Here is a 57671-nt window from a genome sequence, read left to right as displayed (position 1 = left end):
GCCTACGGCGGAAATGCTCGAGCTCCAGGCCGAGCGATACGAAGCTGTCTTCAGATTGTTGAAGGAATACAGGGATGCGATTACTTCCGTGACCTTTTGGGGAGCGGCGGACGACTACACCTGGCTGAATGATTTTCCCGTGCGCGGGCGAAAAAATTGGCCATTCCTGTTTGATGAACAGCATGATCCAAAACCGGCTTTTCATCGGATCGCTGCGCTTAAAGGCTAATCTACTTCGCTTTAGGATATTGGGGTCCTATGGAGTGAAGCATAGTGCCAGGGCAGAGTATACGGGGAAGTCGATATCTATTTTCTATAAAAAAGGGAGTCCTCCGGACTCCCTTTTTTGCGCGTTACGGCTAAATGGTATATGGATTCGCTTCGATTTTCTCGGCTTTGGATACCGCGTCTTCAAGCGTCATGCCGACGAAGTCCTGCGCAGGGAAGAACCGCGCGCTTTTCTTATCGTCTACAAATGCGCCTACCGCGATGCCGGGAACAACGCTCTCGACAGCGCATGGAGCCTGCGGCCCGCCTAGATCAGTTCGGCACCAGCCTGGATCGGTAATGTTGATCATCACATTGGTTCCCTCTAAACGGGAAACAAGATCTTTCGTGAATTTGTCCAGGGCCGCTTTGCTTGCCGCATAACCGGCTTGCTCGGGCTCGTTACGAATGCCGCTTGTCGTGTTGATGACCCGTCCGAAGCCGCGTTCAATCATTTTTGGAATCAGTCTGTTGCAGATGGTGGCTATCGAAATGAAATTAATGCGGAAGCTCATTTCGAAGTCCTCGACGGGCGTGCTCCAATAATCGGTTCTATACGCAATTTGCACCGCCGCGTTGTTGAAGACGATATCGACCTCGGTTCCGTTTGCTTCAATCTCATCCAGCATGGCCACGACTTCCTCATGGTTAGCCAGCTCGGCTTGCACACCATAGGCTTCTACGCCCAATGCCTTAACCTCTTCTTCGACTTTCCGGGTATGCTCCAGACTTCTGCTGTGCAAAATCAGGTTGCAGCCCTGCTTGGCCATAAAAATAGCAATTTGATAACCGACGCCCCGGCTTGCGCCCGTAATCAGCGCCCATTTTCCTCTGACGTTTACCATCGTATCGTCTCCTTTAGACCCATGATTATTCAGACGGAAATTCCTGTAACTCTGCAGTTCTAATTATATTACTTTATGAAGGGATATCCTATCACTCGATCATTCTTTCTATCAGCTTGGGATGATGATTTTGATAACTCATCGACAAGTGCTATTATGAAATATGCATGCGGTTTGGATATGTACGCACGATAAAGTGCTATAGATATATATTTTTATGTAGATGCTTTTTTGAACCTGTGGGAAGGCTTAAATGTAAGGAGGAAGTGCATTTTGAAAAAGAAGAAATATAATATTTCCGTAGAAGCCACGCTGGAGGTCATTGGGGGCAAGTGGAAATGCGTGATTCTGTGCCATCTGACGCATGGCAAGAAGCGGACGAGCGAATTGAAGCGGCTCATGCCGGAAATTACCCAAAAGATGCTGACGCAGCAATTGCGCGAACTGGAGGCAGACGGCGTAATTAATAGAATTATATATAATCAAGTGCCACCTAAGGTGGAGTATGAACTAAGCGAATACGGACAAAGCCTGCGAGGGATCTTGGATGCCTTATGCGCATGGGGGGATAAGCATATCACCAAGGTGTACGGCAATAAATTTGCCGTATTGGAGGAGAATGTTTTAAATGGACACTTGGAATGATCAAGTCATTGTCTTGTTGGACCATGCATGATATCTTGAAAGTGGAATCAACCATGGATGGAGGTGTCCGAATGAAAGTATTATTTATCGGCGGAACGGGAACGATCAGCTCTGCGATCACGCAGCAGCTGGCCGAGAAGGAGAATTGCGAGCTGTATTTGTTGAACCGGGGAACAAGAAATAGCGGGCTGCCGGCCGGAGTCAATATCCTGCAAGCCGACATCAATGATGAAGCCGCCGTCGCTCGGCTTATCGAGAATATGAACTTTGATGTCGTGGCCGATTTTATCGCCTTCCACCCCGAGCAGCTGGAGAGGGATTATCGCCTGTTCAACGGGAGAACGAAGCAATTTATTTTCATCAGCTCGGCGTCAGCCTATCAGACCCCATTGTCGGATTATAGAGTTACTGAAGGAACGCCATTATCGAACCCTTATTGGGAGTATTCCAGAAATAAAATCGCCTGCGAAGAGTATCTGGTGAAGCAGTACCGGGAGAATGGCTTCCCGATAACGATTGTAAGGCCAAGCCATACGTATTGCGAGCGCTCGATCCCGTTAGGTGTGCATGGCAGCAAGGGAAGCTGGCAGGTTGCTAAGCGGATGCTTGAGAACAAGCCGGTCATTATTCATGGGGATGGAACCTCACTTTGGACAATGACACATAACAGCGATTTTGCCAAAGGCTTCATCGGCTTGATGGGCAACATCCATGCGATCGGCGAGTCCGTTCATATTACGTCCGATGAGACGGTAACCTGGAACCAAATCTATGAGATGATTGCCGATGCTTTGGGCGTGAAGCTGAATGCAGTTCACGTGTCCTCCGAATTTCTGGCGGCGTGCAGCTCGGATGATTTACGGGGCAGTCTGCTGGGGGATAAAGCCAATTCAGTCGTGTTCGATAATTCTAAACTGAAACGCCTTGTTCCGGAATTCGTGGCAACGACTAGGCTTGATCAAGGCATCAAGCAGACTGTGCAGTACATACTGGCCCATCCGGAACTTCAGCTGGAGGATCCGGAATTCGATGCGTGGTGTGACAAGGTGATCGATGCCATGGACCGTGCTGTAAAGGCTGTAACTGAATAAGAAACTTAAGCAATTCTGAAATGTTCAAGCCCCTAAGGCAGCAGGCGGTAGCCATGCGCTTTAGGGGCTTTCTGAGGTTCAGGTTATTTTCTGAGCAGCAAATAGACAAAGTAGGGGGCGCCGATCAGGGCGACCATGATCCCCGCCGGAATGCCGTCTGGCTGAACGATGTTGCGGCCAATAGTGTCGGCTGCGAGCAGCAGCCATCCGCCAATGAGTACCGCAATAGGGATGAACAGCTGGTTGCGTGGCCCGATAAGCGCCTTGGCTATGTGCGGAGCCATCAGGCCGATGAATGAAATTCCGCCCGTGACGGAGACGGCAGACGCCGCGAGGGCAACGGCAGTAAGCAGCAGCACGATTCGCTCTCTTTCAACGGGCACGCCTACACCGATCGTGACCGGTTCGCTCAGCTCCATCAAATTCAGGCGATGGGCCTTGTACAAGGTAAAGGGAATAAGCGCAATCAGCCAGGGCAGCATTGCCCAGATGAAAGGCCAATCGGAACCCCAGATGTTGCCGGCAATCCACTTGGCGATGAAGTCGACCTTGGCCCGCTCCGCAGAGGAGATGAGGACGATCATGACCCCGGACAGCGCCATGGAGAAGCCGATCCCGGTAAGCACCAGGCGCACAGGCTGCAGGCCAGCCGTCCGATTGTATGAGAATACATAGATGGCACACACCGTCAGAAAGGCCCCAATGAAGGCCACCAAAGGAAGCAAGTACACAAACGGTCCTGCCTTGACCGGAAAAAATAAAAAGAACACTGCAATTGCCACGCCAGCTCCAGAGTTAATGCCTATAATCCCCGGGTCAGCCAAGTCGTTGCGCGTGATCCCTTGCAGGATGGCTCCCGACAAGGCCAGTGCCATGCCGGCCAGCAGCGTAATGACGATTCGCGGCAGCCTGACGGAGAACAATACAAACTCCTCTTTGAATGTACCCTGACCAAGCAGGGTAGGGATTAACCGGTCATAGGATAAAGAAGAGTAGCCGATTCCCATGCCAATAACGACCGTGGCGATGATCAGCGCCAGCAGAATCAGCAGAATAAGGCGCTGTTTGCGTAGTAAAGCCCGTTGTATCATGAGAATGCTTTGCCTCCTTTATGTACGATGAACAGGAAGAAAGGAAGACCCATCATCGCCACAATGGCGGCCACGGGCGTCTCGTAAGGAGCGTTGATAGTTCGGCCCAGCGTGTCGGCAAACAGCATGAACGCGGCTCCCGAAATCGCCGACATCGGGATAATGTACCTATAATCGGTACCTACGATGGCCCGGACGACGTGAGGAATCATGAGGCCGATGAACACCATATTCCCGACAAGCGCCACTGAAGCTCCGGCCAGCAGAATGATCACGATGAAGAGAACCGTTTTGATGACCGCGATATTCTGGCCTAGTCCCTTGGCAACCTCTTCGCTTAAGCTGAGGATGGTTAGCTGGCGGGAGAGGAATAACGATACCAGAATGCCGAGCGCGATAAAGGGCACGATGATCAGGAGCTGCTTCCAGGTCGTGCCGATCATGCCGCCTGCCGTCCACATGGATACGTCCTTGGATATTTTGAAATAAATCCCGATCCCCTCAGCGATCGCATACAAGAATGCCGAGATGGCTGCCCCGGCCAGCACGATTCGAAAATGAGACAGGCCGCCCTTCCTAGCTGCGGCGATGCCGAAGACCAGCGCGGCCCCGACGGCCGCCCCAATAAAGCAGCCGATCATGATGCCGAAGTAGTTGGCCGCAGGAATGAAGGCGATCGTTACGGCCAGAGCCGCATTCGCCCCGGCTGTCAGGCCAAGCAGGCCGGGGTCGGCGAGCGGGTTCTTCGTCATGCCCTGCATGATCGCTCCAGCCACAGCCAGGGCTGCTCCGACGAAGATAGCTGCAACTTCGCGAGGCAGGCGGATTTCGCGAATCATGGAAATTTTATCGCCTGCAGTATTAGAAGTTAGCGCCAGCCATACATCTTGGATCGACGTGTCTGCGGCTCCAAAAACCAGGGAAATGGCAAACATGCCGATAAATGCTATGATTCCGGCCAGGAGTTTGTAAGGAAAGGGGATGGTTTTTCGTTTTTTTATAGTCATCAGTCACTCATCTTTTCTTAAAGTAGAATATAAAGAAGAGGAATTCTTACATCGTCATAAGAATCCCTGCTCTTTGTTTCAACGATAAAGGCAATCTGTAAAACTACTTGTTTAAGAAGTGATCGATAAAAAATTCCAGCTGGTAGTCCAAGGTGACCGGATCGTTGAAATAGAATTCCTTCGCATTGGCTTCGAATACATGTTTATTTCTGACGGCCGGCATTTTATTGTACGTATCAGTCTCCATGAAGGAGTTGTCCGTATCCGGGTTCTTGCTGACAATCAGGTAATCTCCGGCATATTCAGGAAGAACCTCCAGAGATAAGGCGTAGTATCCGTCTTTCAGCGCCATTTCCTTGACCTTCTCCGGCATGGCCAGCTTCATCTCCTGGTACAGGATTTCCGTGCCGCGTCCCCAGTTGTCGCCAAATACATAAATCTGCTTATCGAAGTTCTCAATGACCGAAACGGTGGCGTCCGACCCGATCTTCGCCTTAATGTCTTCTCCGGCTTGCTGCGCTCTTTGTTTGAAATCGTCGATCCACGCTTGCGCTTCTTTCTCCTTGTTCAGCAGTTTGCCGATCTCCAGGTGCTGGGTCAAATAATCAACCTTCCCATAAGTAAACGTTACAGTAGGGGCAATCTCTTGCAGCTTGTTGACATTGTTAATATTGGACAGACCGATGATCAGGTCGGGGTCAAGCTCAATAATTTTCTCCAGACTTTCGTCGGAGACTTCTTCTACATCCTTAAGTTGATCGGCAAAGCGCGGGTTCATCTTCGACCATGAATCGACGCCAACCAGATTTACGTTCAGAGCCATGACATTACCGGCATAAGAGGACAGCACGATAACGCGCTGCGGATTTGCAGGCACTTCGATAGGCCCGTTCTCGGACTGGTAAGTGATCGTTCCAGTTTTGTTATTGCCGTCCGGCGCTCCCTTGTTCTCTGAAGCAGCGTCCGTGTTTTGGCCGGTTCCCCCGCTGTTTCCTTTATGATCTGCCGCCTGGCTGCCGCATGCGCTAACCAGGAGTACAAATAATAGCATGATTGGAATCCATAACTTCTTCACTTCGTTAATCCCCTTTTCTACTTGATAATGATTATCAATTTCAATATAATTACTATAAAATTGCCATGTACTGTTGTCAATCATTTTTTAGGTCAACAAATATTGCTGAGGAGTGAATCGATGTGGAGGAGCAAGGGCAGGACATACTTGATGTAACGATCATTGGCGGGGGGCCTGCAGGGCTGTACTCCGCTTTTTACAGCGGGCTTCGGGAAATGAAGACCAAGCTGATAGAATATCAGCCAAGGCTGGGCGGCAAGGTTCATGTCTATCCCGAGAAAATGATTTGGGACGTTGGGGGATTGACGCCAGTTCCCGGTGCGAAATTGATCGAGCAGCTCGTTGAGCAGGGACTGACCTTTAATCCGGAGGTTGTATTGAATGAGAAGGTGGAGTCCATTTCTCGGGATGGGGCAGGAATCTTTGTTTTACAGGCAGCTTCAGGACGGAAGCACTACTCCCGCACGGTTATCGTCGCCGTGGGCGGCGGCATCCTGAATCCGCAGAAGCTGGAGATTGAAGGCGCGGAGAGGTTCGAGGTGTCTAACCTGAACTATACGGTAAAATCGCTCCAGCGTTTCAAAGGGAAGACTGTCATTATATCCGGCGGCGGCAATTCTGCGATCGATTGGGCGAATGAACTGGAGCCGATTGCCGGCCAGGTCTATTTGACCTACCGCAAAGAGTCGTTGTCCGGGCATGAGGCACAAGTGACCCAACTGCTGAACAGCTCCGCTAAATGTTATTTTAATACGTCGATTACGAAGCTGATTGCTGGTGAGAACCACGAAGCGATAGAACGTGTAGAACTGACGAATCATGAGACGGGCGAGGTGATGTTCCTTGGCGTCGATGAAGTCATTATTAATCACGGCTATGAACGCGATACCGCCCTGCTGGAGAATAGCGAGCTGAACATAGACATGGTGGACAATTATTATATTGCCGGCAGTTCCGGCAGCGAGTCCTCCATCGAGGGATTGTATGCCGCCGGCGATATTTTGAAGCACGACGGGAAGCTGCATCTTATTGCAGGAGCCTTCCAGGATGCCGCCAATGCGGTCAACCGTGCGAAGCAGTATATCCAGCCTGACGCTCACAAGAGCGGGATGGTCTCTTCCCACAACGAAATTTTCAAGGCACGCAATCGCGAACTGATTAAGCAAATGATCAGGTGAGTTCAATCAAGTAAAAGGATATGCGGCCTTAAGGCAGTTCTATATAAGATCAACTGTATCAAAAGGTCAAGTCCGCCTTCGATGCAGTTGATTTTTTATTTTGGAAATAAACCTATTTATGCAACCTTAGAAAGAAAATGGAGTTTATATAAATAGGAAGAGGATGGAGGGAAAAATAATGATGAAGAAACTAACGACCGTTGTGCTGTCCATCACGTCAGCTTTGGCTCTAAGTATAGGTGCATTAGCCTCACCTGCAGCCGCTGCGCCGGATGCGGCCAGTGACCCGGCGGGAGACATTGCGAAAATGTACCGGATTAAGCATGAATTGAAATTTAATTTGCAAGGCACTTCCGCGACATTAGACGGCAAGAGCATACGCGCGGATAAACCGATTCTAAAGGAAGGCCGGGTCTTCGTGCCGCTGCGTACGCTGCAGGATAGCGGGGCCGCCGCCGCGGTGACATGGGATGCCAAGAAAAGGGAGGCACGGGTCGTCATGAAGCCGCAAGTTATCCCTAGCTGGCAGGAGCTATCCTTCCGCATTGGTTCGGATCAAATTTACCTGCCTGACGGGGGTGCGATTTCAGGCGAGAAGATCCCGAAGCCATTCTTGGCCAACGGGCGCACCTATATTCCCGTGAAGCCGCTGGCATGGCTCGGCGTTACTGCATCATTGAACCAGGGAACGGTTACCTGGAATTGGAGCGAGAAAATCATTGAAGTGCTGACCCCAAGCTGGGAGATCGACGGGGATACGGTCAAATTCTCAATGCTGTATCAGGAGGATATGTATGCCCCGCAATTTCTGTTCGCTTTTGGCAGCGGAGGCTGGGGAGGAGGGACGGGCCGGGTGACGGCCAAGGGCATATCGCAGGATGGCCGCCTGTACAACCGCATGGAGTTTGAGGCCGAGCTGCGGCCAGGCATTAATCCTCTTAAGTTATATGCCATTTCTGCAGGCACGGCTGACTTCACGGTATTGCGCAAGGTTAGCGACCCTGCTGCGGTTCCTGTGAAACTGACGGAGGAAGGCCAGCAATACGTTACCCTTCATTCACCGGCGTCCGGATATGTAAAGGTGAAGAGCGGAGCCGAAATCGCAATTGAGGGGACGATTGTGAAGCCTCATCACTTATTCGACCAAGTTACTGTAGAAGTACAGAAATATAATCCGAAGCCTGAAGATTCTTATGTTGTATACGAGACAGTCAGCACCAAGAGGCTCCCGATTCAGGCCGGCAAGTTTTCAGGAACCGTTCGAGTCGAGGCCCCGGGTAACTACTTAGTCAGAATCGACAGCCCGAACTACATCGCTGCCCCTGAACGAGGACCGGTAGCGACGAAGTGGGCTGAGTTCATTGTCGAGGCGGAGTGATCGATTTAGTGCTTTTCTGAACCCTCTGTGATGTCTTGTTTAAGCGAACTAAGGACTTGCAGACGACGGAGATGCTGAAGACGAGCCAAGTTATGGACAGCAGCGTCAATCCGTTCACCGAATCGGGAGCCGTCGTAAGCCGGTAGAGGGACGGAGCTCCGCTTACGAAAGGAACGTATATGTAAATGTAATACTGGACTGCCAAATTTATAGTGATATTCAACACGAAGCAGATGAGTATGGTTGCGGTTGTGGGTTTTAACAGGAAACAGACCCCTTGCTTGGTAAAACAACGAATGAGTGTGGGCAGCCACATTAATAATACGATGAAGATCAGTAGTCCGCTTATATATAGAAGACTCTTATTTATAGGCGAAATGGCGGGATAATCGGCTTTGGCCAAATGAATAGGCGTATCCCCCTCCAGGATCCGATAAATATTAAAGTTTGTCTCATCGGTTATATTTTGCTTGGAGTTGGCAAACAGGGCAAAGCCGTAGGATTTACCTGGAACTATAATGAGGTTCGCAGTGAACCCGGGGAGACCTCCTTTTTTTTCAATCGTATTTCTGGTCATTTCCCAGCCGTATCCATACCCGATGGACGAATCATAAATGGCTGCCGTGCGCATTTCACGCAAGCTGCTCGATTGAAGAACAGAATTGTTTGATGCTGCAGAGTCGCTTAAGAGAAAGGAAATGTAAATGCCCAGATCTGTAGCGTTCGTCGATAAACCGGCAGAGCCCAATGTAGCATAGGCAAGATGCTCATGAAAAGGCCGGAGATTCCCCCAGAGGTATCGGTGCCCGGTGGCCGAATTAGGTTCAAGTTCGTTATCCTGGTTGAAGAATGTTCGCTTCATGCCGAGCGGTTGAAAAATCTGTTGACTCATGTAGTCAGGAAAAGAAAGAGCGCTGACTTCCTCTATAATAAGCTGGAGCAGATCATAGTTTATATTGGAATACTCATAGGTTGTACCTGGCTCGGCTACAAGAGAAACGTTTTGCAGCTTCCGGCTAAGTTGCGGCTCAATCGTCTCCAGACTTGCTCCGGTTAAATCGTGGGCATTAAGCCGTCCTGGCAGCCCGCTGGTATGATTCAGCAGATCACGGATGGTCACGCGGCTGGAGAGATTAGGATCTTTCGTCGCGAACCATGGCAAATACGTAGTGACAGGGTCATTGAGTTGGATTTGTCCTGCATCCCGGAGCTGCATAATCGCAAGTGAGGTAAAGACCTTAGAGATAGAACCAATATGAAAATTGGTCGATGTGTTAACCTTAAGGGCACTGTCTTGCTTCAGCACGCCATAACCTTTGGAATAGACAGTACCGTTCTCATCAGCCAGCACAAAAGCCATGCCAGGAATGTTGAACCGCTGCATGTTCTGCGTAATTTCTTCATCTATAAATTGAAAGCGATCTTGGTGTATCGTCATGGCGAGGACGCTCGAGGTCTTAATTGGGAGTATTCCGAGGCAGCAGATCATAGTAAGAAGCAGCATACGAATGAAGAATCGGATAAAATAACCTCCAATCATAAATTCAATTTAAAAAAAGGACTACCTCGCAGCAGTACCCACTCTGCTTGCCAGGTAGTCCTCTTGTTGTTTGTGATGGGTGCTGCTTCATCGAATGTAATAGCGGTGAGCTTATTTCACTACGGTCTCCAGAGCAACCTCGATCATGTCGTTGAACGTGGTTTGTCTCTCTTGAGCCGTAGTTTGCTCGCCGGTCAGAATGTGATCGCTCACCGTAAGGAGGCTTAAGCCTTTTACGCCGAATTTGCTGGCGAGGAAGTACAGCCCTGCTGTCTCCATCTCTACGGCCAATACGCCGTGCTTGCCAAGCTTGCTGAATTCATCACTGTTGTCCGTATAGAACAGGTCGGAGGAAAGGACGTTGCCGACGCGCAGATTCAGCCCTTTGCTGACACCGATTTCATAAGCGGTTTTAATAGAATCAAAGTTTCCGATTTGCGGGAAATCGTATCCAGGGAACTGGTTGCGAATAATCGCGGAATTGGTGGCCGCGGCTTGCGCGATAATGACATCGCGGATGTTCACGTCCGGTTGAATCGCCCCGCATGTGCCGATTCGCACGAGATGCTTGGCGCCGTAGTCGTTAATCAATTCATGGATGTAGATGGAAGCGGAAGGCATCCCCATACCGGTTCCTTGAATCGATACGCGCTTGCCTTTATAGGTGCCCGTAAAACCCAGCATGCCGCGAACCTGATTGTAGCAGACGGCATCTTCCAGGAAAGTCTCGGCAATATATTTCGCGCGCAGCGGGTCGCCTGGCAGTAAGACGGATTCTGCAACTTCGCCAACTTTGGCTTCGATGTGAAAGCTCATGTAAAATCCCTCCAGCTTAGTTATATTGTGCCTGTTGCCACATTACATGAAAAGCATAGCACAGTGCAAGCTGCGGGAACTGTTAAGGGGTTAACCCCATCTCTGTGAATTGGTTAACAAAATTATCGTTACGCCGTTAACGGAAGTGAAGCGCTGTCATTTGTTATATTGAGAGCACTAGGCCGCCTAATTGTTATACCACTTGCGGAGCGTAGGGAACTCTTCCGTCTCATGACAAATGGATTCTAACAGTTTCATATCGAGGAGGTATAGATGCTTATCGCGAATATCGATGAGTCCTTCGGCTTGGAAATCACCTAAGGTTTTGGATATCGATTCTCTGGTGATGCCGATCATGTTGGCTAATAGGGACTGATTAATTTTCAGGTTTATCTTGTAAACGCTCTCTTCGATCGTCCCAAAATTATAATAAAGATCCATGATGATGTTAGCGACTTTGCCGCGGACATCATAGAAGGTCAAGTAGCGGATCATGCGATTGAGCATCCGGGTTCGCTCTACAAGAATTTTGTAAGCGTTTCGAAAGACGATGGGATATTTATCGACGATGTGCATGAAGTCCTGGCCTGAAATTTGCCAGACCGAGACATTCTCCAATGCTTCGATCGATGAAATCCGATGATAACTATTCGACAAGGATTCAACCTCGCCGATAATATCGCCGGGCATCGTAATGCTAAGGACCACTTCCTTTCCCTCGTACATGCGATAAATTTTAACCATGCCTGAGCGAAGGAGGTAGATTTCATCGCTTTCATCATTCTCAAACATTAGAATATGGTTTTTCTTAAATTGCCTCTCCTTGAGAAACGGAAATATATATTGTAAATCCTCTTCGGGCATGCCGGCAAAAATGTGAATGTCTGAGAGGTTATCAATCATGATTTCTACTTCCTTTCAGTTTCGTTGTATGAACAGCCTGGTTATGAGATTGTAAAGCAGCCCTACCGATTATTGTATCATGATTTGCAGAAAACATTGCATAGCGGCATTTTCCATTTACAGAAACGAGGTTTAAGTATGAAATTCGAACGAATATGCGTCATAGTCATGGATAGCGTAGGAATTGGCGCATTGCCTGATGCTCCAGCCTTCGGGGACGAAGGCAGCCATACGCTCGGCCACATTTGCGAGCGGGTTCCGGGGATTCAATTGCCCAATCTTGCTGCGCTTGGCCTCGGGAATATCGCTCCGCTTTCCGCAGTTCCGCCGGCAGAGAAGCCGCTAGGGAGCTATGGGAAAATGGCGGAAGTCTCCGTCGGCAAAGATACGATGACCGGGCACTGGGAGCTAATGGGGCTGAAGGTGGAGGTGCCGTTTCAGGTTTATCCGAACGGCTTCCCGGCAGAGCTGGTTAGCAAATTCGAGGAGATGACCGGCCGTAAGGTCATCGGCAACAAGCCGGCCTCGGGCACGGAAATTCTCGATGAATATGGAGAAGAGCAGATGCGGACAGGCTCCTGGATCGTTTATACCTCTGCCGACAGCGTCTTTCAAATCGCGGCACATGAGGAAGTGATCCCCCTTGAGGAGCTGTATCGTGCTTGCGAGATCGCCCGTGAATTGACGCTGCATGATCCATATGTGGTTGGCCGCATTATAGCAAGGCCCTATGTCGGACAACCAGGCGCCTTTGTGCGGACACCAAACCGGCACGATTATGCCCTGGCCCCGTTTGGAAGCACCGTATTGGACCATTTGCAGGCAGAAAATTATGATGTTATCTCTGTTGGTAAAATTTATGATATATTTACAGGACAAGGAATAAAGGAGTCTTTCCCAACAAAGAATAATCTGCACGGTATTGAAACAACAATCCGGCTTTTGGAGCGTTCGTTTAAGGGTTTGTTGTTTACGAATTTGGTGGATTTTGATTCCTTATACGGGCATCGCCGCGACCCCGCGGGTTATGCCGCCTGTCTGGAAGAGCTCGACGGGTATATTCCAGAGTTAATGAAGCGGACGGGGGAAAGAGATTTGCTCATCATTACAGCCGATCACGGGAATGACCCAACAAGTCCGGGTACTGACCATACCCGGGAATATGTCCCGATTCTGATTTACAACCCTGCACTTGCGGATCAAGCCTCATCGATCGGAACGAGAAGTACCTTTGCGGATCTGGCGGCTACAATTGCCGACAACTTTGGGGTGGGCAAGCCGGAGCTCGGGGAAAGCTTCTTGAGAGAGCTGACTTGCAGCTAGGACTAGCAATTATTTAGACAGAAATACAAAGGCAAATTACATTAGGGAGGAATCAACAATGAAAAAGACAATGAAGACAGTACTGCCACTGCTGCTCGTATTTATGCTGGTGCTCACGGCATGCGGGCAAAAAGCGGCGAATCCGAACACTGGAGCGGGGAACGCCCCATCCGGCAATCAGCAAAATATAAAGAAGCTTAAAGTAGGTATGGTTACTGACCTTGGCAGCGTCAATGATAAGTCTTTTAACCAAAGCGCCTGGGAAGCTCTTCAGCAACTAAAAAAGGACTACGGCTTCGAAGTTAAATATCTCGAGCCTAAAACCGATGCCGACGTCGTACCGAACTTAAATCAATTCGTGAAAGCTAACTATGACCTGACATGGGCTACTGCCTATACACTAGCGGATGCGGTGACTCAACTGGCCAACGAGAATCCGAATTCCAATTTCGGAATCGTAGACTCCGATCTGGTTCTGCCTAACGTCGCTTCGGTATCCTTCAAGGAGCAGGAAGGTTCTTTCCTAGTCGGGGTTATCGCTGGCCTTACCACGAAGACGAACAAAATCGGCTTTGTCGGCGGTATGGAGATCCCGGTGATCAAACGCTTTGAAGTCGGTTTCCGCGAAGGGATCAAAGCTGTTAATCCGGATGCTAAATTGATCGTGAACTACACAGGGTTATTTAACCGGGTGGATATGGGTAAGTCGGCCGCTTCGACGATTTATAACGATGGTGCCGATATTATTTTCCACGCGGCGGGCTTAACGGGTAACGGCGTATTTAACGAAGCGAAAGAACGCAACAGCAAGGGCGGCAAAGTATGGGTGATCGGAGTCGATAAAGACCAATCCCTCATTTTCGGCGATGATGTAACTCTTACTTCCATGGTGAAAAAAGTGGATGAAGCCGTTTATCAAATTTCCAAGAGCTTGGCGGAAGGCAGCTTCCCTGCAGGCCAGGTTACGCTGATGGGTCTGAAGGAGAACGGCGTGGATATCGCAGCGACCTCCAGCAAGAACGTAGCTCCAGAGGTATTGGCTAAGGTCGAAGAGTATCGTCAGAAGATCATTAACGGTGAAATTGTTGTACCTGAACAATAATTAATTTCGTCCCCTGTCACCTGGGTGTGATAGGGGACGGAAACTTTGATGGAGGGGTCTACTTTGACTAAGGCAGACATTGCGCTTGAGCTGAGAGGAATTACGAAGCGATTCCCCGGAGTAGTGGCCAACGATTCAATCAGTTTTCAGTTGAAGCGCGGCGAAATCCACGCTTTGCTCGGCGAGAATGGTGCGGGGAAGTCGACGCTCATGAGCATCGTATTCGGATTATACCAGCCGGATGAAGGTGAAATCCTCGTCAACGGGCAGAAGGAAGTGATCGATAGCCCGAACAAAGCGATTGATCTGGGCATCGGGATGGTGCATCAGCATTTTAAATTGGTCGAGCCTTTTACGGTAACTGAGAACATCATTCTCGGTATGGAGCCGAAAAAAGGGATGAAGATCGACATAAAAGGGGCCAGCGCACAGGTTAAAAAGCTATCCGAGCAATATAAGCTGGATGTCGATCCTATGGCTACGATCGAATCGATCAGCGTGGGCATGCAGCAGCGGGTAGAGATCATTAAGACACTTTACCGGGGAGCCGACATTCTTATCTTTGACGAGCCGACCGCCGTCCTCACGCCTCAAGAGATCAGCGAGCTGCTGGAAATTATGAGGCGTCTGGTTGCCGAAGGCAAATCGATTGTATTGATTACGCACAAGTTGAAGGAAATCATGGAAATTGCCGACACTTGCACGATTATTCGCCGGGGCAAGGTCATTGAGAGCGTGGAGGTCGCCAAGACGAATCCGCAGGAACTGGCGGAGAAAATGGTAGGGAAGGCGGTTAATTTCAAGACGGAAAAACAGGCTGCCAAGCCTGGGGATGTATTGCTCGAGGTTAAGGATTTAGTCGTAGAAGGCGGACAAGGAAAAAATGCGGTCGACGGACTGTCCTTCTCCGTGCGCGCAGGCGAGATCGTCGGTATCGCCGGGGTTGACGGCAACGGCCAGACCGAACTGATCGAAGCGATTACTGGCATGCGGAGCATTAAATCGGGGGATGTTCTGCTTCAAGGCTCAAGTGTTACGAACCAATCCCCGCGTTTCATCTCGGAAAGCGGACTGTCCCACATTCCGCAGGACCGGCATAAACATGGACTCGTTCTGGACTTTACAGTCAGTGAAAATATAATTTTGCAAACGTATGACCATCCAGAGCTTAACCGGCGCGGCTTCATTAACGAGCAGGCGAGGGATAAGATGGCTGAACGCCTCGTCAAGGAGTTTGACGTAAGAACGCCAAGCATTGATACCAAGGTTCGCTCCATGTCTGGAGGGAACCAGCAGAAGGTAATCATTGCCCGCGAAATCGACAAGAAACCGCAAGTTCTTATTGCAGCTCAGCCTACTCGGGGACTTGACGTCGGGGCGATCGAGTTTGTGCATAAGCAGCTTATTGCCCAGCGTGACCAAGGAAAAGCGGTGCTGCTCATTTCCTTTGAGCTGGAGGAAATTCTGAATGTATCCGACCGCATTCTCGTTCTGTTCGGAGGACAGATCGTAGGCGAGACGACACCGGAATCGACGAATGATCAGCAGCTTGGGTTGATGATGGCAGGCAAGCATGAAGGAGATGGCACACATGGATAAATTAATGAGTATTTTCAGGCGTGAATCTGCTGTTATTCCTGTTGTCTCTATTATTATCGGTCTATTATTGGGAGCGCTGATCATGCTGATCGGCGGATATGATCCCCTGCTCGCTTACGAATCCTTGGTGACTAAAATATTTGGCAGCAGCTATGATTTCGGGGAAGCGCTGCGTTCGATCGTTCCTCTCGTCTTGTGTGGTCTGGCGGTAGGCATCGCCTTTCGCGCCGGCCTGTTTAATATCGGGGTTGACGGACAGATCATCATGGGCTCCGTCGGTGCGCTCCTCGTAGGCACGAAGCTGAGCCTGCCGGCACCGTTTCATGCCATCGTCGCCGTTATTTTTGGCGCTATCCTTGGAGGGTTGTGGGGTGCGCTTGTAGGGTATATTAAGGCGAAGCGAGGCATTAATGAGGTTATTACCAGCATTATGTTCAACTTTATAGCACTGTACTTGAGTCATTATCTTATTCGGTACTTCATGCCGCAGGCAGGAACGCAGCGTTCCGCAATGATTCAGGAATCTGCGAGCATTCAAATCGGCTGGCTGTCCGAGCTTATGGGCGGCGCCCGTATTCACTGGGGATTCCTGCTTACGATTATTGCCGTCATTTTCTACTCCATTTATCTGAACAGGACGAAATGGGGTTACGAGCTTCGTGCGGTCGGGCTTAGTCCTGATGCAGCCGAATATGCGGGGATGAAGGTGTCGAAAGTCATGGTGCGCACAATGTTTATTTCCGGCGTATTCGGAGGCCTGGTCGGTACGTTTGAGGTATTGGGTGTATTTAAATACATCGCCATTAACTCGGTGACCTCGGGACTTGGTTTTGACGGTATCGCGGTAGCTCTGCTTGGCGGAAATTCGGCGCTAGGCGTGCTCCTTTCCGGGATGCTGATTGGGGCGCTGACCTACGGTTCGCAAGGCATGAGCTTTGGCGCGGAAGTGCCGGGCGAGATCATTCGAATGGTCATCGGCTTCATTATCTTTTTCGTTGCCGCCCCCGGCATTGTTAGGCTCTTCTTCCGTCCGCTATTCCATAAAATGAAGAAGAAGGTGTAAGTGATGGACATTATCAGCAATCTCATAAATGGGACGCTCGTATTCTCCACGGCCTTTATCTTTGCCGCCCTCGGCGGGCTCATCTCCGAGCGGTCGGGCGTCATTAATATTGGCCTTGAGGGCTTCATGGTGTCCGGAGCCTTCTTCTCGGCGGTCATTGCATATTACGCAGAGACGGCGGGACTGGGCAAGCTGTCCCCATGGCTTGGCATTATCGGAGCCTTTGTCTTCACAGCGATTTTCTCCAGTATCCATGCCATCGCCACGATCAGGTTCAAGGCGAACCAGGTGGTCAGCGGGGTCGTTATTAATATTCTCGCGGCAAGCTCGACGTTCTTCCTGGTGAAGCTGATTTTTGAAGGCTCGGCGGAAAGTCCGCTGCTGACGACGGTATTTCATAAATATAAAGTGCCGTTGCTAGGCGATATTCCGTTCCTTGGAAATGCATTTTTCAACAACTATCCGACGACGTATATTGCGATTTCGCTTGTCATCGTCATTTACTTTGTTATCTATAGAACCGCTATCGGACTGAGGCTGCGTGCCGTCGGAGAGCATCCGGGCGCCGCGGACACGGTAGGGGTTAAAGTCAACCGGATGCGGTACATGGCTGTTATTCTCAGCGGATCGATTGCAGCGCTGGGCGGAGCTACAATTGTCCTGACCTCGAACGGCAACTTTGCGTTCAACACGATTTCAGGACAAGGTTATATTGCGCTCGCCGCGGTTATTTTCGGCAAATGGAATCCGATCGGGGCTATGCTGGCTTCCTTGTTCTTTGGCTTGGCTCAAGCCATCAAGGACCAGCTGCAGATCTTCGAATTTGCCGCCCGTATTCCGAATGAATTTTTCTATATGCTGCCGTATGTCCTGACTATGCTCGTCTTGATTGGCGCGGTAGGCAAGGCACGGGCACCGAAGGCGCTAGGAGAGCCTTACGAGGTAGGGAAACGATAGCCGCCGCGGCATATAGCCGGGCATCATAGAGTAATGAGGGCTGGAGCCGGTGTGGATGTCCAGCCCTTTTTAAATGGATGGCAGTGCTGAATAAAGAGGTGTTCATATTGAATCGCAGATTGGAAAGATGGTTTCATCTGCAAGAGGAAAAAACGACGATACGTACTGAATTGGTGGCAGGATTAACTACCTTTATGACCGTCGCTTATATTATTGCCGTGAACGGCGCTATTTTGAGCATGGTGGGGATGCCTTATGAAGCTGCCACGATCGTAACGGTGATCTGCTCCTTCCTTGGCTGTATGCTGATGGCGCTATGGGCCAACTCGCCCCTGATACTTGTTCCCGGCATGGGGGATAATGCGTTTTTTGTATTTACTCTTGTCTTTTCTTTAGGGTTAACCTGGCAGCAGGCGCTCGCAGCGGTGTTCATCGCCGGGCTTGTATTCATGATTACGACGGTGACGAAGTGGGCGGATTATTTATCGCGATCGATTCCAAAGTCGATGGTTCATGCGATGACGGCAGGGATCGGATTTTTTATTGCCTTCTTGGGCCTGAAGAACGGCGGATTGATCGTTGCCAGTGAAAGCACCTTTGTCACCCTGGCGAATTTGAGTGAACCTCACGCGCTTACGACGGTATTAACGCTGATCATCGCGCTGCCTTTATTTTTACGGAACGTCAAGGGGAACTTCCTGATCACAATCCTGGCGGGAACCGGCATGGGGGCCGCATTGGGCATTGTAGATTTCTCGGTCCTGCGGGACTTCAGTATTTCTTTTGGCGGATACGGCGAGCTGTTTCTAGCCCTGGATTTCAGCGGAATGGGCAGCTTCCAGTTTTGGACGGCGGTGTTCTCGTTGTCGATGGTTATTATTTTTCAGAATATGGGGGCGCAGCTTGGCATGCTTCCGAATAAATCAAAATTCAGAAAATCGTTTCAAGCCAATTCGTTCTCCGTCATCAGCGCAGGTCTGCTCGGCTGCAGTCCGATGACGACAGCGGCGGAAGGCGCGACCGGCATCGCCTCCGGCGGAAGAACCGGACTTACCTCTCTAACCGCAGGGCTGTTGTTCATCCCCGCGCTATTCCTGGTGCCTTTGTTCAAAGTTATCCCGAATAGTGCGATTGCGCCGGTGCTGATTATCGTGGGCTGCCTGATGATTATGTCGATTAAGGAAGTTCCTTTTGACGATTTCACCGAAGCCTTCCCGGCTTACATGATGCTGGCCATCATGCCCTTGTCCTTCAGCATTGCAAACGGGATTGCGTTTGGCTTCATCGCCTACCCGATCGTGAAATGGGTGACGGGCCGCCGGTCGGAAGTGTCGATGGCAATGTACCTCATCGCCTTCTTCTTCCTGCTCTATTTTATTTTGGGCTCGTTATAGAAGCTAGCCTGCTATTTTTGCAGAGCTGCTAAGAATAGCAGGCGGACTTAAGATAAACATAAGGGGCTGTCCCATAGGTTATCGCGGATCACAGGGGACGGCCCCTCATGTTTAATGTCCTCCCCTCATACATATGCCATGAACCGCTCGTGCAGCTCATCCATGCTTAGCAAGCCAATGTGATCCGGAAAACGGTCATCCTGCGTGCAGACGGACAATTTATAACCGGGGCCGATCGGGTACTGCCTGAAGGAGCAGCCTCTGAATTCATTCAGGGTGATCAGCTCGATGCGGCCGTCATTCCCGGCGCGCACGGTGAAGGAATCGAGCGGCATGGAGAGGCCCGTGCCTGCGGCTTTGATGTAGCTCTCTTTGAGCGTCCACAGGTCAAAGAAATAGTTTAATTTCGCTTCTCCCCGCCGCAAATCAAGGTCAAGACATTCCTGCTCCGAGAAAAAACGCCCGGCGATGCTGAAGTCGATCTCCTCTACCTTTTCTACATCGATGCCGACCGGGGAACCGGCGATGGCAGAAACTACCCATTCCCCGGAGTGGGAGTTATTGAAATACAGCCCGGAATTCTCTTCGAGCAGCGGTTTGCCATAAGCATTTTGAGTTAGCCGGATATCTTTGTTCCGAATGTTCAGCCAGTTGCAGATGAGGAGCCTCGACAGGAGGTCCGCAGCTAACGTTCTTAGCGCATCTTCCTTACGCCTGAATCTATGAATCCGCTCCTGCCTCTCGGGCGGAAGCGCCTGAACCAGCCTCCAAATAGGGAGCGAGTCGATATTTGTTTCCAGCCGGACACCGTAGATTTCTATCATATGCTTGTCCCACCTATGTTCATTTCAATTCTCATACTCTTCCATTATAGCAACACCCAGTATTTTACTCCAAAGTCATTCCTCCCCTTAACGCTCCGTGATAAGATATAAATGATTCTAACAAGAGCTTATAGCTGGGAAGAGTGGGGAAACAGGTTGAAGAAGAGAATTTTGATCCGGGTTAGTGCCTTGGTGGTCATCATTTGTGCAATAAGCATGCTGGGCGCCTGTTCGACAGGTATTTACAAAAAATCTATCCATTGGGAGGAAATGATAGCGAACAACACCAAGGGCTACCTCCTAGTCGATAAGGGAAGGTACGAGGAGGCTATCGAGTATTTGGAGGAGGCGGTAGAGCACGCTTATGAAATAGAGCCGGCTCTCGTTGATCTGGATCGAGAAATAAAGCTGGATGAGCCCATGGGAGCTCCATTCAATAATTTGAGCTGGGCCTACAATGAGCTGGAGGATTACGAGAAGAGCCTGGAATATATCGAGAAGTCGCTCCTTATCGTACCGAATAGAGACATGGAATACGTGAATAAGGGCAATGCTCTGTACGGCTTGTATCGGTATGAAGAGGCGCTTGAGAGCTACAATCAGGCGCTGGAACTAGGGGATGAGAAATACGCTCACTACGGCAAAGGCAGAGTATTATTCGATCTGGAGCGGTATGAAGAAGCGTTGGAGCAATTCGACATTTATATCGGCTTGGATGATACGGATATGGACGGGTACGAAATGAAGGCATACGCCCTTCTCTGGCTAGACCGGTATGAGGAGGCGAACAAGCTTGCTGATAGTTTGATCCGGGAGGAGCCAGATAATTATGATGCGTACCGTATCAAAGCGGCCGTGCTCGAGGATTTGGATGATTTGGACATTCTTGCTGAGCATTATAACGGCATGATCGACAAGTTTCCCGATCATATGGACGTCTACGTACAAATGATAGAGTCCTATACCATGCTGGGCGATTTGGACCGGGCGAAGAACAGCTATGATGCTGCCGTCCATAAGGATAAGAGCTTTGCAGATATACATATAGCTATGGGGGATGTTTATATGGAGCAATCCATGTATGTCCAGGCTGCCAAATATTATGATCAGGCTGTTCAGCTCAATCCTCAGGATGAAGAGAGCATGATCAATAAATTGAGGGCGCTATACAACGGGCGCAGAAATTACCAGTGTATCGCCTTTGGCGATGAGGTTATGAAGCGCAAGGTCAATTCTTCGCTGATCCCCTGGTTTACGGGAGAATGCCACTTCGATTTGGATCAATACGACGAAGCCATTCAGGCTATGGAACAAGTGATCGAGCTGGATCCTGAGGATGACGAGGCTTACGCCATGATCGCCTACTCCTATTTTATGATGGAGGACTATGATCTTGCGGAAGAGTTCTGCGAGAAAACCCTAGAGATATACTCCGGCAATTCGACGGCCCTGCGTATCCAAGATGCAATACGAGACAGCCGCAAGCCGCTTGGGGAGCGAGTCAAAAGTTTTTTCAAGGATAATTACTTATACATAAGCAGTGTTCCGGACATGGATGAAATTTTATCCGCGCTGGATAAAGAACATATGACGCCGGCGGAAATCGCTAAGATTATTGGCCGAGCCCAGTATAAGAGGGATGCATTTACCTCCGTTATTTATGGGGAGGAATATGATTGGTTAACAGCACCTTACGGTCAGGATGTGATCTATGAAGATCAAGGGTCCATCGCCTATTTCCGTATTCATGAATTCAATCATAATACCGACGACCGTTTTATTGAAGAACTCGACCGCATTGCCGACCCCGAAACGAAGCAGCTGGTTATTGATTTGCGCGGGAATACGGGGGGAAATATGGATAGCGCGAATCATATTTTGGATGCGCTGCTGCCGGAATGCGTGACTAGCATGCTGATCGAGCGGGATGGCTATGCGGATAGCTACTATTCAGATGCCGATTATGTCTCATTCAAGCAAATATATATCCTGGTCGATGGTTATACGGCAAGCGCCTCGGAGCTGTTGACTATGGGGCTCGGCACTTATTTGCCCAATGTGACGATTATAGGCCAGGATACATATGGTAAAGGAGTCGGGCAGCGCGTATTCGAGGACAAGCAGAACAAATTGATGATCCTCGCGGTAAATCATTATTGGAATGTCCGGCAGAACAATATCATGAACTCCTACATTTCGCCTGATATTTATGTTAAAGGCTCTACGCTGGAGGAGTACATGAAGCCGGTCAAAGCAGGCCGTTAGAACGGGGGCCGGGCATTCGGGGAAACCGTGTCGCTGATATTGTGGTAAAGTTAAATGGAAGAACTGACGAGGAGGGCTACTACATGCAAAATCATGCAGATCATGAGGCATTGCCGCCGAAAACCTGTTCGATTGAACGGCTAGTGACTTTGCCGGAGGATGTGGAGAAAGTACTGGCAGGCCGGAAGACGGCAACCCGCCGCAACGGCCGGTACGCCGATGTGGGGGAAGTGATGACGCTGAAGGGGCGGGATTTTGTAGTAGAGCAGGTCTATTCCCAGACCCTTGGCGATCTGACCGAAGAGCAAGCCCAGCAGGAAGGATACAACAACTTGGAGGAATACAAGCAGTCGATTTTGTCCATTCACCCCGGCATGCGCTGGGTACCGGCGATGCGAGTATGGGTTCACGAGTTCAACCCTGTGCAGAAGTAAGTGAATGTAGATAGGCTGTATGCAGTACGCTAGAATGAAATCGCTCTTCATCGATGTGACAAGCAGATGGAGGGCGATTTTTTTCTTGGTGGATAGAGGGGTTACCGGGAAGAGGGGGACATAGCGGGAAATAAGCTGTATTTTCTCGTGGCAGAACACCGGATTGAGCTACCGGGATTTTCTGAGAATATTGGACGAAGGGAAATTTATGTATAAGGTCATTCCTGGTGCAGGTCATGGCATTAACCATGAACAGCCTGAACGGGTAAATGCAGAAGTCGTAAGCTTCTTGTTAGAGGAGAGCAGGAGAATGAAAGAGGCTGATCCCTCGGCTATACAGCCGGGAACTCAGCCCTGAAAAGCTTCCGTTGTTCATTTTATGGAATTTCTACGATTAACACTTCATCACCGATCATATTCCTAGCGTAATCCCCGATCCCGTACAATGTAATCTCGAATTGATCGCCAGGCTGCAGAGGATAATATCTAAAAGCCTCGTCCTTTAAAATAATAACTACATTCCCATTATGAATACTTGGAGTGAAGTGTTCAAAAGGCAGAAGATCATAGCTGCTGCCGCTGCTGTTCACCGGCATATGTGAAATGTTTATTTCGAAGCTGTCATACCAAATCAGCGGCTCGTTCGCGGTAATTGTAATTACTCCATCGCTGTAGACGCTGTCCGTGACCGTCGGCGGTGCTGCATCCAGGATGACAGGCAGGATAGTGCTGCTGACTTCGGTTTCATTTTCAAAGAGGGTGAGCTTTAAGGAAGCTGTAGTGTCCTCATCTGCGCCCGCTTTAAGAAGAATCTGCACTCCGCGCTCAGTCTCTTGAGCTTCAATAAGCTCAGACTCTGAGGAAATCTGAATATAGCCGACCGTCGCCCCTTCTTCCACTATATGGAATCTACCCTCCTGAGGATTGTATTGCAGCGAGAGCGATTCTTCTTCTCGGTGAACTTGGAAGAAGCTGTTGATATTGCGATCCGTATAAGGATCATTATCCTCTATCATAGAATCATCCACAATAGTTACGATGCTTTCATCGTAAACATAAGCGGGGTTAAGTACAAAGGAGGCTCCCGGTGCCAGGGTTAAAGATAGAGGCCGCTTTAGTTCTATGTCCGAGCTAGCTCTGGATAGATTTCCGGCCCGATCCACGGCAAATACGTTGTAGATTCCAGCCTCTAACTGAGCCGTTTCGAGCGGTGTTGGGGTGTTGGCGGTAGTAACTTGCACCTTTTTCGCGAGGCCTTCAGCTACGAGTACTTCCAGTTCTGCTCGATCTGACGATGGATATCCTCTCGGAATAAGGTATAAATAGCCGGTTTCATTGCTGGCCGCGATTAGACTGCTGCCAATAAACACGGGTGAATCCGATAGAATACTCACAACAGGTGCAGTCGTGTCTCTTACACTTCCGCTGCCTCCGCTTCCGGAGCCTGATCCTGAGCTGCCGGTATTTCCTGATGGTTCTGGTTTCTTGGTCTCGGGTGTTGTAGGTGCCGAAGGTTCATTTGCTGAAGGAGGGGTATCCCCATTTGGCGGTGTGGTAGAAGGTTGTTGGGAATGGCGCTGCTCTTCGATATTCCGTATGAACTTATTGGCTACGAGAGCCACGGATTGGCGGTCAGCACTCTGGAGCGGGCTAAAGCTGCCATCGGTGTTGCCCTTGATGAGTCCGAGTTCGACAGCTGCGGCTACCGCATCTTTGGCATAGCTAGAGATATCGTCCTTATCGGTGAAGGTAAGCTTGTTCCCCTTACCGCTAACATCTACCCCGAGAGCCCGGGTGAAGATGACGGCCATATCCTGCCGTGATAAACTGTCGCCATTGCCGAATTGGTGGTTGCCGTATCCGTGAATAAGTCCAACTTGTACTGCGGCCTCGACGGCTGCAAAAGAATAATGGCCTGGAGGGACATCGCTAAATGTTGCTGCTGCTGGCGCACTGTTCATATCCAGCCCTAGAGACTTGGCGAGAATGATCGCGAAATCCTGCCTTTGGATATGTCCAGTCGGATCGAATCTTCCGTCACCATGGCCATTAATAATTCCTTTATCAACCAGCTCTTGAATGGCATCCTTCGCATAAGAGCCGTTGATATCCGTAATGAACGTTGTTGCGGACGCTGGTGACGCTAATGTGCCGAGCAATGCTGCCGCAGTGATGACTTTGGCAAAAAGCTTCTTGTTCAAATTCAAACCTCCTTATGAAATTTATGTATATTTTGTGTCTCTCTCAACCATCTTAGATTAACGATTTATATCTGGCAATCAAAATATGGAAGGTTTGAAGATTCATTCCCCCTTCCGGTTCGTCTCCATCCACTGTACGGCCCAGTCTACGAGCTGTCTTTGTCTTAGAAAACGTACTTCTGCCTCCCCAACCTTGTGAATCGTCACATCGTGAGCTCTATCATATTGCTGACCCAATTCGGTGAAATCCTCATCATCTACAGCTTGAGTGAGGTAGGTCACCCATGTTCTCTTCCCATCGCTCATGATCGCACTGCTTTCTTCCGTAAACCGCTTTGTCGGAAAGCTCGCCCTAGTCTCTGCTAAGTGCAGCGAAGTGTTCTTGTCGTACCCGACTCCAATGAGCAGTATATGGCCATCAAGTTCATATAACTTATCAATCGGCGATCCTTTGCCGAAAATCTGGCTTAAATCATGCTCCTTCGTAAGATAATCCGCATGCTTGCCTACGGCAGCAAATGACCTGGCAGGATGGTCGGATCTAGCGGCTCCGGGCCATTTTCGGAATACCTCTGCCACAACGCCCATGCCGATGGCTGGCGTGATTTCTTTGTCGTAGGCTGGCCAATGCTCGCGTATGATGGGCCAGTGTATAGGGGGTACCTCCCAATGAACACCCGTGGCAGGGTCAAGGTTCTTCCAGGTTTGGGAAGGCATCACCAATGTCCCTTCTTCGCCGACAATTTCGAGCAAAGCGCGGATTAAAGTCTCGGCTCCGCCGACCACGAATCCGATTCTGCTTAAAGAGGTATGTACGATAATCGTTTGTCCATTCGATACGCCGCAGCGCCGGAATTGCTCCTTAAGATCGCCTTTGGTCAATATCGGTCTTTCGGTGTAACGGGAATTTTCCACCATGCTCACTCCTTCATTGTTATCAGACTATACTGAGATCAAAAAAAAGAGACAATCCCTCATTAAACGAGGGGTTGTCTCTGGTGATGCCAGAAGAGCATTGCCCTTAAATTCCTGCATTTCTTTTACATTATATTGAAAAAGGAAAGCAGCTTCAATGGGTTTTTGGAAGAATAATATGACTGAGGTTATTTTTACTATTTGATGCCCCCGAAAATTCAAGACTGTTACGTATAAATTATTAAGGGGGCGATCTCGCATGGATTATGCCAATCAAACTATTGAGAAGACAATATCGATGGGCTACGTGTCCGAGTCATTCTGGGATCGTTGGTTGGGAAGCGGTCTGCCGAAACCGACGGTATATGAGCTGCGCCAACGGGTTAACGGCATCGAGGATTGGATGGAAGTGCTGCACAGCTATGCTGATATGTTTGAGCAGCTAGCACTTAAAATGCAGAGACAGCATTTGATCAGTGAAGCGGAGTATTTTTACCGGAATGCAGCGATGAACTATTATCTGATCCAATGGATGTTTCCCTGTACTGGAACAGACAAGCAAATGTGGTATGAGTATTGCAAGGACATGTACTTGGAAGCGGACAATTTAGCGGCAGACCTGATCTCCGAAGCGGAGATTCAAGTTGAAGGAAATCAATGCCGGGGCCGGGTAAGAATTCCAAAGCATCCGCGTGGCTGTGTTATCCTTTTGAATCCGATCGATTCAGCGAAAGAGGAGTCTATTAAATTTGAGACCGGCTTCGCAAGAGAGGGCTTTGTCACAGTCAGCTTTGATGGTCCAGGACAAGGCGAAACGTATGTGTTTAACCACTGCCTGGCCACACGGAGAGGCTGGGAGCTGTTTGTGGAAGAAGTGATCGAGTTTGCGGCACAGCAATTTCCAGAGCTGCCGCTGCATTTATTTGGTACAAGCTTCGGGGGTTCTTGGGCAATTGAGGGCGGAAGCCATCCGAGGATTGCCAGGGTTGCTGCAGTCAGTCCTGTACTGGAGAGCGGGATAGAGATGCCTGACTATTTCAAGGAGCGGTTGTCCTATGTGATCGTGGAAGGGGAGAACCCTTTCATATTAAAGGAGAATATCAGGCACGACCGGCCAACGCTTCTCATTCATGGCAGGATGGATGAGTGGGTCAGGGATGAAGAGATCCGCTCGCTCTATCGGACAGTAACCGCTGATAGGCTGCTGATTGAATATCCGGATGAACGGCATGGCTGCAGCTTCAGGATGGATGACATCATTCGGGCAGCTTCGGATTGGTACGCATCTTAGCGCGAGATGGATAAGTCCAGGGCACCCCTTCTGTTCGGCTGATCCAGGATAAGTTCTGCATATTGTGCGATTTTTCCTGACTTGATTGCCCATTCCGGGCTTGTTGTTCCAAGTAGGACAGGTATAATGGTGATGAATCATTCATTACCAACAGTTGGAGGTTTATCATGCACACGAAGCAAAGTTTGATGGATCAGCTTGAAAGCGCTGGCATTGACCGGCATGGCACCGTGCTGATGCATTCATCCATGAAAAGTATCGGTGAAGTAGATGGAGGAGCGGACACGGTGCTGGATGCTCTTTCGGAATATATGAAAGACGGGCTGTTAGTTTTGCCTACCCACACCTGGTCTTATATTAATAAGGATAATCCCAAATTTTATGTCGAGACCTCAGAGGTCTGCGTCGGCATACTCCCTGAATTGTTCCGCAAGCGCCCAGGCGTGGTTCGATCCTGGCATCCGACACATTCCGTGGCGGCGCTAGGCAAGGACGCGGCCGAGTTTACCGCCGGCGATGAACGCTGGGATACGCCATGTCACCGGGAGTCCGCCTGGGGCCGCCTGCTGGATCGCAAAGCGACGATTCTGCTCGTCGGGGTCGATCTGCGCAGGAATACATTCATTCACGGCATTGAGGAATGGGTGGATATCCCGGGCAGAATGACGGATGACCATGAACAGCTTTACACGGTACTCCCTGACGGCAGAGAGATTCTGGTGCCTTCCCGCCGCCACTGCGGCCTGCCTTGGTCGGAGCATTTCTGGAAGGTCGAAGGCGTGCTCGAGGAACAGGGAGCGCTCTATCGGGCCCGTCTAGGCGATGCCGAGGTTCTAGTGTGCGATACGGTGAAAACCACGGATATTCTTTCGGATATGCTGCGGGAGAACCCGGATTTATTCTCGGATAACGAGCCTTTGGCAAAGTAAGAAGATGGGGATCTATCAAAAAATAAGCCGGCTGCGTTTTGCAGTCGGCTTATTCCTATTATTTTCTGATAATGGGAACCCAAATTTCGCAAAGATAGTCTTCGGCTGCTTGCACCCTTCGACAAGAAACCACATATTTTGCAAAAGCGATGTAGTAAAATGGTATGCGTTAAGCAAGCGATCATTTTATTGATGGGGAGAGGTGGCTATGGAACGGGTAAATGAGGCAGCGATCATAACAAAGGAAGCCTTCAGCGCGATTGGGCTGCGTTGGGAGGGAACCTTTGCCGAGGCGGGAGAGGGCGGTATACGCGCGATTCATCAGGAACTGCAGCGGCGGCGCGGTGAAATCCGCGGTATCCTAGACCTGGACAATTTCTACGGCTTGTCTTACCATGCCTATCCGGGCGGAAACGGATTTGTGCATTGCGCGGTATTTGAGGTGGCTGATACCGGTGAACAGGCGCCGGAAGGCATGATCAAGCTTCAGGTTCCAGCGATGAAATATGCGAAGTACGAACATCGGGCCGAGCAGAATATCGAGGAATCGTACAGCAGCATATATGCCTGGATTGAGCAGCAGGGACTTAAGACGCTTCCCCAGGAAGGCAAGGAGCTGACGCATTTCGAAATATACCCGAGCGAGCAGGATCCTTACAGCACGAATCCCCAATTTACGATCATGATCCCTGTTCTGGAGGAATAGCTCATTGTTCTCTTTTTTTAAAATGACCTGTCGCATCGAAAACGCCGAAAGGCGTTTTTTTAATATAGAAGAGGTGGTCTAGGTTTTGGAGTTTCCGGGGGCTGCTAACGGACCTTGGTTCCGCTATTTCATCGGAAATCGGGTGAAGCAGGGTGCTTACGGACCCTGGTTCCGCTACTGCGCTCAAACAAGGGTCAACAGCAGCGAATTTTCCTAAATAAAGGATCCTGTGTCCGATAGTTTCTAATTCCTGGACGGAAACCGGAAATAACGGATCCCCTGTCCGTTGCATATGACTGCCAAAACTGCCGCCTGCCATTCTGCAAATAGCCTGTCAACTCACTACTACCCTACTCAACTACCATCTACCCACACATCCAGCGCATCGCATTATTGTAGTAATAACCCGTACTTGTCAGCGCATCGCATTACTGCAGTAACATCCCTCCCTAATCAGCGCATCACATTACTGTATTCGCAACCTGCACATCCACGCAGCACATCACTGCAGTCGTAACCCACAATGTCCAAGGTGCTCTCACTTCACGCTTGAGTCCGGCCAGCAACCGTCACCGATTATCCAGCAAACTGCCGATAACACGCTCGCTTTACACACAGCTAATCATTTGCTGTAGAGCTTTCGAAGGTTGTAATTTATAATAAGAGCTTGGGACGGGACACCAAGACTTAATTAGTGAGGTAGGTAAATATGAACGCGATAGAAGTGCAGGATTTGCGCAAAGCATTTAAAATACAAAAAAATCGCGAAGGCCTCAAAGGGGCTTTTGCGGACTTGTTCAAGCGGCAGTACCAAGAGGTCGTTGCCGTGAAAGACATTACGTTCGCCATTCCTCAAGGCGAAATATGCGGCTATATCGGAGAGAACGGCGCGGGCAAATCGACAACCATCAAGATGCTCACAGGCATTCTGGTGCCGACCTCCGGCAGCCTTACCGTTGGCGGCTATATTCCCTACGAAGAACGGGAGCGGTTCGTGCAAAATATCGGCGTCGTATTCGGGCAGCGCAGCCAGCTGTGGTGGGATATCGGCGTCATCGAATCGTTCCAGCTGCTGCGCAAGGTGTACCGCGTATCCGAGCAGGATTTCAAGAAGCGGCTGGACGAGCTCGTGGAGCGCCTGAAGCTCCAGGATCTGCTGAACCGTCCGGTGCGCAAGCTTAGCCTGGGGCAGCGCATGCGCTGCGAGCTGGTCGCCGCCCTGCTGCATAATCCGTCGATCCTGTTCCTCGACGAGCCGACGATTGGGCTCGATATTGTCGTGAAATCGGAAATTCGCGACTTCCTGAAGGATATGAACCGCGAGCACGGTACGACGATCCTGCTGACAACGCATGATTTGCAGGATATCGAGGCGCTTTGCTCCCGCGTTATCATGCTGGATGACGGGCGAATCATTTACGACGGCGGCCTGGAGGAGCTGAAGCAGCGCTGGGGAACGGGACGCGAGGTGCTGTTCCAATTTGGAAGAGCGACGAAGCTGGAGACGCTGCGGCAGTGGACCGCAGGGCTGGCGGTGGAATGGTCGGCCGAGAACGATCTCAATGCCAAGGTCTGGATTCCGCTGGAGCTTAATGTATCCGATGTGCTCGGACGGGTAGTGGGTCAGGCAGACATTACAGATATCAAAATCATTGAGACGAATACCGATGAAATCGTGCGCAGCATATATCAATCCGGTTCGGCGCAGAAGACCGAAGAAGCGTTTGATTCCCTGGCGGATGGTCCCAAAGAGGTCAGCCATGTCTAAACGTCCTTCGTCCGAGCTGACTTCACCCAGACCGGCCCGCCCGGAGGGACGGAAGCCGCGTCATAGCGGAAAGCGTCTGCTGCTTGACGCGTATTTGGATTTTATCCGCATCCGTTTCCTGACCATGCTTGCATACCGAATTAATTACTACACCGGTATTCTAATCTATACTCTCAATATCGGGGTCAACTATTTCACCTGGAAAGCCATCTACGGCGATGGTGATTCCTTGGGCGGCTTTACCGCCGTACAGATGACGACGTATGTTGCGGTATCCTGGATGGCCAGGGCATTTTATTTCAACAATTTGGACCGGGAAATCTCGTCCGATATCCGCGACGGCAGCATTGCCATCCAATTCATACGTCCCTATAACTATGTATTTGCCAAAATGATGCAGGGGCTCGGGGAAGGCATGTTCCGCTTCCTGCTGTTCATGATTCCCGGCATGGCTATCGCCATGCTCCTGTTCCCGGTACAGCTGCCAACCGCCCCGTCGGCATGGGCTGGCTTTCTTGTCATGCTGATCTTCAGCTTCCTGATCAATTCGCAGATTAATGTCATAACAGGCCTCTCGGCCTTCTTTATCGAGAATAATGAAGGCGTTATGCGGATGAAGCGGGTCCTCGTCGATCTTTTCTCAGGACTTATCGTGCCGATCAGCCTGTTCCCTGGCTGGCTGTCCAAAGTGCTTGAGGTGCTGCCTTTTCAGGCGATTACCTATTTGCCAGGCTCTGTCTTTACAGGCAGAGTGCAGGGCGTAGGCATCTGGAACGTGCTGGGCATTCAGGTGTTCTGGTTCGCGGCTTTAATCATCCCGATGATTCTGTTATACCGGGCAGCGCGGCAGCGCCTGTTCGTGCAAGGAGGTTGATGAGAGGCATGGCGAGAATGTTGTATTACTTGGGATTGATTATGGAATATTTCAAAAATTACATGAAAACCCGACTCACATATCGCGCCGATTTTTGGGTCGAGGTGATCTCGGATTTGCTCTTCCAGGCGACGAACTTTATTTTCATCCTGGTGGTCTTTATGCATACCGACAGCCTGGGCGGCTGGAGCCAGAATGAGGTCATTTTTGTTTACGGCTTCTTTATGGTGCCATATGCTGTGTTCAGCTGTTTCGTCAATATGTGGAATTTCAGCGAACGTTATATCGTCAAGGGGGAGATGGACCGCGTACTGACGCGTCCGGCGCATCATTTATTTCAAATTTTCCTGGAAAATATCGATCCGCCAGCTCTGATCGGCGGTCTCGTCGGCATCATTATTATGGCGATCAGCGGCGGGCAGCTCGGGCTGCCGTTGGAATGGTGGACTATTCCGGCGCTGATTATTCTGACACTTAGCGCGGTCGCGATTTATACAGGGATTTATACCGCGCTCACCTCTTTGTCGTTCTATTCAGACGCGCCGACCGGGATTCTTCCACTCATGTTCAACATCCAGAACTATGGACGCTATCCCGTGACGATCTATAACCGGACAATCCAAATTTTGCTGACATGGGTTATCCCGTTCGCCTTTGTCGGTATTTATCCAGCAGCGTTATTCCTTCAACGCGAAGAGATGACGGGCATGGCACTGCTCACCCCGGTGATGGGGGCAGTATTTCTAGCGATTGGCCTGCTGGCATGGAATATGGGGGTCAAACGCTATAAAGGTGCAGGCTCCTAAGGTGAGAGCGGCATGTGGTCTGGCCGCCCTCGAGGCGCCAGGAACTGGCGCGCTGCGGAAAGAAGCCGTCAGCCTGTACGCCGTTCCCAGCCGCCGGAGTATATCCACTATGCATAAACACCCCGCTAAAGCAATTAGCGGGGTGTTTGCTATGTCATCTTATCCAGCTTCATTTATTGTACAGTAAAGGCGGTGCGATCCGGTCAATCCGGTTCGTCCATATTCCGCCGGTATAACCTTTGGGAAGCAGCGTTAAGTCCTCAATAGTGTCAAAGCCCTCAGACCACTCTCCGCTGCCTGCGACAACGATTACCCGTGTGCCCGCATCATCCATCCGGTTAAGAAATTTATTCGGCCAACCCCACAGCCACGAAGCGAACTTCAAGGGGATATGGAGCTGTGTGTTCCTGCAGGCCGAAGGCATGTAACCGCTCCAGCCGACCCCTTCGTACGCAAGCAGACAGCTTTTGAGCGTAGCCTTTGACATCACTCTCAGCCCGGGCAATTCCTCCTGCAGGGCAGCTATAGGTTCATCACCTCCATAAACTGTCAGCTCATGCAAACGATCCTCTGGCAGATCCGCAAGATATTGCGCGAGCTGGCGGCCCTCCTCCGGGTCATTGCTTTTAATATGAAGCAGGAAAGTTCCTTCCGGAAAATGCTCCAGCACCTCATCCAGCGACGGCATCAACCCAATACCTTTCCCGCGAAAAGGGTATGTCGCCCCGTTATCCGCCGTGTAGCCGTAGCCGATATCGATATCCTTCAGCTCATCCATCGTATAATCACCGACCATGCCCTGCACGTTCGTCCGGCATTCCAGTGTCCAGTCATGGAACACGGCGAATTGGCCATCCTTGGTCGGTTTAATATCCAGTTCCACCATGTCCGCTCCGGCGTCGAAGGCAGCCTGCATGGAAGGGATGGTGTTCTCCAGGTAAGGGTGCTCCGGCTCGAAAATCCGGGTGGCCGTACAAGTATCTCCCTCCATGCCCTCCATGCTGAACGTTTGACCAAGACCGCGATGCGCCAGCAGGAAAGGTGATCCACTGCGTTCCTTGGTCAGCAGGGAGGTATTGTTCAGATAGATGAACGCCGACAAAATAAGCACAACTACTAATATGCGTTGCCATCTTTTTGTGAGCTTCATCTTCCTATCTCCAATCTTCGGCTAAATGAAGAATACTGCGCAACGTCTGATCCAGCCGGGGAAATTTGAACTCATAGCCTTCTTGCTCTAATCGCTCTGGAATCACCCAGCGGCTCTTTAGAATTAATTCGGTTTCCGTCTGAATCATGACGGCCCCAAGCTCCAGCAGCCATTTCGGCGAAGGCAGGCCGAACTTGCGGTTCATCGCGCGCCGTAATTCGCTCATGAGCTCCCGGTTGGTGACAGGGTTCGGAGAGGCGCAATTGAACACGCCGCATAGATCTTCCCTGGCCTGCAGAAACGAAATAATGCCGTAAATGTCCTCGATATGAATCCAGCTGAACCGCTGGGTTCCCGGGCCTTGGATGCCGCCAAGCCCGAAGCGGACGAGGTTTTTGTACGGCGTCATGACGCCCCCGTCTTCTCCAAGAACGATGGAGATCCGCAGCGCCGCTTGTCTCGTTGCCGGCAATTTGAAGGCAAAAAAGGTCTGCTCCCATGCTTGGGCCACCTCGACGGAGAAGCCAGTCCCGATCTCGCCCTCAGCTTCCGTCATGGGCCGATCCTCCGCATGTCTGTAGATCGTGGCCGTGCTGGAATTGATCCAGAGGGCAGGCGGCTGCTTGCAGGCAAGCACGGCAGCGCCGAGAAGCTGGGTCGTCTCCGTACGTGAGTCCATGATGGCTTTTTTGTTCCTGTCGGTATAACGGCAGTCGACGGATTTTCCCGCCAGATTGATCAGCATGTCCGCCTGCTCCAACGCTTGTACAATTCCCTTGTGGTCCCGCCATGATATGTGGCCTGGCTGTCTAGAAATATGTATGATTTCATACCCCTGCTGCTGATACTTCTTACTGAGATAAGTTCCGATGAAGCCGGTTCCTCCAGCCAAGACGATTTTTCCGGTCATAAGCGCAAACAACTCCGTTTCTACCCTGAAGGGTTCCCTAGAAATTGACTAAATCGCCGTCCATTTAATTATGTAGACGTGAACAAGGACACAAAGTTACACTTTCGGATATATTTCTCATGAAATAGAGCCTTGTTTTCATAAAAAAGATTTGGGACAATAATAAACAGAATTTGAAGTTCTGAAAAGAGGAAAATATGATGAATATATCATCCATTTATGGATTTACGTTAGATCAGCTGATCGCCTGGCTGGAGGAGCGGGGACACAAGAAATCACGCGCGCTCCAGGTATGGGATGGGCTTTACCGCAAACGGGTACACAGCTTCGCGGATATGAATGATGTCAAGCCTGCGGTTGTTGCGCTGCTGGAAGAGAATTTCGTGATGGAGACGCTGACAGAGCAGGTGAAGCAGCAGTCTGCGGACGGAACGGTCAAATTTCTCTTTAAACTGGCGGATGGCAATCTGATAGAGACGGTGTTAATGCGGCATAAGTTCGGTCTCTCCGTCTGCGTCACCACTCAGGTCGGCTGCAATATCGGCTGCAGCTTCTGCGCGAGCGGATTGCTGAAGAAGAGCCGTGATTTAACGAGTGCTGAAATCGTGGAACAAATCATGAAAGTTCAGTTCCATTTGGATGAAGCCGGACAGGAGGAACGGGTAAGCCATATCGTCGTTATGGGCATCGGCGAGCCGTTTGATAACTTTACGAACGTATCCAATTTTATTCGCACGGTGAAGGACCACAAGGGTCTGGCCATCGGGCCGCGCCGCATTACCGTATCCACAAGCGGCCTCGCGGACAAAATCATTGAGTTTGCCGATTCCGATCTGAAGGTCAACCTGGCGATTTCACTGCATGCCCCCAACAATGAGCTGCGGACGCGCATCATGAAGATCAACAAGGCCATTCCGATCGAAAGGCTGATGGAGGCTATAGATTACTATTTGGCAAAATCGAACCGGAAGGTGACCTTGGAGTACATTTTGCTAAGAGACATTAACGACGGAACAGAGCATGCGCAGGAGCTTGCCGAGCTGATCGGCGCCCGGCGAAACGGGGTTACAGTCAACCTCATTCCATATAACCCGGTCGACGAACACGGCCAATACCAGAGAAGCCGCAAGGAGTCGATCCTGGCCTTTTACGATGTGATGAAGAAGCAGGGCATCAACTGCAGCGTCCGCCTGGAGCACGGAACGGATATCGATGCCGCCTGCGGCCAGCTGCGAAGCAAGCAAATTAAGAAGGACAGAAGAATATCTTAAGTAGACCTATGCCGTTACCGTCCCTCATTCTCCTCATAGACTAATATGTGACCTAAAAAGGAGGATGAGGGTTGTGGTTGAAGCCTATTATACTTGTTTGCACTGCAAAGATAAGAGGGTTCGCATTCTAACCATAGATGGACGGCAGTATACAGGGACGATTACGAATGTAGACTACCAAAATGTTTATTTGCGTCCCGATGGCAGGGGCGTCGTTAGAACCTCGGCCTTTCGCCCGGGGTTTTATGGCAATCAGATTCTAACGTTAAGCCTGTTTACGTTGCTCGCAATTGCACTAATTTAAATTTAACCCGCAAGACTCTCCTTTTCTAAAGGAGAGTCTTTTTGCCTTTTTTACATATATGGAACCCTTCCGGGGTTATAAATGAAATACTTGCAGCGCGTTAAGAAAATATAGGATAAAATGAAAATGAAAACCCAAAATTTGGGGCCTTGATAATTATGATAATGGAACAAGAGGGGTTTATGCCCAAATAGGAGAAGGTGAGAGTAATGACCGTACGGCACTATAGCTGGACAAAGCTGCTGATGGTATTCATGGTAGTTATTTTAGGATTATCCGCCGCTGTAGGCGTGTATTCCAAGGGGGAGGCCGTGAAGAGTGCAGGCTCATCCACAGAGGAATTTATTACGAAGCATATGACAAATGCAAATGGAACTTTAGCCACTTATTTGCAGCCGGGTGCCTCAACTGATCCGGATATCGTGGCTGGGCGCGAGGCGCTTTCCGAGTCATTGGGATTTTGGATGCAATATGCCGTAAAAAAACGGGACCAAGCGTTGTTTGAACGCAGCTATGAGGTGCTGAACAGCCGATTTTTGACGTCGGAGAAGTATATTGTCTGGAAGATAGAGTCCGATGGCCGGGTGAAGGTAAATACGAATGCGCTTGGTGACGATTTTCGCATTATCGGCAGTCTGATAGAGGCATCACAGCTTTGGAAAAAAGACGAATATTTAGCCGCGGCAAGAGAAATATCGGACACGCTGCAGATGCATGTGCAGAACAACGGCTATTTCGTCGATTTCCATGACTTTGCGAGGGATGAATCCCCGGCAACGCTGAGCCTGGTTTATGTGGATATAGCGGTGCTTAAGCTGATGAAGGATCACCAGCTTATCGATTCGGGCACTTACGAGCAATACGTTCGCTTACTCTCCGAAATGCCGGATGACGGCGTATTCTTTCCGGTTACCTTCGATGTTCAGGAACAGAAATATGCATACGGCGACGATGTTAATCTCATCGATCAATTAATGATAGGCATTCACCGTGCAGAGCTGGGCAAGAAGCCGACTCCCCTTATCTCATTCCTGAAGAAGGAGCTCCGCCAGCAGAAAAGCATTAAAGGACGCTATAACCGGGTAACCCGCACGGCGGAGGTCTCTTACGAATCGCCATCGGTGTACGGACTTGCCATACTGCTAGCCTTGGAATGCGGGGATAAGGAATGGGCCAAGCAGTTAAACAAACAAATGATATCCCTTAAAAATAAGGACGCATCCTACTCTGGCGGATATGTATTTAGCAAGAACACCCATTTTTTTGATAATATTCTTCCCTTACTTGCCGAGACAGCTATGCAAAATCCTTAATTTAGGGTAATTGTTCAGAAAGTGTATAGTTTGGATCTGTAGAATATAGTATTAAAAGATCGAAATATCCGGCACTTCCCGTATGAGGCTTTATATGGGGATGCCTATTTTTTTACACCATGGATTGTAAGCCAGAACTCTCCTTGGGCTGATGACGACATAGAAGGAAGGTTGATTATGAGGCGCAACATACCGGCGTATCGCATGGCATCGGGCTATATCCTGCTTATTTTGCTGGCAATCGTACAGCAGTTCTTCGTCTTTCTCAACGTTTATCTTGAGCAGAGCTATACCGGGGCTGAATTTGCGTTCAGCATCGCGGCCTTGGCGGCGCTGCTGATCGGGCTGTTACTTCCATTAGGGGTGTCCGTCGTCGGAGTATTCGTGTTCCTGGTCGGTTATTTTGTATGGTTGTCGACTTTTGGGCGTCTGGATGTTTTGGCTTTTTTGTGGATTTTGCTTGTACCGGCCAATGTCGGTATTGCCGCTGTAATCAAATCGGCGTTAATTCGCAGCAAGATCATCATCCAGCGGCTGGCAGAACTGGAGCAGCGTACACCGCAGGTTGATCTCGATACGGCCCTCGGCAACAAAGAGGCGCTGGCCGAAATTGTGGTCAAGCAGTCCAATTTGGCCAACAGGTATTCCGAACACTACAGCTTCTGTATGGCGATGTTCAAAATCGATTTTCTACCGCTTGTGCAGGAATCGCTAGGTTCGCAGCGTTATGCCCTGCTTCTGCAGGAGCTATCGGGCATTATTCAGACTCAGATCCGTTATGAAGATTATAAATTTTCCCTGGAACAGGGCAGGTTTATCATTCTGTGCCCGATGACCGACCACGACTTCCTGCAGGCGTTGGCGGATCGGATCAAGCTGGCCCTGATGGATATTCATTTCCTGGATAGGAATGGGCGCCCCCTTAAGCTCGTCATTCGTGCAGGCACGATCGTATACCAGAAGGAGCAGTTCAGCAAGTATAAGGATATCGACGCAATTATCGCTGCACTGGAGAGATATTCCGAAACGGATTTAATAGGGGAGTACATTTGATTGCTAGAGGGATTGCCCCGGATTCGGGAGGGAGGTGCCCGATTTGCTTATGGCGTCGTACGTCGACTGGTTCATTCCATTATGTATTGGAGTCAGCTTCATATTTGCGGTGACTGTTGTCATTCTAACGGTTGCTACCCTTGTATTTCGGAACAGAGTAAATAAAAAATATGATCGGGGGAAATTCAGTGGCTGATGTATTGTTGATACTGTGCATGGTTAGCATCTGGATTGCCGTATTTCAATCGATCATCATCATGACCGGAGCCATTCGCTTTGTATGGCGGCAGAGCATAACGCCGTTGACAATGCCTGCAGATATGGAAGGCTTCCCCACGGTGACCGTGATCGTTCCGGCCCACAACGAAGAGCTTGTCATCACGGCTACGGCGAGGCATGTTCTCCATCTGAACTATCCCGAGCACAAAATCCAGTTTATCGTCGTGGCGGATAACTGCACGGATAATACAGCAGGGCGGCTAAAGGCGCTTAAGGCTCAGCCCAAGTACCAGCATCGGGACTTCTTCATCATGGAGCGTAAAGGAACGGGCGGCAAATCAGGCGCCTTGAACGATGCATTGGAGCATGCCACCGGGGAGTGGATTTGCATTTTTGACGCGGACGCTGCGCCGGAGAAAAATTCGCTGCTCTTTCTCGTGCAGAAGGCGATGGAGGAGCCGGAATTGTACGGGGCGGTGTTTGGACGCAACAAGGCCCGGAACCGGGGGCAGAACTTCTTATCCAGGTGCATCAATTTGGAGCTGGTGACGATGCAGCGGGTGCTCCATACCGGCATGTGGGAGCTGTTCAAGCTGGGGACAATACCGGGCACGAACTTTATTATCAAAACGTCGCTGATCAAAGAAATCGGCGGTTGGGACGAGCAGGCGCTGACCGAGGATACGGCCATTTCGTTTGAAATTCTCTCCAGGGGCCAGCTTATTGCGCTGGCCCCGCAGGCCGAGGCTTACCAGCAGGAGCCGGAGCAGCTATCCGTATATATGAAGCAGCGCGAGCGATGGGCCAAAGGGAACTACCAGGTCGTACTGGACAATTTTCACCACTTGTTCAAGCCTTCGAGCTGGCGCATCAAGCTGCATGTCCTTTATTATATGGCCAGCTATTTCTGGTTTCTGGTCACGATCGTGATTTCCGATCTAATCATTGTCGTCAACATCGCTTACTGGCTCATCGCTTTATTTAAACCGGAGGTCATGTCTCCCTTTCAATTTGAAGGCGATGTGTACATTTATCTGATCTTCGCCTGGGCGCTGATGTATTATTTGTACGTGCTGCAGATCAACCTTGCCCTGGCTTCCGATATCGGGCAGAGCAACGTCCGGAACTTCGTTCTGTCCTGTATTACGTATTTTACTTACGCACAGCTATTCCTTGTCATTTCACTCCGTGCCTCTTATAACATGATTATGGACAAAATCATGCATCGGGAAAGCAAGTGGTACAAGACGCAGCGGTTTGATTAAGCCGGGGAAGGCTAACGGGTTATATGAAGAAAGCGGCTGGGTCAGAACAAATTTAGCGATAATTGGCCCAATTACCGTTTTCGTGATAATAATGCAGAAAAACCTTTGTCTAAACCCGTGAAATCTGATACAATAACCCGGAATCAATCAATTTTATATTCTACTTATACGGTGCTGCCCATAATGTATTATGACGCAGCTTAATAGGGAAGTTCGATGAAAATTCGACGCGGTCCCGCCACTGTAACGCAGAGCTGACTATCATAAAACCACTGTTGAACATATCAACGGGAAGGGGATAGTTGAAGCGATGATGCGAAGCCAGGAGACCTGCCGTGTAAGGGCTCTGTAATTTCTCACGAGGATGAGATGGAGATGTTTATTCGTGCTGCTGTCGTAATTAGCATTGGAGCAGCCGAGTGTGTATAGTGTTACACGGACAAATCTTCGGAAACATCTTTCTCTATGGGAAAGGTGTTTTTTTGTTGTCCACAAAAAAGAATAGTAAAGGAGAGCGGACGTTGAACAGTTGGAAGAATTGGATGAAGAGAAGCTTGCCTCTATGGATGAGCTTCATGCTGCTGTTGTCTCTAGTGAATCCTCAGCTCGCCAAGGCGGCAGGAGGAACCAGCAACACGCAGCTGAACAGTATGATTGCGAGCACTGTGGATTACTATGCCAAGCAGTATAGTGATGCCGGCTCGACGAAACGAATCGAGTCCTGGTGGGAGCTGGTAGCTTTATGGGGCGCAGGAGAAGATCTGCAGGATGGGAGCTGGAGATTGCCTTCCTGGGAGACGACGGCGCCTAATTTAGCGGCCAATAACGGGGGAACCGAGCATATCAGATACATATTCGGGCTGCTGGCTATGGGGAAAGATCCGGCGCATGCTTGGGAGACCGATCGAAATTTATGGGCTGAGCTCGCAGCACAGCAGAATCCTGCTACAGGGGCGATCGGCGGCGTTAACAAGCATATTTGGGCCATGCTTGCTATGGATGCCGGGGTCAAACTCGGCGCGGACGTAGGCACATGGGATGCGGCGGCGGCGAAGAAAGCTTTAGACTATTTGCTGTCTTGCCAATATGCGGATGGCGGATTCGGTTTAACACCGACTGGGTCGTCCGGCGATACGGACATGACGGGTATGGCGCTGCTGGCGCTTGGCAAATACCAGGGGCAGAGCGCGGTGGACAGCGCTATTCAGCGCGCAAAGGAGCTGTTGAAGCAGCGGCAGCTCGATCATGGCGGGTTTAACTCACCCGGGACATGGGGATCCGGAGACAACTCGAATAGTCTGTCGACTACAGTGTCCGGACTGGTGGCTGTAGGCGACGATGCGTTATCCTCCGAGTGGATCAAGAACGGCCATTCGGTATTGGATGCTTATGCGCTGTTCCAGCTGGCTGATGGTTCCTTCAAATGGAAAGCGGCCGACGCGAGAATGAACAGTATGTCTACGGAGCAGGCGCTTATTGCACTGCTCGACATCCAGTATGGGCAGTCGACCTGGTATCGTATTGCTGAAGCGACGCCGGTTCAGACGGGTGTATCGGCACAGCTGCAAGTGACCGGAATGGACGGGGAGCTGTATGCGCCTCAGACTGTTACGGTGGCCTCGAACGGCGGAGAAGTTACAGCGCTTGATGTGATGAAGCAGGGTCTGGATACTGCTGTGCCGCCGATCAGCTACAGCATTACGGGCAGCGGCAGCAATGCTTACGTCACGGCGATTGGCGGACAGGCCGCCGGAACTTTAGGCGGCTGGGACGGCTGGATGTACAATGTCAATGGTGTTGCTCCTTTTGTCGGAGCGGGCGATTATGTCATTCAGCCCGGCGATCAGGTACATTTCTATTACAGCCGCTGGGCGAGCATAGCGCCAGCAGCATCTGAAATCAGTCATGGAGCCTTGAACCCGGCGATTGAAATCAAGCTGGTAGGAGATACGTTTACGTCGGCTGCAGAGCAGGCCAATCACTGGCTAATTGACACTGGTGCGACAGGGCTGCAGGTTGCGGGCGTAACCCTGCTCAATAACCAGCTGGCCAACATTGTCCTTACAGGCCAAGCTGCCGAAGGCACAATATCCGTGCAGGCATTGGCAGGGGCCTTGACCGGGCAAAGCGACAGCGAGGCAGTGAACGTAGTTGTTCCGGCTTCCCCCGGGCCGATTCACGAACGGATTATTTATGTTCCGGACAGCGAGACTCATTTTGAGAACGGGTCATATGGAGATCCGTTGACAGAAGAGAAAGTCATCCTAGAGTTTACCAAAGCGCAATTGCCGCAGGTCACTTCAGTTACGGACAGTACGTATTTCGATATTGCACCAAATACTGAGGTCATTTCATCAGGCTGGAACCGCCAGATTCAACTGCCGAGCAAGCTGAGCTCCACGGATAATTCGTTGATCAATAAGGTAAACGCCGTATTGTCTTTAACGAACGAGGAACTTACTCAGATTGCGATTCGCGTGAAGATCGGCGGCAGTGATCGGATTGATTTCAGCCGTCATGTCACGTTGAAGCTGATTGGGCAGGGCAGCAGGCAGGCCGGCTGGATCGGCAGCGATGGAAGCTTCCATCCAATTCCGAAATACAACGACTCCTCGGCAAGGGCGGATGCGGTATATGCCTACGCAGATGACCGCGGGGATTTAGTCATCAAGACAACGCATTTCACGGAGTTTATCGCCTATGACCTGAAGACTAAGGATACTCCTGGACAAGGAGGCAGCCCGGGCAACGGCGGTACCCCTCCTGGCAACGGCGGAGCTCCCGGCAATGGGGAGGGTACGCCTGGCAATGGCGGTAATCCGGGCACAGGAGGCGGCGTAGTAACTCCGCCGGCAGTGCGTACAATTAAATTGTCTGTGGAGAAACACACGATTGGCGAAGGTGACATTATTGCGCCTGTCACGGTTACGCTCCAGGATGGAGATACCGCATTTACAGTCCTAAAGAGAGCGCTGCAAGGGCGCGGTATTTCTATGAATTACATCGGTTCAGATGCTACCCTTTATGTTCAAGCAATAAACGGTTTAGGCGAGTTTGACAAAGGGCCTGTGAGCGGCTGGATGTATCAGGTAAACGGGGTATTTCCAAATTACAGCGCAGGACTATATACGCTGCAGAACGGCGATGTTCTCCGCTGGCGTTATACTACAAATCTCGGCAAAGATCTTGAAGACGAAGACGCCGGACAAGGAGCACCGGGCGGCGGAGCGCCTGGAGCTGGCGGCCCTGCCGGCATTGGCGCTGCTGAAGGAGCCTTAGGACAAGCCGCTGCGGCAACGCCGGAGCAGCAAACGGCTTCTCTGGAGCGTATCAAGTCAGCAATTGCTAAGGCTTCGGCCTGGATTTTGAACAATCGCAGCTTCGCTAAGCATGATAACTTTAACGATTGGGACGCTTTAGCCTTGGCTCGCTCCGGCAAGCAAGTGCCTGCGGAGTATTACTCGGTGCTCGAGAGCCATGTTCGCGGGAGCAACGGCGATTTTCGATTAGTGACGGACTACGAGCGCATGGTGCTGGCTGTTGCCGCAATCGGCAAGGACCCGCGCAGCGTAGCGGGGACAGATTTGCTGGAGAAAATCTACAACAATGAGCGCATGATGAATCAGGGTACCAACGGACTCGTATTCGCTTTGCTGTCCCTAGATGCAGCCAAGGCGGATATTCCAAACGATGCGCTGTGGACACGGGACAAGCTGGTCGCTTCGCTGCTGCAGCAGCAGAACACCGATGGCGGATTCCCGATCAGTAAATCGTCCAACGGCCAAAGCGATATCGATATGACAGCCATGGCGCTGCAAGCTCTGGCGAACTACCAGAACCGCAAAGAGGTCAAAGCGGCTGCGGATAACGCGCTGGCCTGGCTGTCACAGCAGCAGCTTGCCAGCGGAGGCTTTAAAGCGTGGGGCGTCGAGACGAGCGAGAGCATTTCGCAAGTGATTATTGCCCTGTCCAGCCTTAATATTCCACTGGACGATCAGCGGTTCGTGAAGAGCGGCGGCGACCTGCTCACAGCGCTGCAAGCATTTGTGAACAAGGATGGCGGCTTCGCCCATACGGCAGGAGAAGCCAGCGATTATATGGCAACCCACCAGGGGCTAATGGCGCTTAGTGCGTATGAGCGGATGCTGAAGAAGCAAAGCCCGTTGTTTGATATGTCCGATATACAGCCTGCCGTCTCCAAACCGGCTCCAGTTGTATATGGGGATCAAGCTTCCATATCTGCATGGGCCAAGGAAGCGGTTGAGAAAGCGACCGGGCTGGGATTGATGGCAGGAACGGGAACGGCGGCGCCGCAGTTTGAACCAAAACGCGGTTTGACCCGTGCGGAATTCGCGGTGCTGGTCGTCAAGCTGGCAGGCGAACAGCCATCTGCAAATACAGCGGGCTTCAAGGATGTCAGCCAAGGCTCCTGGTACGCCGGATATGTAGCTGCGGCTAAGGAGAAAGGTTTGATTTCCGGCTTGAACGATCATCATTTTGGGCCGAATCAACAAATAACCAGACAGGAAATGGCTACGATTCTTGTGCGCATGCAAGGGCAAATACTGCCGAATGCAGGGGAGGGCACAACCCCGAACCGTACTCTCAAAGATCGTGAACAAGTATCCGATTGGGCTGCCGCTTATGTGGATTCGGCTGTTCAATCCGGGCTCATGTCGGGAGACGGCGACTATTTCCGGCCGCACGAGCAAGTCACTAGAGAAATGGCTGCTGTCGTGATCGTGAAAATGCACGCCATGATCAATCCATAGCAATAACCGGGAGAAGGAGACTTAAGCCTCCTTCTTTCCCTATTTATACGATTATCATAGCTTGGGGTGGGCATATGCCGAAATGGAGCAGGACAGTATGGCAGAGTAGAAACAAGCTTTTCGGGCTGTTGGCCGTGATCGCTATCGTATTAGCTGCGGTGTGGTTCTACGGAAGTGGCAACCCGGAGCGGACTGGTTCGGCCGGTGATGCATCTGGTAATGCATCTGTCGGGGCGTCTCGTAATGAGGCTCAGTCTGCCGAAGCAGACTCCAGGAACTACTTTTCGGAGAACGGGGAGGCCAACCCGATACAAGAGGCGCTACCGGACAAGGAAAAGCCGTCTTCAGCTTTGCAGCCTGAGGACAGAGGAGAGACGTCACCCGCTGAATCCAGTGACAAGGGCGCTGCACAAGGCACGGCCGGTGGGTTAGCAGCAACGGCGGAAGAGCCAGCCGGGAAGGAAGCGGGGGCAGGCAGTCAAACCGGTGAAGGGAAGCGGGCCGATGAGGATAAAATGGCTGACGCAGCTGAGGGTGCTGCGCCTCAATCCGTTCCTAGCGGTTCGGAAACAGCCGCATCTTCTACGCCGCCAAGTACCGGGGCGAACAGCAAAGACAGTGCCAAGGAGACAGCAGCCGGCTCCAGCGATTCCGTTACGTTAACAATCGTTGGATCACCGGATATTGGAACAATTATGGGGACGATTGAGGTAGATATCGGCGATTCCAAGACCGTACTGGACGTACTGAAGAAGGCTACCCGCAGCCAGAAGCTGCAAATGGAGTATACCGGAAGCGGAGCGACAGCTTACGTGCAGGGCATTGACAATTTGTATGAATTTGATAAAGGCTCGGGCAGCGGATGGATGTACAGTGTCAACGGCAAATTCCCGAACCGGAGCGCGGGAATATGGCCGCTGAGCCCCGGCGATGACATTCGGTGGCTGTACACGGAAGACTTAGGCAAAGATCTGGGCGCAGGCGCAGAAGACGGATTATGGGATGGGAAGAGCTGATATGGTCTATGGGTTTACAGGACTGCATCCGCAATTAAGCATGCTGTACTTCCTCGTATTGCTGGGAGCCTGCATGATGTTCCAGCACCCTGTATATTCGCTGGTATCCTTCGTGTGCGTTGTAGCGCTTCTCTTCTCTCTCGATGGGGGGAGGGCCTTGAAAAAAGTAATTAAAGGCTACTTGCTCATCGCCTTTGTCATATTTATTTCGAATCCGTTTTTCTCCAGCCGGGGAGCCACGATCCTGTTCTATGCCTGGGACCGTCCAGTTACGATGGAAGCCATCGTGTATGGCGCGATATTTGCCTTATCGCTGCTTAACCTGCTGCTCGCCTTCGTTGCTTTTAATTTGGTCGTGACGCCGGACAAGCTGCTGTATCTGCTTACGCCGTACGCACCGCGAACGGCTTTTGTAATTACTGTAACACTTCGCTTCGTCCCCCTGCTGACCCGCAGATTGCAGCAAATCATGACGATTCAGAGGGCAATGGGTTATTTGCACCCCGGAGGAAGCAAGAAGCATCTGATGCGGGAGGGGATGGAGACGATGCATACGCTCGTCGGCTGGTCCTTGGAGGAAGCGCTGCAGACGGCCGGCTCCATGAGGGCAAGAGGTTATGGGATCGGGCCAAGAAGCAGCGGCACAGTCTACCGGATGGATCGCCGGGACAAGCTCGTGCTGTGGATGATGATCATAACGGGGCTGAATATCGTGATCGGCGCTTTGTTTGGCGTAAATCATTATGAAGTATATCCCCGGCTTCAGACATGGCAGTGGTCGTCCCAGCTGGGAATTCATTTGCTTAGTTATGCTGTATTCCTGGCCATCCCCCTTGTGATGAATGGGAAGGAGTGGCTGCATTGGCGCTATATCAGATCGAACATGTAAGCTTCCAATACCCGGAAGCATCAGAAGCGATGCTGACGGATATAAATATCACCGTTGAAGAGGGAGACTTTGTATTATTATGCGGACCATCGGGATCGGGAAAGACGACGCTGCTTCGCCAGCTGAAGCGGGAGATTAGGCCGGAAGGACATCGGCAGGGAGAAATACGGTACCGGGGAAACTTGCAGGACGATTTGGATACAAGGCATTCCATCGAAGAAATCGGAATGGTCTTTCAGGATCCGGACAGTCAGATCGTCATGAATACGGTATGGCAGGAGCTTACCTTCGCGATGGAGAACCTGGGTTACGCTGCCGAGCAGATTCAGCGGAGAATCGGCGAGCTCGTTCAGTTCTTCGGCATGCAGGGCTGGCTGCAGCTGGGGGTGCATGAGCTGTCCGGAGGCCAGAAGCAGCTTTTGAACCTGGCTTCCGTGATGTCTTTACGGCCCAAAGTACTGCTGCTGGATGAGCCGACGGCACAGCTTGACCCGATTGCCGCCAAGGAGTTCATTCAATTACTTGCCCGGATCAACGAAGAGCTGTCTATTACGATCATTATTAGCGAGCATAGAGTTGAAGAGCTATTCCCTCTTGCTACCCAAGTTGTCATGCTGAAGGCGGGGGAGGTGGCTTACGCTGGTGCTCCGCAGGAAGTCATCCGTAAAATTTGGAGCGGTCGGGATGAATTTTTTATCCCCTATCTGCCCGCGGTCTGCCGATTATTTCTAGGAGCCGGCGGAGAGGCTGCCCGGAGGGGGACGGAAGCGCCTATTCCACTTACCGTCAAGGCGGGGCGGCAATGGGTCAGCCAGTATGCTAAGGTGCTTGCAAACCAGGTTCAATCGTCGTCTGAGATATCATCAGCTTCTGCTGATACGTCAAACGAATCGCTAGCCGCAGCATTAACCGTTCCGTTAAACGCAGAGAAGGCAGTGAAGCAGCAAGCGGAACAGCAGGCCGGAAGACAAGGAACGACCTTGTTGGAATGCAGGGAGCTGTTTTTTACCTATGAAAAAAATGCGCCTCTCGTGCTGAAGGGCTGTTCGCTGCATATTCATCAAGGGGAATTCTTTACATTATTCGGCGGGAATGGCTCAGGCAAATCTACGCTTCTTCACCAAATCGCAGGTGCCAGGAAACCGCAGCGCGGGAACATTTTTTTAGAGGGAAAGTCTTTGCTGCGCAGCAGCATCGCCGAGAGGAGCCAATTCATTGGCTACGTGGCCCAGAATCCGCTGCTTTACTTCACACGGGATACGGTAGGGGCGCAGTTCAAGGATCGAATCGAACGGCTGGAGCAAGGCTCCGGCAAGGGATACCAGCAGGGCCAAACTTTTGCTATGAGCAGGCAGGAGCGGTTAGACGAGCTGCTGGAGCTGTTTGAGCTCAAGGGATCGCTGGACAAGCATCCGTTAGACCTCAGCGGAGGACAGCAGCAAAAGGCAGCGCTGATTCTCGTCCTGCTGGCAGAGCCGCGATTGCTGCTGCTCGACGAGCCGACAAAGGGGCTTGATCCCACCTCCAAAATGAAGCTGGCGGCACAGCTTGATGCCATCCGCGGGAAGGGCACAACGATTCTGATGGTCAGTCATGATATCGAATTTGCGGCCAATAACGCGACACGCTGCGGGCTGCTGTTTGACGGCAAGCTGGTTGCGATAGATGAGACGAGGAACTTTTTGCGGGACAATTACTTTTACACGACAATTATTCATCGTACGGCGGGCGATTTCTTCCCCGCAGCGATTACCATGAAGGATATAGGGATGCCATGGGAAAAATAAAACGTTTTGTCTATGCCGGCTGCATCATTGCAGTGATTGTTCTGCTGGCTGCCGTGTTATGGTTCGAGGAGTATTATCTCCCGCTTAGCTTCCTGGTTATCGGGCTGGCGATCATTCCCTTTTTTATCCGCTTCGAGAGAAAAAGGCTGCGGACGGAGGAGATCCTGCTTGTCGCAATGCTGGGGGCGATCGCGGCCGTGAGCCGCGTGCCATTTGCGCCGCTCCCCAGTGTGCAGCCGACGTCCTTTGTCATTATTATGGCGGCGCTCGCCTTTGGAGCCGAGACGGGGTTTCTGGTGGGCAGCATCGCCGCCGTCGTATCGAACATATTCCTGGGTCAAGGGCCGTGGACACCGTGGCAGATGTTCTGCTGGGGAATGATCGGGTTCACGGCAGGACTGCTTAAGGACTCGTTATGGATGAAACGGATGTGGGGCAGAAATCTCTTCGGCTTCCTCTGGGGATTTCTGTTCGGCTGGATCATGAATTTATGGTTCCTGATCGGCTTCTATGATCAATTGTCCTGGCCGGTATTCGTGTCGGCTTATGTCGCCAGCTTCTACTTCGATTTGGCCCACGCGTTGTCGAATGTTTTCTTTCTTACGCTATTCTCCGGAGTATGGATGCGAATCCTTACCCGGGTTAAGTCGAAGTATGGCTTGCTGAACCCGGAGGACACGCCGGTTAAATTACCGCGATCGCCGTAATTACCCAGCCGATCAGGAAGGCCACGCCGCCCAGCGGCGTAATCGCTCCTAGCTTTCGGATGCCTGTCAGGCTCAGCGCGTACAAGCTGCCTGAGAACAGGATGATGCCCGCGAACAGGAACCAGCCAGCCAGCACAATCAGTGACGCCGATTCGGTCTGCGCAGAAATCAGGCCTAACAGCAGCAAGCCGAGCGCATGAGCGATGTGGTACTGGATCCCGGTTTGAAAAATTTTCATCATATCCTCGGACAGCTTCTTCTTTAATGCATGGGCTCCGAACGCCCCTAAAGCAACGGCTAGGAACATCATGACTGCTCCGAACAGCAATAATGTCGTCATGCTTATAACACCTCCCACTCCAAATAGTAGCTATTACAGGCAAAGGCGTCAATTCAGGAAGGGGAAGGTGTCACAAAATCGGGGGCTCCATTGTCTACTCTGTATCACATGATGAGGAGAGATGGATTAATGAGTCTAAGGTTGAATTTTCAGAAGGCTAACCCGGCAGCGTATCAAGCGATGTCCACACTGGAGAAATACACCAGGGAGAGCAGTGTAGATCCCGTTACGAATGAGCTGATCAAGCTTCGCGCGTCTCAAATCAATGGATGCGCCTACTGCCTGGATATGCATGCTAAGGATTTGATGGCGATGGGGAGTCATGCCGACCGGATTTTGCTGCTCAGCGTATGGCGGGAAGTTCCGCATCTGTTCACGGATCAGGAGCGGGCCGCTCTGGAGCTGACGGAATGCGTGACGAATATTTCGGTTGAAGGAGTGCCGCAGCCGGTCTATGAGAAGGTGAGGCAGTATTTTACCGAGAGTGAGTACGTAGATTTATTGATTGCCATAAATACGATTAACAGCTGGAATCGCCTAGCCATCTCATCAGGGCTTTTCCCTGGCTGCTTCAAGTCATAAAATGGTAAAATAACATAGGAAATGCCGAAAGGAAGCCTTCCCGGGCTTCTTTTTGGCGTTAGGAGGAGGTGCAGGCTTGGTGCAGCCATTGCAGAATGAGGATGCTCGTTCCGTGCGAACCGGGATGGACATCGATGCATTGTACCGGAATTATCGGACATATGCTTTTTCCATCGCCTATCGGATGCTGGGCGTTGTATCTGACGCCGAGGATGTGGTTCAGGACTGGTTTGCGGAGATGCAATCCAAGGATATGACTGAAATTCGAGATGTCAAAGCCTATTTGGCAAAAGGAATTACGAATCGCAGCCTGAACGTATTGAGGTCAGCACGGAAGCAAAGGGAAGTATATGTCGGAGAATGGCTTCCGGAGCCGCTCGTCTCTGACTACGATTCTCCCGAGCGGACACTGGAGCGGCAGGACGTCATTTCCTATGCCTATCTGGTCATGCTCGAGCGCCTTACCCCGATGGAGCGGGCGGTCTACCTGCTTCGGGAAGTATTTCAGTACGACTATCCTGCGATTTCAGAGATGCTGGGCAAATCGGAGAGCAATTGCCGCAAAATATGCAGCCGGGCGAAGAAGAGCCTCAATTCAGAGGAAATAAGGATTGACGATCATCCTACCCTGGATCAGGGGAACAAAAGAAAGCTGATCGAGCGGTTTATTGCCGCTTTCGAGCGATACCAGATGGAGGAGCTGCTGGAGCTGCTCTCTGAAGACGCGGCAATGATCACCGACGGGGGCGGCTACACTCGTTCCGCTATTTTTCCGATTACAAGCCGGAGGCGTGTGCTGGCTTTGTTGACTTCGCCGAAAGCATTTAAGGAATTGCGCAGGTGGGAAGCTGTGTTGACAGAGGTGAACGGAGAGATAAACCTTGTCTTTACGTTAGAAGGCCAATTGAAGGGCATATTATGCTTCCAATGGGCAAGCGGATCGAACCGCATCCAAAATTTATTTTTGCTGCTTAATCCCTATAAATTGAATCATGTCCAGCCTGCCTTGCATGAGTAAGATCCCTGGATCTTGCCCATGCTTTTTTTATGAGGCTATAAATTCAATAATATTATGCACTTTACAATAGTGTGCGCCATACAGTATATTGGGAGCAGGAGTTGATAAGATGACTGACATTCAAGAGGTCGTGAATGGATTACTGCAGGAGCTGCGGAGGGGAACGATCATTATTGGCGTGCTCAGCCAGCTGTCAGAGCCCCAGTACGGATATTCGCTGGTGATGATCTTGGAAGAGAAGGGTATGTCTATTGACCCCGGCACGCTGTATCCCTTGCTAAGAAGACTGGAGAAGCAGGGGCTGCTGGACAGCGAGTGGGATACGACGGAGAGTCGGCCGCGGAAATATTACCGGCGGAGCGAATTCGGAACCGAGGTGTACCGGCAGCTATGCACGGAATGGAAGGAATTGAACCGAAGTGTGGAAGGTTTGCTGGACTTGAATTGATTTTTGAGGAGGAGTGACTCTTGGATGTTGTTCAGAGGTATATTTATGCCGTAACGCAGAAGCTGCCCGAAGGACAGAGGGAGGACATCAGGCTGGAGCTGGAGGGCTTGATTGAGGACATGCTGGACGAGCGCACGCAGGGCGGGCCGGTGACGGATGAGGACATTGAGGCAGTGCTCCGGGAGCTGGGAAGTCCGCATAAGCTGGCGGATCAATACCGCGCCAGGCCAAGATATTTGATTGGCCCCGGATTTTTCGACGCTTATATCTCGGTACTGCGAATTGTCCTGATCTCTATTGGCATCGGGCTTTCGGTGAGCTTCGCTGTTGAAGCTCTCATTACGCCAGCGGAGACGCTGCAGCAATTTATTTCATATATCGTATCGATCATAACCATTGGTATGCAAGGCTTCGCTTGGGTGACCGTTACCTTTGCCATTATTGAATATGCTGGCGTGAAGCCGGAGGATCTGAACAAAAGCAAGCGGGAATGGTCTCTTGCCGACTTGCCGGAGATCCCTGACCGCAGGCTGCTCATTAAGCGCAGCGAGCCTATCGTGGGGATTATTTTCTCCGTATTGTTCGCCGTATTGTTCACGTTCTCCGTAGAGCTGATCGGAGTGATTGTGTTTCGGGAGAATTTCAGGGAGGTCGTGCCCATTTTCAATGTAGAGAACTTTGCCCGGTATTTACCGCTCATCTGGGGGCTTACAGCGCTTAGCATCCTGAAGGAATCGGTCAAGATGATTTTCGGCAAATGGACGCGCGGTGTGATGCTGTCTCATGTGGCATTAAATGCGCTCACATTTATTTTGCTGGTAATTATGTTCAAAGATTCTGAGGTTTGGAACCCTTATTTTGTAGATCAACTGGTGCAGTTAAGTATTTTGACTCCGGGCAGCGAGGCGTTTCAATGGGTTCAGACGGCCTGGGGCGGGGGTCAACACTGGCTGATATCTATCGTGGCCATTGTGACTGCGATTGATATAGTGTCGGTATGTTTGAAGGTGTATCCCATTCATAAGGGTGCCGTGGGGAACGTTAAGAATCACTAACGGATCAGCGCTTGTATCTGGAACAGCCCGGCATGCAAGGATATTTGTTTGCCGGGACTCCCATTGGGGTAAAGGTTAGCGTACGTACTCTGTACGCTGACTAACGATCTCGATCGGGGAGGAATCAGTGTTATGGATGAGCAGCACAAATCAGGCGGCAATCGCAAGCAGGAGCAGTTGGAGCAGTTTCGCGTGAATGATGAAGGCCAGAAGATGACGACGAACCAGGGCCTGCGCGTCTCGGAGGACGAATTCTCCCTTAAGGCAGGGGAGAGGGGCCCGACACTGATGGAGGATTTTCATTTCCGGGAGAAAATGACGCATTTCGACCATGAACGCATCCCGGAGCGCGTCGTTCACGCACGGGGATTCGCGGCTCATGGGGAGTTTGAGCTATATACATCCATGAAGCCGTACACAAAAGCCAAATTTCTGCAGGAGCCCGGGACTGTAACTCCCGTGTTCGTCCGCTTCTCTACGGTTGCAGGTTCCCGCGGCTCGGCGGAGACGGTGCGTGACGCACGGGGGTTTGCGACGAAGTTCTATACCGAGGAAGGCAACTATGATCTGGTCGGCAACAATATTCCCGTATTCTTCATCCAGGATGCTATCAAATTTCCGGATTTGATACACGCGCTGAAGCCCGAGCCGCATCATGAGATGCCTCAGGCGGCCACGGCTCATGATACATTCTGGGATTTCGTGGCGAACAACCAGGAATCCGCGCATATGATCATGTGGGCGATGTCGGACCGCGCCATCCCGCGCAGCTTCCGGATGATGGAGGGCTTCGGGGTGAATACCTTCCGGTTCGTTAACGAACAGGGGAAGGCCCACTTTGTGAAGTTCCATTGGAAGCCTGTGCTGGGGACGCATTCGCTCGTCTGGGACGAGGCGCAGAAGATTGCGGGGAAAGACCCGGACTTTCATCGCCGGGACCTATGGGAGTCGATTGAACAGGGTAATTATCCGGAGTATGAGCTGGGCGTTCAGCTTCTCCCGGAGGAAGACGAGTTCAAATTCGATTTCGATATTCTCGATGCAACCAAGCTGTGGCCAGAAGAGGACATCCCTGTACAACTGATCGGAAAAATGACGCTGAATCGAAACGTGGACAACGTATTTGCGGAGACGGAGCAGGTGGCTTTCCACCCGGGGCATGTCGTGCCAGGGATCGATTTCACCAATGACCCGCTGCTGCAGGGCCGCTTGTTCTCCTATACGGATACGCAACTGATCCGGCTTGGGGGACCGAACTTTCATGAGCTGCCGATTAACCGGCCGGTGTGCCCGTTCCACAACAATCAGCGGGACGGCTATGGGCGCCAGACGATTAATGTAGGCCAGGTCAGTTATCATAATAACTCGTTGGCCGGGAATACGCCGTCGCCTGCGGCGGAGGCGGAAGGCGGCTACGTTCATTATCAGGAAAAGGTCGAGGGCCGCAAAATCCGTGCTCGGAGCGAGAGTTTCAAGGATCACTTCTCCCAGGCGACGCTCTTCTGGAACAGTATGAGCCTGGCGGAGAAGCAGCACATCATCGACGCCTTTTCGTTCGAGCTCGGCAAGGTCAAGAGCAAGTCGGTACGCCAGCAGGTGGTCGACATGTTCGGCAATGTCAGCCTGAAGCTGGCTGTTCCGGTCGCCGAGGCGATTGGGGTTATACCTCCCTCGGGAGCGGGTTCGCAGTCCAGCAAATCATCCCCGGCGCTGAGCCAGGAGAACACGGTGAAGTCGCCGAGGACCCGCAAGGCTGGTGTGATCGTAGGTACGGGTTTTGACGGAGCCGAGGCGAAATCGGTGCTGAATGCGCTGATCGCCGAAGGGGTTCAGGCTGAATTCATTAGCGACAAGCTTGGCGTGCTCCACGGATCGGAGAATACGGAATGCGAGGTCGTTCATACGTTCCTGACCGCTGACTCCGTCTTGTTTGATGCGGTTTACGCACTTGGCGGAGAGCTCGCTTCTGCTGACTCGGACCGGAAGGCGGCTTTCTTTATTCAGGAGGCTTACTCGCATTATAAGCCGATTGGGGCAGCCGCGGGCGGCATGAAGTGGCTGGAGCCGCAAATGGTGAACAGCCCGGGTGTCGTTACGGGGGTGAGCGGCAGCAATTTTGCAGCGAGCTTCATTGAGGCCATCGCGGCTCATCGCCACTGGGATCGCGCCTGAGCAGAGGGAGCCTGCGGGCCAACCGCGTCCAAGGCCGCAGATGCATGCGGAGAATGGATAGAAATACGGCAAGACGCCCCGCAGTGGATAGTGATTCCAACTGCGGGGCGTCTCTTATTCATTATGGCTGCTGCGGCAGCTCGGTTTCTACTACAATTTTAACTGCTTGGCTGATCGCGGGCAGGCTTTTCGTCATGACGGGCTGATAAAACCCGATGACCTTAGTTCCTTGCTCGATGGAACCCGGCTCTACAGGCTTGCCCTCTTTATCCACGATAGCCGTATCGTCGCTGAGCCGAAGAACGATGTCATTCTGGGACAGGTCGGTCAACCCTTGGCCCTTGACCAGATAACTGGCATGCCCTCGCTCATCCGTGCGGATTTCCTCGATCGTCCCTGCGGTTCCGAGCAGGTCGCCGGGCAATTCGGCATCTAGTACGGTGAGGGTGTAGGCTCCCGTCTGAGGCGGTAGGCTGAGGGTCATGGCTAGCGAATGCTCCGCCTTCACGGTCATCCCGAGCCGCAGATCCGGCCACTCCAGCTTCGTTCCGTCAGCGCGTTGATATACGGTGTCCTCGCTGACTTTCAGAACAAGCCCGTCAGGCCAGACTCCCTGGATATGAACCGAGGCGTATTTCCCGTCATCCTGAATGGCGGTAATAACGCCGGTGGTTTGGGCGGTTTGCTGCTGTACCGGCTGCTCTGGCTGCTGCGCCTGCGTTGTAATAGAGACGGAACCGGCGCTGATCGCTACGGTGGCATGCAGTGCATTCTCGACAAAGGCGGACGGCACATGCAGTTGACCCTCCGTTAACTCAGGAGCGGCTGGAAGAGAGGCGCTGCTCCCGTTAACCCCATATTCCTTGGCTCCAGCCGTAACAGCTGCGCTCATATCGTCCTTGCTTATGATGGCGGAATGATCCGCTTGACTCCATTTCACGGCATAACCCAGCTGCTCCGCAACAGCGCGGAGCGGCAGCATTGTGGCTTCCCCGCCATGCGCTTGGTAGGCCGCCCCAGGCAGAAGCGTTCCGTCGATTTCAATAGCGATAGCTGATGCCTGCGGCGAGGAAACGATCGGCGCGATATTTGCTGAGGCCGATGGCTGGCTGGCTGCCGGCTCTGCCGCTGCAGCGCCAGAAGCTAAGATCGCCGTGGACAAAGCCAGCATGGCCAGCGAAGTTCTCAAAGTAGTATTCATCATTGTCATTCCTCTCGACTTGTATTGTAAGTAATTCTACAAACCAAGACGGGAGTGTTTATGGAAATGTTGCACAAGGTGACGAATTATACCAGCTTTTTGCGGATCGAACCAGAAATCATGTCGATGATTGTAATCATGACGACGATGCCAAGCAGAATAATGCCGACCCTCTCCCAGTTTCGCGAGCTTAGGGCAAAAATGAGCGGGGTTCCGATTCCGCCCGCTCCAATGATCCCGAGAATGGTGGCGGAACGGACGTTAATTTCAAATCGGTATAAGGTATAAGACAGAAAACCTGGCAGCACCTGAGGGATCACGGCGAACCACATGATTTGCAGGCGGCTCGCTCCCGAAGCGATCAAGGCTTCAACGGGGCCTTTGTCCAAACTTTCGACCTCGTCGGCAAACAGCTTGCCCAGCATGCCTACGGAATGCAGTCCAAGCGCCAGTACCCCGGCGAAAGAGCCCGGGCCGACCGCCTTGATGAACAGGATGGCCATAATAATCTCTGGAAAAGTACGGATGAAGCTCAGTATCATTTTTCCGGAGCCGGATACCCATCGGGATGAGCTCATATTGGTGGCTGCCCAGAAGGCAAAAGGAATGCAAATGACCGTCGACATAAAGGTGCCGAGCATGGAAATGGCCAGCGTATCCAGCAGCCCTCGCAGCAAATCTTCACCGTCGGGCAAATACACGTAATCCCAATCCGGCGAGAAGATCCCGGCTATGATCGCCTTCGTAATCTGCCCGGCCGTTTCTTTGATGCCGGTATAAGGGATGCCGGCGAATGCCCATATATAAATAATGGCGAGCGCGGCGTAAATGAGCCACCGATAGGCTCGTTTCTTCGGCTTGCGCCTGATTTCGTTTCCTGGTTTTGTCATAGCAGTTTCTCCCGAAGCTTCATACTCACATAGTCGATCACAAGCACGATAGCTAATGTAAAAATAATGATGACACTGGTCTTGTCATATTCCAGAAAACCTAAAGTCACTTCGTAATAGTGCCCGATGCCCCCGGCGCCGACAAGGCCGAGAATAGCCGCCGCCCGCACATTAATCTCGAAGGTATAAAGCACGTAAGAAGCGAAATGCGCCTGAATTTGCGGAATGACGCCATAAGCGATTCGCTGCAGGGTGTTCGCGCCGACAGAGGTCATCGCCTCCAGCGGGCCGTTATCGATCGTCTCCAGCGCTTCATAGGTCAGCTTGGCGATGAGCCCCATCGAGAACACCGCCAGGGCAAATATGCCCGGCAGCGGACCGAGCCCGAATATGGCGACGAACAGGGCGGCCAGCAGCAAATCCGGGATCGTACGCACGAGATTAAGGAGGAACCGCACCGGATAATAAACCCAGCGGGATTTGACCAAATTGCTGGCGCACAGCAGGGCGACGGGAATAGCGCCGATCGCTCCGAGCGTCGTCCCTACGAGGGCCATGCGAATTGTCTCGAGCATGGCCTCGGTAATATGGCTGAAATAGCTCCATTTCGGCGGAAACATTTCCCGCAGCAGATCAAGCATATTGGGCAGGCCAGCTACAAGCTCGCTGAGCGTCGATTCTGTTTGCACTGCGCTTCCCCAGAGAAGAAGCAGGATAATAACCGTCGTCAGCACATGCTTTAACCGGCTAGGGGCTTTCGGGCGGGTGTGGATAGGAACGCTTGGCTTGGCGTTCATACGACCCGCTCCTCCAGCAATTCATCCTGTTGAATCGGCCGTCCATAAATGGAGGCGAAGACCTCGTCCGTTGCCTCGGACACAGGGCCGTCAAAAACGACCTCTCCCGCTCTGAGCCCGATGATCCGAGTGGCGTAGGTTCTGGCCAAATCGATGAAATGCAGATTGACGATCGTCGTAATGCCGAGCTCCTGGTTGATTCTTTTTAAATCGTCCATAACCTGC

At 51.2% G+C, this 57671-nt stretch carries 52 protein-coding genes and 1 riboswitch (2 of these 53 running past the window's edge); of the genes, 35 read left to right on the top strand and 17 right to left on the bottom strand.

Annotation, left to right across the window (positions count from 1 at the left end):
• Positions 1 to 229, top strand: the 3' end of a protein-coding gene (locus MKX50_RS24030) for an endo-1,4-beta-xylanase (protein WP_213591391.1). Its footprint begins 782 nt before the window's first position; the window shows 229 of its 1011 coding nt (coding positions 783–1011); its start codon lies beyond the left edge, outside the window; it ends in the stop codon at positions 227 to 229.
• Positions 230 to 359: 130 nt separating this feature from the next.
• Here MKX50_RS24030 and MKX50_RS24025 read toward each other — a convergent pair whose 3' ends face one another.
• Positions 360 to 1112 carry an SDR family oxidoreductase gene (locus tag MKX50_RS24025; protein WP_339157960.1) on the bottom strand — a complete coding sequence of 251 codons (753 nt, stop codon included), beginning with the start codon at positions 1110 to 1112 and terminating at the stop codon, positions 360 to 362.
• A 273-nt stretch (positions 1113 to 1385) separates the two neighbouring features.
• Between MKX50_RS24025 and MKX50_RS24020 the strand changes: the two genes are divergently transcribed.
• Positions 1386 to 1757, top strand: coding sequence for a helix-turn-helix domain-containing protein (locus MKX50_RS24020; protein ID WP_155612325.1), 372 nt, complete (start codon positions 1386 to 1388; stop codon positions 1755 to 1757).
• Between the two features lie 71 nt (positions 1758 to 1828).
• Positions 1829 to 2848, top strand: a complete 1020-nt coding sequence (locus MKX50_RS24015; protein WP_213591387.1) for an SDR family oxidoreductase — start codon at positions 1829 to 1831, stop codon at positions 2846 to 2848.
• 83 nt (positions 2849 to 2931) lie between these two features.
• Here the strand turns inward: MKX50_RS24015 and MKX50_RS24010 are convergent, their stop codons facing one another.
• From MKX50_RS24010 to MKX50_RS24000, 3 genes are all read right to left on the bottom strand, one after another.
• Complete coding sequence (locus MKX50_RS24010; protein ID WP_213591385.1) at positions 2932 to 3939, bottom strand: iron ABC transporter permease; 1008 nt, start codon at positions 3937 to 3939, stop codon at positions 2932 to 2934.
• Positions 3936 to 4946 carry an iron ABC transporter permease gene (locus MKX50_RS24005; RefSeq protein WP_339157959.1) on the bottom strand — a complete coding sequence of 337 codons (1011 nt, stop codon included), beginning with the start codon at positions 4944 to 4946 and terminating at the stop codon, positions 3936 to 3938. Before MKX50_RS24005 ends, MKX50_RS24010 begins: the two co-directional genes overlap by 4 nt.
• 103 nt (positions 4947 to 5049) lie before the next feature.
• Positions 5050 to 6021, bottom strand: coding sequence for an iron-hydroxamate ABC transporter substrate-binding protein (locus MKX50_RS24000; RefSeq protein ID WP_339157958.1), 972 nt, complete (start codon positions 6019 to 6021; stop codon positions 5050 to 5052).
• 122 nt (positions 6022 to 6143) lie between these two features.
• On the opposite strand from MKX50_RS24000, the gene MKX50_RS23995 reads away from it, so the two are divergent.
• Together MKX50_RS23995 and MKX50_RS23990 are read left to right on the top strand one after the other, a co-directional pair.
• Entirely contained in the window at positions 6144 to 7199 is a 1056-nt protein-coding gene (locus tag MKX50_RS23995; RefSeq protein WP_339157957.1) for an NAD(P)/FAD-dependent oxidoreductase, read from the top strand.
• Positions 7200 to 7377: 178 nt separating this feature from the next.
• Positions 7378 to 8577 carry a stalk domain-containing protein gene (locus MKX50_RS23990; RefSeq protein ID WP_339157956.1) on the top strand — a complete coding sequence of 400 codons (1200 nt, stop codon included), beginning with the start codon at positions 7378 to 7380 and terminating at the stop codon, positions 8575 to 8577.
• On the opposite strand, the gene MKX50_RS23985 is transcribed toward MKX50_RS23990, so the two are convergent.
• From MKX50_RS23985 to MKX50_RS23975, 3 genes are all read right to left on the bottom strand, one after another.
• Positions 8558 to 10015 (bottom strand): serine hydrolase domain-containing protein, encoded by a 1458-nt coding sequence (locus MKX50_RS23985; RefSeq protein WP_339157955.1) that lies wholly within the window; start codon positions 10013 to 10015, stop codon positions 8558 to 8560. The genes MKX50_RS23990 and MKX50_RS23985 overlap by 20 nt on opposite strands.
• A 213-nt stretch (positions 10016 to 10228) precedes the next feature.
• Positions 10229 to 10933 carry a purine-nucleoside phosphorylase gene (gene deoD / locus MKX50_RS23980; RefSeq protein ID WP_213591373.1) on the bottom strand — a complete coding sequence of 235 codons (705 nt, stop codon included), beginning with the start codon at positions 10931 to 10933 and terminating at the stop codon, positions 10229 to 10231.
• A gap of 186 nt (positions 10934 to 11119) precedes the next feature.
• Positions 11120 to 11836 (bottom strand): Crp/Fnr family transcriptional regulator, encoded by a 717-nt coding sequence (locus tag MKX50_RS23975; RefSeq protein ID WP_213591371.1) that lies wholly within the window; start codon positions 11834 to 11836, stop codon positions 11120 to 11122.
• Positions 11837 to 11974: 138 nt separating this feature from the next.
• On the opposite strand from MKX50_RS23975, the gene MKX50_RS23970 reads away from it, so the two are divergent.
• The 6 genes from MKX50_RS23970 to MKX50_RS23945 all read left to right on the top strand — a co-directional run bounded on the left by MKX50_RS23970 (position 11975) and on the right by MKX50_RS23945 (position 19274).
• Positions 11975 to 13159 (top strand): phosphopentomutase, encoded by a 1185-nt coding sequence (locus MKX50_RS23970; protein ID WP_213591369.1) that lies wholly within the window; start codon positions 11975 to 11977, stop codon positions 13157 to 13159.
• Between the two features lie 58 nt (positions 13160 to 13217).
• A complete protein-coding gene (locus tag MKX50_RS23965) occupies positions 13218 to 14261 on the top strand; it encodes a BMP family ABC transporter substrate-binding protein (protein ID WP_339157954.1) in 1044 nt (347 codons plus the stop codon).
• A gap of 63 nt (positions 14262 to 14324) precedes the next feature.
• Positions 14325 to 15860, top strand: a complete 1536-nt coding sequence (locus tag MKX50_RS23960; protein ID WP_339157953.1) for an ABC transporter ATP-binding protein — start codon at positions 14325 to 14327, stop codon at positions 15858 to 15860.
• A complete protein-coding gene (locus MKX50_RS23955) occupies positions 15853 to 16923 on the top strand; it encodes an ABC transporter permease (protein WP_339157952.1) in 1071 nt (356 codons plus the stop codon). The genes MKX50_RS23960 and MKX50_RS23955 overlap by 8 nt, the downstream gene beginning before the upstream one ends.
• Before the next feature lie 3 nt (positions 16924 to 16926).
• A complete protein-coding gene (locus MKX50_RS23950) occupies positions 16927 to 17880 on the top strand; it encodes an ABC transporter permease (RefSeq protein ID WP_339157951.1) in 954 nt (317 codons plus the stop codon).
• A 77-nt stretch (positions 17881 to 17957) separates the two neighbouring features.
• A complete protein-coding gene (locus MKX50_RS23945; protein ID WP_339157950.1) occupies positions 17958 to 19274 on the top strand; it encodes an NCS2 family permease in 1317 nt (438 codons plus the stop codon).
• Positions 19275 to 19399: 125 nt separating this feature from the next.
• Here the strand turns inward: MKX50_RS23945 and MKX50_RS23940 are convergent, their stop codons facing one another.
• Positions 19400 to 20098, bottom strand: coding sequence for a 4'-phosphopantetheinyl transferase superfamily protein (locus tag MKX50_RS23940; protein ID WP_339157949.1), 699 nt, complete (start codon positions 20096 to 20098; stop codon positions 19400 to 19402).
• Positions 20099 to 20254: 156 nt separating this feature from the next.
• Here MKX50_RS23940 and MKX50_RS23935 point away from each other — a divergent pair, with 156 nt between their 5' ends.
• The 3 genes from MKX50_RS23935 to MKX50_RS23925 all read left to right on the top strand — a co-directional run bounded on the left by MKX50_RS23935 (position 20255) and on the right by MKX50_RS23925 (position 23155).
• Complete coding sequence (locus MKX50_RS23935; RefSeq protein WP_339157948.1) at positions 20255 to 22363, top strand: tetratricopeptide repeat protein; 2109 nt, start codon at positions 20255 to 20257, stop codon at positions 22361 to 22363.
• A gap of 83 nt (positions 22364 to 22446) precedes the next feature.
• Positions 22447 to 22797 carry an ASCH domain-containing protein gene (locus tag MKX50_RS23930; protein WP_155612309.1) on the top strand — a complete coding sequence of 117 codons (351 nt, stop codon included), beginning with the start codon at positions 22447 to 22449 and terminating at the stop codon, positions 22795 to 22797.
• A gap of 163 nt (positions 22798 to 22960) precedes the next feature.
• On the top strand, positions 22961 to 23155 hold the full coding sequence (locus MKX50_RS23925) for an alpha/beta hydrolase (protein ID WP_339157947.1): 195 nt from the start codon (positions 22961 to 22963) through the stop codon (positions 23153 to 23155).
• A gap of 19 nt (positions 23156 to 23174) precedes the next feature.
• Here the strand turns inward: MKX50_RS23925 and MKX50_RS23920 are convergent, their stop codons facing one another.
• Together MKX50_RS23920 and MKX50_RS23915 are read right to left on the bottom strand one after the other, a co-directional pair.
• Positions 23175 to 24998, bottom strand: coding sequence for an S-layer homology domain-containing protein (locus MKX50_RS23920; RefSeq protein ID WP_339157946.1), 1824 nt, complete (start codon positions 24996 to 24998; stop codon positions 23175 to 23177).
• A 102-nt stretch (positions 24999 to 25100) separates the two neighbouring features.
• Positions 25101 to 25916, bottom strand: a complete 816-nt coding sequence (locus MKX50_RS23915; protein WP_339160246.1) for an AAC(3) family N-acetyltransferase — start codon at positions 25914 to 25916, stop codon at positions 25101 to 25103.
• Between the two features lie 256 nt (positions 25917 to 26172).
• On the opposite strand from MKX50_RS23915, the gene MKX50_RS23910 reads away from it, so the two are divergent.
• The 6 genes from MKX50_RS23910 to MKX50_RS23885 all read left to right on the top strand — a co-directional run bounded on the left by MKX50_RS23910 (position 26173) and on the right by MKX50_RS23885 (position 32287).
• Complete coding sequence (locus MKX50_RS23910; RefSeq protein WP_339157945.1) at positions 26173 to 27204, top strand: hypothetical protein; 1032 nt, start codon at positions 26173 to 26175, stop codon at positions 27202 to 27204.
• A gap of 167 nt (positions 27205 to 27371) precedes the next feature.
• Entirely contained in the window at positions 27372 to 28133 is a 762-nt protein-coding gene (locus MKX50_RS23905) for an AAC(3) family N-acetyltransferase (protein WP_339157944.1), read from the top strand.
• Positions 28134 to 28341: 208 nt separating this feature from the next.
• Complete coding sequence (locus MKX50_RS23900) at positions 28342 to 28839, top strand: effector binding domain-containing protein (protein ID WP_339157943.1); 498 nt, start codon at positions 28342 to 28344, stop codon at positions 28837 to 28839.
• Positions 28840 to 29548: 709 nt separating this feature from the next.
• Positions 29549 to 30607, top strand: a complete 1059-nt coding sequence (locus MKX50_RS23895; protein ID WP_339157942.1) for an ABC transporter ATP-binding protein — start codon at positions 29549 to 29551, stop codon at positions 30605 to 30607.
• 79 nt (positions 30608 to 30686) lie between these two features.
• The gene (locus tag MKX50_RS23890; RefSeq protein WP_155612348.1) at positions 30687 to 31481 is read left to right on the top strand and encodes an ABC-2 family transporter protein; all 795 of its coding nucleotides are present in this window, start codon (positions 30687 to 30689) and stop codon (positions 31479 to 31481) included.
• Positions 31482 to 31498: 17 nt separating this feature from the next.
• On the top strand, positions 31499 to 32287 hold the full coding sequence (locus tag MKX50_RS23885) for an ABC-2 family transporter protein (protein WP_155612347.1): 789 nt from the start codon (positions 31499 to 31501) through the stop codon (positions 32285 to 32287).
• Positions 32288 to 32456: 169 nt separating this feature from the next.
• Here MKX50_RS23885 and MKX50_RS23880 read toward each other — a convergent pair whose 3' ends face one another.
• Complete coding sequence (locus MKX50_RS23880; RefSeq protein ID WP_339157941.1) at positions 32457 to 33437, bottom strand: glycerophosphodiester phosphodiesterase family protein; 981 nt, start codon at positions 33435 to 33437, stop codon at positions 32457 to 32459.
• A gap of 4 nt (positions 33438 to 33441) precedes the next feature.
• Positions 33442 to 34347 carry a TIGR01777 family oxidoreductase gene (locus MKX50_RS23875; protein WP_339157940.1) on the bottom strand — a complete coding sequence of 302 codons (906 nt, stop codon included), beginning with the start codon at positions 34345 to 34347 and terminating at the stop codon, positions 33442 to 33444.
• Positions 34348 to 34547: 200 nt separating this feature from the next.
• On the opposite strand from MKX50_RS23875, the gene rlmN reads away from it, so the two are divergent.
• The 10 genes from rlmN to MKX50_RS23825 all read left to right on the top strand — a co-directional run bounded on the left by rlmN (position 34548) and on the right by MKX50_RS23825 (position 48943).
• On the top strand, positions 34548 to 35618 hold the full coding sequence (gene rlmN / locus MKX50_RS23870; protein WP_339160245.1) for a 23S rRNA (adenine(2503)-C(2))-methyltransferase RlmN: 1071 nt from the start codon (positions 34548 to 34550) through the stop codon (positions 35616 to 35618).
• A 73-nt stretch (positions 35619 to 35691) separates the two neighbouring features.
• A complete protein-coding gene (locus tag MKX50_RS23865; protein WP_244996438.1) occupies positions 35692 to 35922 on the top strand; it encodes a hypothetical protein in 231 nt (76 codons plus the stop codon).
• Between the two features lie 209 nt (positions 35923 to 36131).
• A complete protein-coding gene (locus MKX50_RS23860) occupies positions 36132 to 37235 on the top strand; it encodes a glycosyl hydrolase family 8 (RefSeq protein ID WP_339157939.1) in 1104 nt (367 codons plus the stop codon).
• A 177-nt stretch (positions 37236 to 37412) separates the two neighbouring features.
• Positions 37413 to 38288, top strand: coding sequence for a diguanylate cyclase (locus MKX50_RS23855; RefSeq protein WP_339157938.1), 876 nt, complete (start codon positions 37413 to 37415; stop codon positions 38286 to 38288).
• Positions 38289 to 38476: 188 nt separating this feature from the next.
• Positions 38477 to 39772, top strand: a complete 1296-nt coding sequence (locus MKX50_RS23850) for a glycosyltransferase (RefSeq protein ID WP_339157937.1) — start codon at positions 38477 to 38479, stop codon at positions 39770 to 39772.
• A gap of 152 nt (positions 39773 to 39924) precedes the next feature.
• Positions 39925 to 40125: riboswitch (cobalamin riboswitch) on the top strand.
• Positions 40126 to 40293: 168 nt separating this feature from the next.
• Positions 40294 to 44544 carry a DUF4430 domain-containing protein gene (locus tag MKX50_RS23845; RefSeq protein ID WP_339157936.1) on the top strand — a complete coding sequence of 1417 codons (4251 nt, stop codon included), beginning with the start codon at positions 40294 to 40296 and terminating at the stop codon, positions 44542 to 44544.
• A gap of 134 nt (positions 44545 to 44678) precedes the next feature.
• Positions 44679 to 45560, top strand: coding sequence for a DUF4430 domain-containing protein (locus MKX50_RS23840; protein WP_339157935.1), 882 nt, complete (start codon positions 44679 to 44681; stop codon positions 45558 to 45560).
• Entirely contained in the window at positions 45547 to 46449 is a 903-nt protein-coding gene (locus tag MKX50_RS23835) for an energy-coupling factor transporter transmembrane component T (RefSeq protein ID WP_339157934.1), read from the top strand. Before MKX50_RS23840 ends, MKX50_RS23835 begins: the two co-directional genes overlap by 14 nt.
• A complete protein-coding gene (locus MKX50_RS23830; RefSeq protein WP_339157933.1) occupies positions 46422 to 48236 on the top strand; it encodes an ATP-binding cassette domain-containing protein in 1815 nt (604 codons plus the stop codon). Before MKX50_RS23835 ends, MKX50_RS23830 begins: the two co-directional genes overlap by 28 nt.
• Positions 48224 to 48943, top strand: a complete 720-nt coding sequence (locus tag MKX50_RS23825) for an ECF transporter S component (protein ID WP_339157932.1) — start codon at positions 48224 to 48226, stop codon at positions 48941 to 48943. The genes MKX50_RS23830 and MKX50_RS23825 overlap by 13 nt, the downstream gene beginning before the upstream one ends.
• On the opposite strand, the gene MKX50_RS23820 is transcribed toward MKX50_RS23825, so the two are convergent.
• Positions 48921 to 49283: a DUF423 domain-containing protein gene (locus MKX50_RS23820; protein ID WP_339157931.1), complete on the bottom strand. Its 363-nt coding sequence runs from the start codon at positions 49281 to 49283 to the stop codon at positions 48921 to 48923. The two genes, MKX50_RS23825 and MKX50_RS23820, sit on opposite strands and share 23 nt — an antisense overlap.
• Positions 49284 to 49412: 129 nt before the next feature.
• Between MKX50_RS23820 and MKX50_RS23815 the strand changes: the two genes are divergently transcribed.
• The 5 genes from MKX50_RS23815 to MKX50_RS23795 all read left to right on the top strand — a co-directional run bounded on the left by MKX50_RS23815 (position 49413) and on the right by MKX50_RS23795 (position 54558).
• Positions 49413 to 49865 carry a carboxymuconolactone decarboxylase family protein gene (locus MKX50_RS23815; protein ID WP_339157930.1) on the top strand — a complete coding sequence of 151 codons (453 nt, stop codon included), beginning with the start codon at positions 49413 to 49415 and terminating at the stop codon, positions 49863 to 49865.
• A 79-nt stretch (positions 49866 to 49944) separates the two neighbouring features.
• On the top strand, positions 49945 to 50883 hold the full coding sequence (locus MKX50_RS23810) for a sigma-70 family RNA polymerase sigma factor (protein WP_339160243.1): 939 nt from the start codon (positions 49945 to 49947) through the stop codon (positions 50881 to 50883).
• Positions 50884 to 50992: 109 nt separating this feature from the next.
• On the top strand, positions 50993 to 51331 hold the full coding sequence (locus tag MKX50_RS23805; RefSeq protein WP_155612287.1) for a PadR family transcriptional regulator: 339 nt from the start codon (positions 50993 to 50995) through the stop codon (positions 51329 to 51331).
• A 20-nt stretch (positions 51332 to 51351) separates the two neighbouring features.
• Complete coding sequence (locus tag MKX50_RS23800) at positions 51352 to 52386, top strand: hypothetical protein (RefSeq protein WP_213591315.1); 1035 nt, start codon at positions 51352 to 51354, stop codon at positions 52384 to 52386.
• A 132-nt stretch (positions 52387 to 52518) separates the two neighbouring features.
• On the top strand, positions 52519 to 54558 hold the full coding sequence (locus MKX50_RS23795; RefSeq protein ID WP_213591313.1) for a catalase: 2040 nt from the start codon (positions 52519 to 52521) through the stop codon (positions 54556 to 54558).
• A 121-nt stretch (positions 54559 to 54679) separates the two neighbouring features.
• Here MKX50_RS23795 and MKX50_RS23790 read toward each other — a convergent pair whose 3' ends face one another.
• The 4 genes from MKX50_RS23790 to phnC all read right to left on the bottom strand — a co-directional run.
• Entirely contained in the window at positions 54680 to 55762 is a 1083-nt protein-coding gene (locus MKX50_RS23790) for a copper amine oxidase N-terminal domain-containing protein (RefSeq protein ID WP_339157929.1), read from the bottom strand.
• An 83-nt stretch (positions 55763 to 55845) separates the two neighbouring features.
• Positions 55846 to 56649: a phosphonate ABC transporter, permease protein PhnE gene (phnE, locus tag MKX50_RS23785; RefSeq protein ID WP_339157928.1), complete on the bottom strand. Its 804-nt coding sequence runs from the start codon at positions 56647 to 56649 to the stop codon at positions 55846 to 55848.
• Entirely contained in the window at positions 56646 to 57446 is an 801-nt protein-coding gene (gene phnE / locus MKX50_RS23780) for a phosphonate ABC transporter, permease protein PhnE (protein ID WP_339157927.1), read from the bottom strand. The genes phnE (MKX50_RS23785) and phnE (MKX50_RS23780) overlap by 4 nt, the downstream gene beginning before the upstream one ends.
• Positions 57443 to 57671 carry the 3' portion of a phosphonate ABC transporter ATP-binding protein gene (gene phnC / locus MKX50_RS23775; RefSeq protein ID WP_339157926.1) on the bottom strand. It continues 545 nt past the right edge of the window, so only the last 229 of its 774 coding nucleotides appear in the window; its start codon lies off the right edge, out of view; it ends in the stop codon at positions 57443 to 57445. The genes phnE (MKX50_RS23780) and phnC overlap by 4 nt, the downstream gene beginning before the upstream one ends.

The organism is Paenibacillus sp. FSL W8-0186, from assembly GCF_037969765.1.
GTDB classification, from domain to species: Bacteria; Bacillota; Bacilli; order Paenibacillales; family Paenibacillaceae; genus Fontibacillus; species Fontibacillus woosongensis.
The sequence above is the reverse complement of the archived record's forward strand: the minus strand, read 5'-3'. Positions and strand labels throughout refer to the sequence as shown.

Coding starts and splice junctions, on each gene's coding strand:
- phnE (WP_339157928.1), bottom strand. CDS start 56,649: ATGACAAAACCAGGAAACGAAATCAGGCGCAAGCCGAAGAAACGAGCC.
- MKX50_RS23820 (WP_339157931.1), bottom strand. CDS start 49,283: ATGACGACATTATTGCTGTTCGGAGCAGTCATGATGTTCCTAGCCGTT.
- MKX50_RS23940 (WP_339157949.1), bottom strand. CDS start 20,098: ATGATAGAAATCTACGGTGTCCGGCTGGAAACAAATATCGACTCGCTC.
- MKX50_RS23900 (WP_339157943.1), top strand. CDS start 28,342: ATGGAACGGGTAAATGAGGCAGCGATCATAACAAAGGAAGCCTTCAGC.
- MKX50_RS23825 (WP_339157932.1), top strand. CDS start 48,224: ATGGGAAAAATAAAACGTTTTGTCTATGCCGGCTGCATCATTGCAGTG.
- MKX50_RS23945 (WP_339157950.1), top strand. CDS start 17,958: ATGGCAGTGCTGAATAAAGAGGTGTTCATATTGAATCGCAGATTGGAA.
- MKX50_RS23930 (WP_155612309.1), top strand. CDS start 22,447: ATGCAAAATCATGCAGATCATGAGGCATTGCCGCCGAAAACCTGTTCG.
- MKX50_RS23815 (WP_339157930.1), top strand. CDS start 49,413: ATGAGTCTAAGGTTGAATTTTCAGAAGGCTAACCCGGCAGCGTATCAA.
- MKX50_RS23880 (WP_339157941.1), bottom strand. CDS start 33,437: ATGAAGCTCACAAAAAGATGGCAACGCATATTAGTAGTTGTGCTTATT.
- MKX50_RS24005 (WP_339157959.1), bottom strand. CDS start 4,946: ATGACTATAAAAAAACGAAAAACCATCCCCTTTCCTTACAAACTCCTG.
- MKX50_RS24025 (WP_339157960.1), bottom strand. CDS start 1,112: ATGGTAAACGTCAGAGGAAAATGGGCGCTGATTACGGGCGCAAGCCGG.
- MKX50_RS23955 (WP_339157952.1), top strand. CDS start 15,853: ATGGATAAATTAATGAGTATTTTCAGGCGTGAATCTGCTGTTATTCCT.
- MKX50_RS23790 (WP_339157929.1), bottom strand. CDS start 55,762: ATGATGAATACTACTTTGAGAACTTCGCTGGCCATGCTGGCTTTGTCC.
- MKX50_RS23805 (WP_155612287.1), top strand. CDS start 50,993: ATGACTGACATTCAAGAGGTCGTGAATGGATTACTGCAGGAGCTGCGG.
- MKX50_RS23855 (WP_339157938.1), top strand. CDS start 37,413: ATGAGGCGCAACATACCGGCGTATCGCATGGCATCGGGCTATATCCTG.
- MKX50_RS23950 (WP_339157951.1), top strand. CDS start 16,927: ATGGACATTATCAGCAATCTCATAAATGGGACGCTCGTATTCTCCACG.
- MKX50_RS23975 (WP_213591371.1), bottom strand. CDS start 11,836: ATGATTGATAACCTCTCAGACATTCACATTTTTGCCGGCATGCCCGAA.
- MKX50_RS23795 (WP_213591313.1), top strand. CDS start 52,519: ATGGATGAGCAGCACAAATCAGGCGGCAATCGCAAGCAGGAGCAGTTG.
- MKX50_RS23965 (WP_339157954.1), top strand. CDS start 13,218: ATGAAAAAGACAATGAAGACAGTACTGCCACTGCTGCTCGTATTTATG.
- MKX50_RS24015 (WP_213591387.1), top strand. CDS start 1,829: ATGAAAGTATTATTTATCGGCGGAACGGGAACGATCAGCTCTGCGATC.
- MKX50_RS23910 (WP_339157945.1), top strand. CDS start 26,173: ATGGATTATGCCAATCAAACTATTGAGAAGACAATATCGATGGGCTAC.
- MKX50_RS23860 (WP_339157939.1), top strand. CDS start 36,132: ATGACCGTACGGCACTATAGCTGGACAAAGCTGCTGATGGTATTCATG.
- MKX50_RS23885 (WP_155612347.1), top strand. CDS start 31,499: ATGTTGTATTACTTGGGATTGATTATGGAATATTTCAAAAATTACATG.
- MKX50_RS23915 (WP_339160246.1), bottom strand. CDS start 25,916: ATGGTGGAAAATTCCCGTTACACCGAAAGACCGATATTGACCAAAGGC.
- MKX50_RS23835 (WP_339157934.1), top strand. CDS start 45,547: ATGGGAAGAGCTGATATGGTCTATGGGTTTACAGGACTGCATCCGCAA.
- MKX50_RS23905 (WP_339157944.1), top strand. CDS start 27,372: ATGCACACGAAGCAAAGTTTGATGGATCAGCTTGAAAGCGCTGGCATT.
- deoD (WP_213591373.1), bottom strand. CDS start 10,933: ATGAGCTTTCACATCGAAGCCAAAGTTGGCGAAGTTGCAGAATCCGTC.
- MKX50_RS23990 (WP_339157956.1), top strand. CDS start 7,378: ATGATGAAGAAACTAACGACCGTTGTGCTGTCCATCACGTCAGCTTTG.
- rlmN (WP_339160245.1), top strand. CDS start 34,548: ATGAATATATCATCCATTTATGGATTTACGTTAGATCAGCTGATCGCC.
- MKX50_RS23875 (WP_339157940.1), bottom strand. CDS start 34,347: ATGACCGGAAAAATCGTCTTGGCTGGAGGAACCGGCTTCATCGGAACT.
- MKX50_RS23970 (WP_213591369.1), top strand. CDS start 11,975: ATGAAATTCGAACGAATATGCGTCATAGTCATGGATAGCGTAGGAATT.
- MKX50_RS23985 (WP_339157955.1), bottom strand. CDS start 10,015: ATGACGATACACCAAGATCGCTTTCAATTTATAGATGAAGAAATTACG.
- MKX50_RS23895 (WP_339157942.1), top strand. CDS start 29,549: ATGAACGCGATAGAAGTGCAGGATTTGCGCAAAGCATTTAAAATACAA.
- phnE (WP_339157927.1), bottom strand. CDS start 57,446: ATGAACGCCAAGCCAAGCGTTCCTATCCACACCCGCCCGAAAGCCCCT.
- MKX50_RS24010 (WP_213591385.1), bottom strand. CDS start 3,939: ATGATACAACGGGCTTTACTACGCAAACAGCGCCTTATTCTGCTGATT.